The organism is Streptomyces drozdowiczii, assembly GCF_026167665.1.
GTDB lineage: Bacteria > Actinomycetota > Actinomycetes > Streptomycetales > Streptomycetaceae > Streptomyces > Streptomyces drozdowiczii_A.
The window spans coordinates 57,672-115,342 of sequence record NZ_CP098740.1 but is presented as its reverse complement, the minus strand read 5'-3'; the positions used below and the strand labels follow the sequence as shown (position 1 = coordinate 115,342).

General features: G+C 68.9%; 44 protein-coding genes and 10 pseudogenes (1 of these 54 only partly in view). 26 read left to right on the top strand and 28 right to left on the bottom strand.

What is annotated here, in order from left to right:
* Positions 1-111: 111 nt before the first annotated feature.
* Positions 112-929: pseudogene (locus NEH16_RS00530) on the top strand (IS5 family transposase); the annotation flags it as partial.
* Positions 930-952: 23 nt separating this feature from the next.
* Here NEH16_RS00530 and NEH16_RS00525 read toward each other — a convergent pair.
* Complete coding sequence (locus NEH16_RS00525; RefSeq protein ID WP_265538428.1) at positions 953-1,297, bottom strand: DUF2750 domain-containing protein; 345 nt, start codon at positions 1,295-1,297, stop codon at positions 953-955.
* Between NEH16_RS00525 and NEH16_RS00520 the strand changes: the two genes are divergently transcribed.
* Complete coding sequence (locus NEH16_RS00520) at positions 1,267-1,782, top strand: IS5 family transposase (RefSeq protein WP_374215688.1); 516 nt, start codon at positions 1,267-1,269, stop codon at positions 1,780-1,782. The two genes, NEH16_RS00525 and NEH16_RS00520, sit on opposite strands and share 31 nt — an antisense overlap.
* On the opposite strand, the gene NEH16_RS00515 is transcribed toward NEH16_RS00520, so the two are convergent.
* Together NEH16_RS00515 and NEH16_RS00510 are read right to left on the bottom strand one after the other, a co-directional pair.
* A complete protein-coding gene (locus NEH16_RS00515) occupies positions 1,747-2,151 on the bottom strand; it encodes a hypothetical protein (protein WP_265538427.1) in 405 nt (134 codons plus the stop codon). The two genes, NEH16_RS00520 and NEH16_RS00515, sit on opposite strands and share 36 nt — an antisense overlap.
* Positions 2,152-2,216: 65 nt before the next feature.
* A pseudogene (locus NEH16_RS00510) lies at positions 2,217-2,620 on the bottom strand (transposase); the annotation flags it as partial.
* 82 nt (positions 2,621-2,702) lie between these two features.
* Between NEH16_RS00510 and NEH16_RS00505 the strand changes: the two are divergent.
* Entirely contained in the window at positions 2,703-2,900 is a 198-nt protein-coding gene (locus NEH16_RS00505) for a hypothetical protein (RefSeq protein WP_265538426.1), read from the top strand.
* A gap of 422 nt (positions 2,901-3,322) precedes the next feature.
* Here the strand turns inward: NEH16_RS00505 and NEH16_RS00500 are convergent, their stop codons facing one another.
* The 3 genes from NEH16_RS00500 to NEH16_RS00490 all read right to left on the bottom strand — a co-directional run bounded on the left by NEH16_RS00500 (position 3,323) and on the right by NEH16_RS00490 (position 6,590).
* Positions 3,323-3,844: a hypothetical protein gene (locus NEH16_RS00500; RefSeq protein ID WP_265538425.1), complete on the bottom strand. Its 522-nt coding sequence runs from the start codon at positions 3,842-3,844 to the stop codon at positions 3,323-3,325.
* A 502-nt stretch (positions 3,845-4,346) separates the two neighbouring features.
* Positions 4,347-4,595, bottom strand: coding sequence for a DUF6207 family protein (locus NEH16_RS00495; RefSeq protein ID WP_265538424.1), 249 nt, complete (start codon positions 4,593-4,595; stop codon positions 4,347-4,349).
* Positions 4,596-4,742: 147 nt separating this feature from the next.
* Positions 4,743-6,590 (bottom strand): HEAT repeat domain-containing protein, encoded by a 1,848-nt coding sequence (locus NEH16_RS00490; RefSeq protein WP_265538423.1) that lies wholly within the window; start codon positions 6,588-6,590, stop codon positions 4,743-4,745.
* Between the two features lie 309 nt (positions 6,591-6,899).
* On the opposite strand from NEH16_RS00490, the gene NEH16_RS33805 reads away from it, so the two are divergent.
* The 6 genes and pseudogenes from NEH16_RS33805 (at position 6,900) to NEH16_RS33800 (ending at position 20,989) form a co-directional block, all read left to right on the top strand.
* Positions 6,900-7,532 carry an AlbA family DNA-binding domain-containing protein gene (locus NEH16_RS33805; protein WP_430523740.1) on the top strand — a complete coding sequence of 211 codons (633 nt, stop codon included), beginning with the start codon at positions 6,900-6,902 and terminating at the stop codon, positions 7,530-7,532.
* On the top strand, positions 7,421-8,050 hold the full coding sequence (locus NEH16_RS00485; RefSeq protein WP_265538422.1) for a hypothetical protein: 630 nt from the start codon (positions 7,421-7,423) through the stop codon (positions 8,048-8,050). The genes NEH16_RS33805 and NEH16_RS00485 overlap by 112 nt, the downstream gene beginning before the upstream one ends.
* A gap of 814 nt (positions 8,051-8,864) precedes the next feature.
* Positions 8,865-13,117 (top strand): annotated as a pseudogene (locus NEH16_RS00480) (LamG-like jellyroll fold domain-containing protein).
* 141 nt (positions 13,118-13,258) lie between these two features.
* Positions 13,259-20,104: an RHS repeat-associated core domain-containing protein gene (locus NEH16_RS00475; protein WP_265538421.1), complete on the top strand. Its 6,846-nt coding sequence runs from the start codon at positions 13,259-13,261 to the stop codon at positions 20,102-20,104.
* Positions 20,101-20,334 (top strand): hypothetical protein, encoded by a 234-nt coding sequence (locus NEH16_RS00470; RefSeq protein ID WP_265538420.1) that lies wholly within the window; start codon positions 20,101-20,103, stop codon positions 20,332-20,334. The genes NEH16_RS00475 and NEH16_RS00470 overlap by 4 nt, the downstream gene beginning before the upstream one ends.
* A gap of 289 nt (positions 20,335-20,623) precedes the next feature.
* A complete protein-coding gene (locus NEH16_RS33800; RefSeq protein WP_430523739.1) occupies positions 20,624-20,989 on the top strand; it encodes a hypothetical protein in 366 nt (121 codons plus the stop codon).
* Positions 20,990-21,004: 15 nt separating this feature from the next.
* Here NEH16_RS33800 and NEH16_RS00460 read toward each other — a convergent pair.
* The 9 genes from NEH16_RS00460 to NEH16_RS00420 all read right to left on the bottom strand — a co-directional run bounded on the left by NEH16_RS00460 (position 21,005) and on the right by NEH16_RS00420 (position 32,476).
* Positions 21,005-21,795, bottom strand: a protein-coding gene (locus tag NEH16_RS00460; RefSeq protein ID WP_374215714.1) for an IS5 family transposase whose coding sequence is annotated in 2 segments (ribosomal slippage) — positions 21,005-21,480 and positions 21,480-21,795 — 792 coding nt in all. Because the reading frame shifts where the segments join, the coding sequence is not laid out codon by codon here.
* A gap of 746 nt (positions 21,796-22,541) precedes the next feature.
* The gene (locus tag NEH16_RS00455; protein ID WP_265538418.1) at positions 22,542-23,651 is read right to left on the bottom strand and encodes an NlpC/P60 family protein; all 1,110 of its coding nucleotides are present in this window, start codon (positions 23,649-23,651) and stop codon (positions 22,542-22,544) included.
* Positions 23,648-26,530 (bottom strand): hypothetical protein, encoded by a 2,883-nt coding sequence (locus tag NEH16_RS00450; protein ID WP_265538417.1) that lies wholly within the window; start codon positions 26,528-26,530, stop codon positions 23,648-23,650. The genes NEH16_RS00455 and NEH16_RS00450 overlap by 4 nt, the downstream gene beginning before the upstream one ends.
* A complete protein-coding gene (locus tag NEH16_RS00445; RefSeq protein ID WP_265538416.1) occupies positions 26,527-29,145 on the bottom strand; it encodes an ATP-binding protein in 2,619 nt (872 codons plus the stop codon). The genes NEH16_RS00450 and NEH16_RS00445 overlap by 4 nt, the downstream gene beginning before the upstream one ends.
* Before the next feature lie 12 nt (positions 29,146-29,157).
* Complete coding sequence (locus NEH16_RS00440; protein WP_265538415.1) at positions 29,158-29,913, bottom strand: hypothetical protein; 756 nt, start codon at positions 29,911-29,913, stop codon at positions 29,158-29,160.
* Positions 29,910-30,251, bottom strand: coding sequence for a hypothetical protein (locus NEH16_RS00435; protein ID WP_265538414.1), 342 nt, complete (start codon positions 30,249-30,251; stop codon positions 29,910-29,912). The genes NEH16_RS00440 and NEH16_RS00435 overlap by 4 nt, the downstream gene beginning before the upstream one ends.
* Entirely contained in the window at positions 30,251-31,270 is a 1,020-nt protein-coding gene (locus NEH16_RS00430) for a conjugal transfer protein (RefSeq protein WP_265538413.1), read from the bottom strand. Before NEH16_RS00430 ends, NEH16_RS00435 begins: the two co-directional genes overlap by 1 nt.
* Positions 31,267-31,530 carry a hypothetical protein gene (locus tag NEH16_RS00425; RefSeq protein ID WP_265538412.1) on the bottom strand — a complete coding sequence of 88 codons (264 nt, stop codon included), beginning with the start codon at positions 31,528-31,530 and terminating at the stop codon, positions 31,267-31,269. The genes NEH16_RS00430 and NEH16_RS00425 overlap by 4 nt, the downstream gene beginning before the upstream one ends.
* Positions 31,531-31,645: 115 nt before the next feature.
* Positions 31,646-32,476: a hypothetical protein gene (locus tag NEH16_RS00420; protein WP_265538411.1), complete on the bottom strand. Its 831-nt coding sequence runs from the start codon at positions 32,474-32,476 to the stop codon at positions 31,646-31,648.
* A gap of 331 nt (positions 32,477-32,807) precedes the next feature.
* On the opposite strand from NEH16_RS00420, the gene NEH16_RS00415 reads away from it, so the two are divergent.
* Both NEH16_RS00415 and NEH16_RS00410 read left to right on the top strand, forming a co-directional pair.
* Positions 32,808-34,133 carry a hypothetical protein gene (locus tag NEH16_RS00415; protein ID WP_265538410.1) on the top strand — a complete coding sequence of 442 codons (1,326 nt, stop codon included), beginning with the start codon at positions 32,808-32,810 and terminating at the stop codon, positions 34,131-34,133.
* Positions 34,134-34,197: 64 nt separating this feature from the next.
* Positions 34,198-34,401, top strand: a pseudogene (locus tag NEH16_RS00410) (transposase); the annotation flags it as partial.
* A gap of 15 nt (positions 34,402-34,416) precedes the next feature.
* Here the strand turns inward: NEH16_RS00410 and NEH16_RS00405 are convergent.
* From NEH16_RS00405 to NEH16_RS00390, 4 genes are all read right to left on the bottom strand, one after another.
* Positions 34,417-35,793 carry a hypothetical protein gene (locus NEH16_RS00405; RefSeq protein ID WP_265538409.1) on the bottom strand — a complete coding sequence of 459 codons (1,377 nt, stop codon included), beginning with the start codon at positions 35,791-35,793 and terminating at the stop codon, positions 34,417-34,419.
* 240 nt (positions 35,794-36,033) lie between these two features.
* A complete protein-coding gene (locus NEH16_RS00400; RefSeq protein ID WP_265538408.1) occupies positions 36,034-36,450 on the bottom strand; it encodes a hypothetical protein in 417 nt (138 codons plus the stop codon).
* Between the two features lie 585 nt (positions 36,451-37,035).
* Positions 37,036-37,446 carry a hypothetical protein gene (locus NEH16_RS00395; protein ID WP_265538407.1) on the bottom strand — a complete coding sequence of 137 codons (411 nt, stop codon included), beginning with the start codon at positions 37,444-37,446 and terminating at the stop codon, positions 37,036-37,038.
* Positions 37,446-37,877: a hypothetical protein gene (locus NEH16_RS00390; protein ID WP_265538406.1), complete on the bottom strand. Its 432-nt coding sequence runs from the start codon at positions 37,875-37,877 to the stop codon at positions 37,446-37,448. The genes NEH16_RS00395 and NEH16_RS00390 overlap by 1 nt, the downstream gene beginning before the upstream one ends.
* Before the next feature lie 1,338 nt (positions 37,878-39,215).
* Here NEH16_RS00390 and NEH16_RS00385 point away from each other — a divergent pair.
* The 4 genes and pseudogenes from NEH16_RS00385 (at position 39,216) to NEH16_RS00370 (ending at position 42,903) form a co-directional block, all read left to right on the top strand.
* Positions 39,216-40,456: pseudogene (locus tag NEH16_RS00385) on the top strand (IS110 family transposase).
* 52 nt (positions 40,457-40,508) lie between these two features.
* The gene (locus NEH16_RS00380) at positions 40,509-40,853 is read left to right on the top strand and encodes a hypothetical protein (protein WP_265538405.1); all 345 of its coding nucleotides are present in this window, start codon (positions 40,509-40,511) and stop codon (positions 40,851-40,853) included.
* Between the two features lie 548 nt (positions 40,854-41,401).
* Positions 41,402-42,331 carry a hypothetical protein gene (locus NEH16_RS00375; protein WP_265538404.1) on the top strand — a complete coding sequence of 310 codons (930 nt, stop codon included), beginning with the start codon at positions 41,402-41,404 and terminating at the stop codon, positions 42,329-42,331.
* 236 nt (positions 42,332-42,567) lie between these two features.
* Positions 42,568-42,903 carry a lysine transporter LysE gene (locus NEH16_RS00370; RefSeq protein ID WP_265538402.1) on the top strand — a complete coding sequence of 112 codons (336 nt, stop codon included), beginning with the start codon at positions 42,568-42,570 and terminating at the stop codon, positions 42,901-42,903.
* Between the two features lie 35 nt (positions 42,904-42,938).
* Here NEH16_RS00370 and NEH16_RS00365 read toward each other — a convergent pair.
* Positions 42,939-43,693: pseudogene (locus tag NEH16_RS00365) on the bottom strand (transposase); the annotation flags it as partial.
* On the opposite strand from NEH16_RS00365, the gene NEH16_RS00360 reads away from it, so the two are divergent.
* On the top strand, positions 43,686-43,835 hold the full coding sequence (locus NEH16_RS00360) for a hypothetical protein (protein WP_265538401.1): 150 nt from the start codon (positions 43,686-43,688) through the stop codon (positions 43,833-43,835). The pseudogene NEH16_RS00365 and the gene NEH16_RS00360 overlap by 8 nt on opposite strands.
* A 22-nt stretch (positions 43,836-43,857) precedes the next feature.
* Positions 43,858-44,121, top strand: a complete 264-nt coding sequence (locus NEH16_RS00355) for a hypothetical protein (RefSeq protein ID WP_265538400.1) — start codon at positions 43,858-43,860, stop codon at positions 44,119-44,121.
* A 283-nt stretch (positions 44,122-44,404) separates the two neighbouring features.
* Here NEH16_RS00355 and NEH16_RS00350 read toward each other — a convergent pair whose 3' ends face one another.
* Complete coding sequence (locus tag NEH16_RS00350) at positions 44,405-44,842, bottom strand: DUF4259 domain-containing protein (RefSeq protein WP_265538399.1); 438 nt, start codon at positions 44,840-44,842, stop codon at positions 44,405-44,407.
* Positions 44,843-44,898: 56 nt separating this feature from the next.
* Positions 44,899-45,183, bottom strand: a pseudogene (locus NEH16_RS00345) (transposase); the annotation flags it as partial.
* Here NEH16_RS00345 and NEH16_RS00340 point away from each other — a divergent pair.
* Complete coding sequence (locus tag NEH16_RS00340) at positions 45,149-45,499, top strand: hypothetical protein (protein WP_265547495.1); 351 nt, start codon at positions 45,149-45,151, stop codon at positions 45,497-45,499. The pseudogene NEH16_RS00345 and the gene NEH16_RS00340 sit on opposite strands and share 35 nt — an antisense overlap.
* Here the strand turns inward: NEH16_RS00340 and NEH16_RS00335 are convergent.
* Positions 45,462-46,070 carry a hypothetical protein gene (locus NEH16_RS00335; RefSeq protein WP_265538398.1) on the bottom strand — a complete coding sequence of 203 codons (609 nt, stop codon included), beginning with the start codon at positions 46,068-46,070 and terminating at the stop codon, positions 45,462-45,464. The genes NEH16_RS00340 and NEH16_RS00335 overlap by 38 nt on opposite strands.
* Before the next feature lie 415 nt (positions 46,071-46,485).
* On the opposite strand from NEH16_RS00335, the pseudogene NEH16_RS00330 reads away from it, so the two are divergent.
* Positions 46,486-47,571: pseudogene (locus NEH16_RS00330) on the top strand (integrase core domain-containing protein).
* A gap of 257 nt (positions 47,572-47,828) precedes the next feature.
* Here the strand turns inward: NEH16_RS00330 and NEH16_RS00325 are convergent.
* From NEH16_RS00325 to NEH16_RS00315, 3 genes and pseudogenes are all read right to left on the bottom strand, one after another.
* Positions 47,829-49,556, bottom strand: a complete 1,728-nt coding sequence (locus tag NEH16_RS00325) for a protein kinase domain-containing protein (protein ID WP_265538397.1) — start codon at positions 49,554-49,556, stop codon at positions 47,829-47,831.
* A 107-nt stretch (positions 49,557-49,663) separates the two neighbouring features.
* Positions 49,664-49,975: pseudogene (locus NEH16_RS00320) on the bottom strand (FtsX-like permease family protein); the annotation flags it as partial.
* A 145-nt stretch (positions 49,976-50,120) separates the two neighbouring features.
* A complete protein-coding gene (locus NEH16_RS00315; protein WP_265538396.1) occupies positions 50,121-50,360 on the bottom strand; it encodes a hypothetical protein in 240 nt (79 codons plus the stop codon).
* 205 nt (positions 50,361-50,565) lie between these two features.
* Here NEH16_RS00315 and NEH16_RS00310 point away from each other — a divergent pair, with 205 nt between their 5' ends.
* The 5 genes and pseudogenes from NEH16_RS00310 to NEH16_RS00295 all read left to right on the top strand — a co-directional run bounded on the left by NEH16_RS00310 (position 50,566) and on the right by NEH16_RS00295 (position 54,685).
* Positions 50,566-51,339: an XRE family transcriptional regulator gene (locus tag NEH16_RS00310; RefSeq protein ID WP_265538395.1), complete on the top strand. Its 774-nt coding sequence runs from the start codon at positions 50,566-50,568 to the stop codon at positions 51,337-51,339.
* Positions 51,260-51,943, top strand: a pseudogene (locus NEH16_RS33595) (M20/M25/M40 family metallo-hydrolase); the annotation flags it as partial. The gene NEH16_RS00310 and the pseudogene NEH16_RS33595, both read left to right, overlap by 80 nt.
* Positions 51,928-52,545 carry a peptidase dimerization domain-containing protein gene (locus NEH16_RS00305; protein WP_265538394.1) on the top strand — a complete coding sequence of 206 codons (618 nt, stop codon included), beginning with the start codon at positions 51,928-51,930 and terminating at the stop codon, positions 52,543-52,545. The pseudogene NEH16_RS33595 and the gene NEH16_RS00305, both read left to right, overlap by 16 nt.
* Positions 52,546-52,683: 138 nt before the next feature.
* Positions 52,684-52,854, top strand: coding sequence for a hypothetical protein (locus NEH16_RS00300; RefSeq protein WP_265538393.1), 171 nt, complete (start codon positions 52,684-52,686; stop codon positions 52,852-52,854).
* Positions 52,855-52,936: 82 nt separating this feature from the next.
* Positions 52,937-54,685, top strand: a complete 1,749-nt coding sequence (locus NEH16_RS00295; protein ID WP_265538392.1) for an asparagine synthase-related protein — start codon at positions 52,937-52,939, stop codon at positions 54,683-54,685.
* Between the two features lie 19 nt (positions 54,686-54,704).
* Here NEH16_RS00295 and NEH16_RS00290 read toward each other — a convergent pair whose 3' ends face one another.
* Positions 54,705-54,896, bottom strand: a complete 192-nt coding sequence (locus tag NEH16_RS00290) for a hypothetical protein (RefSeq protein WP_265538391.1) — start codon at positions 54,894-54,896, stop codon at positions 54,705-54,707.
* Positions 54,897-54,976: 80 nt separating this feature from the next.
* Here NEH16_RS00290 and NEH16_RS00285 point away from each other — a divergent pair, with 80 nt between their 5' ends.
* Positions 54,977-55,384 carry a lasso peptide biosynthesis B2 protein gene (locus NEH16_RS00285; protein WP_265547016.1) on the top strand — a complete coding sequence of 136 codons (408 nt, stop codon included), beginning with the start codon at positions 54,977-54,979 and terminating at the stop codon, positions 55,382-55,384.
* Positions 55,385-55,567: 183 nt separating this feature from the next.
* Positions 55,568-57,454 (top strand): ABC transporter ATP-binding protein, encoded by a 1,887-nt coding sequence (locus tag NEH16_RS00280; protein WP_265538390.1) that lies wholly within the window; start codon positions 55,568-55,570, stop codon positions 57,452-57,454.
* A 162-nt stretch (positions 57,455-57,616) separates the two neighbouring features.
* On the opposite strand, the gene NEH16_RS00275 is transcribed toward NEH16_RS00280, so the two are convergent.
* Positions 57,617-57,671: the end of a serine/threonine-protein kinase gene (locus NEH16_RS00275; RefSeq protein WP_265538389.1), read on the bottom strand. Its footprint extends 1,568 nt past the window's final position; the window shows 55 of its 1,623 coding nt (coding positions 1,569-1,623); its start codon lies beyond the right edge, outside the window; it ends in the stop codon at positions 57,617-57,619.

Below are 57,671 nucleotides of genomic sequence, written 5' to 3'. Positions count from 1 at the left end.
CGCAGGCGCAGCGGTAGGCGCTGCGCGAGGATATCCAGGTGGCCGCATCCTGGTCGCCCTTAGCACTCCTAACAAAATGATCTTCTTGGTGGTTGGATCGCTCCGGAACCAATGATCCGGGGGTGTGAGGTGGCGCGTCCGAAGCCATGCGAAGTCGAGGACGAGCTGTGGGCGGTTTCGAGCCGCTGCTGCCCAGGGTCGAGCGAAGGACCCATCATCCGGGACGGAAGCGGCATCCGGACCGGCTGGTGTTCCAGGGCATCCTGTTCGTCCTGCACACCGGGATCACCTGGGAGCACTTGCCGCAGGAACTCGGGTCCGGATCCGGCATGACGTGCTGGCGCCGCCTGGCTGAGTGGACCGAGGCCGGCGTGTGGCCCCGGCTGCACGAGGTCCTCCTCGCCAAGCTCCGCAGCGCGAATGCCCTGGACTTCTCCCGGGCGGCGGTGGACGGCTCCCACACCCGGGCGTTAAAGGGGCTCCAAAACCGGACCAAGCCCTGTCGACAGAGGCAGAACCGGCAGCAAACATCATCTGATCACCGACGCAACCGGCATATCGCTCGCTGCCACCTTGACCGGCGGCAACCGCAACGACATCACTCAGCTCATCCCGCTCCTACAAGCCGTGCCGCCGGTGCGGGGCAAGCGCGGCCGGCCCAGGCGCCGCCCCAACGTGGTGCTCGGCGACTGCGGCTACGACCACGACAAGTACCGTCCCTGGTGTGGGATCTTGGTGTGAAACCGCTGATCGCCCGCCGCGGGACCGAGCACCGATCCGGCCTTGGCACCCAACGCTGGGTCGTCGAGCGAGCCTTCGCCCACCTGCACTGGTTTCGTCGCCTGCGGATCCGCTGGGAGATTCGCGACGACATCCACGAAGCCTTCCTCACCCTCGGATGCGCTCTCATCTGCTGGCGGCGGTTGCGCGCTCTGCCAAGCGATGCCGTGAGTCAGCCAGCCGCCGCCAGTCGGTTGTCAATCTCCATGGCGGTGAAACTCCAACCGACCAGGCGCGGCCCGCTCCAGTTAATGCCGATCACGAGTCCGTCCCGTGCGGCGTCGGGCAGAACGTGCTCACACCAGGCGTCCAACGGCATGGATTCAACCCGTAGCCCGTTTCCCCAGATCCGCGCTGCGCGTTGAGCGCGGGCCGCAGTCGACCAGAACGGAAGACTTCGCGTGCCGTCCGCGGAGAGGTGGGTCGGGCTTCCGTCGTCATTCTGGACAAGCCAGACCACTCGGCTCTGGCGGACATCTCGGAAGAATGCTGCCGCTTGCGAACCGCTCTGACTCATGGGCACCGAGCCTACCGGCCCTCACCACTCATTTCGTTAGGAGTTCTAAGCACCACCTGATCACGGACGCCACCGGCATCCCGCTCGCGGTCACCCTGACTGGTGGCAACCGCAACGACGTCACCCAGCTCATCCCGCTGCTCCAGGCAGTGCCGCCCGTGCGGGGCAGGCGCGGCCGACCCCGGCGCCGCCCGGACGTCGTGCTCGGTGACCGCGGCTACGACCACGACAAGTACCGCCGCCTCGTCCGCGCGCTCGGCGTGAAGCCACTGATCGCGCGACGCGGAACCGAACACGGCTCCGGACTCGGCAATCAACGCTCGGTTCTCGAGCGCGCCTCCGCCCACCTGCACTGGTTCCGTCGCCTGCGGATCCGCTGGGAGATCCGCGACGACATCCACGAAGCCTTCCTCACCCTGGGATGCGCACTCATCTGCTGGCGACGCCTGTCACAGCCGCCCCGATCCCTCGCCCTCTCGCAATAGCCATTCCCGGACCGAGGGAGCCTGGTTAAGGAGCTGTCTGACCTGCATTCCCTCTTCGCGTGAAGTCACCTTCGGCAGCGGGACGAAGTCGTCGGAGACCACGTCCAACCAGCTCACCACGCAGTCTCCCGTACACAGAGCCATCAGCAATTCCCACCGCACGTGATCGGGAACGTCAGAGCGGTGGGACAGGGTGTGCCACAAGGCCGGCCACAGGCAGTGGGTGCCGCCGGGCGCCACATTCGCCCGCGCCCACGTTGGATCCAACCGCTGGCTCAGGCCGAGGCCTTCCGCCCGCTCCTCCAGCCGGAACAACGAGGCCGAATCGATGACCTTCACCTCGCGCGGCAGCGGCCGCTCAACGTCCATCGCCCCATGCTCCCTGACAGCAACTTGCGTTGGGCAACCGACTCCAAAGAGTCATTCCGTTAGGAGTTCTTACTGCCCGTCCTGCCCCGGTCAACGGGGCTTCGTCCCGTCTTGGTGCCCCTTTTAGCGCCCGGATGTGGGAGCCGTCGACCGCCGCCCGGGAGAGGTCCAGGGCGTCCGCGCTGCGGAGCTTGGCCAAGAGCGCTTCGTGGAGCCGGGGCCACACGCCGGCTTCGGTCCACTCGGCCAAGCGTCGCCAGCACGTCATGCCCGAACCGAAGCCGAGTTCCTGCGGCAGGTGTTCCCAGGCGATCCCGGTATGCAGCACGAACAGGATGCCCTGAAACACCAGCCGGTCCGGATGACGTTTCCGCCCGGGATGACGAGTGCGACGTTCGATCTTCGGCAGCAGCGGCTCGATCACCGCCCACAGCTCGTCATCGACGTCCCACGGCTTCCGCCGAGCCACCCCACACCCCCAGATCGACCGCCCCGAAGTGATCCAACCACCTCAAAGATCATTCCGTTAGGAGTTCTTAGACGAGACGGCCGTGAGGATCCTGGAGAACTGGCTGGACGACCAGGAGGACCGGCAGCTCACCGACAAGGACGGCAACCCGCGGTACGCCGTCGTGATCTGGGAGAGGCGGGGGACCGAGCGCAGCAGCGAGCCGATCGCCTGGCCACCAGCGCCGAGGGCGAGATCTACGCGCCCGGGTACGCGCCCTGCGGAGTATCCGGCCGGCTGAGCGACGCCGACACCATCAAGCTTCAGAACCTGCCGTTCACCGACGGGATCTTCAGCTGGGACACCAGGATCTGATCTGAGGTGCCAACTGCCCGCCGGCCACGATGCACGGCCCGGCAACCAGCACCACGTCCAGCGCCTGACGGTCCAGGAATTCCGCCGTGGGACAAAGAGATCCTGTGGTGGGCGTTCTGGCTGGACCTGGACGTCTGCCGGGACGAGGCCGCCCTGTTCACCGCTCCCATGTGCGACAAGGAGGAGAGAGCCCCAAGGGCGGGGAGTGGAGCTGCATGCTGATCGCAGGCCACGACAGCTACGGCGATGACCGGCACGACTTGATGTAGCGCCAGGAGGAGCACGGGCCAGGCCGTCCGGCCAGGCCCTTTCCCGACCGTGGCGCACGCCCCGGCGTAATGCCCCCAGTCACAGCCCCTCCGCCAGCCGTTGGATCGTCCTCCAGCGCGGGGCGTCGTCATCCGGGTCGTCCGGAGACGCGAAGTGGAAAGGCACGCGAAGGTGGCCGGCCAGCGCCCGGCCGGCCTCGGCCGCGGCAACACCAGGAGGAGGGCCGTCAGATCGGTGGTAGACGGTCGCCAAGTGGCCTTCCCCAACGGGGGCGTCCAGGACCGCGACCAGGAGCACGAACCAGTCGTGCACCGTATCGCCGTCCCAGAGCGCCTCCACTGCCGCCACGCGGCCTGGGAGAGCCGCGGCGCGGGCTGCGAGCGAGGGGAGGTCCAGCGGATCGGGCGGGGTGGGTTGTACGCGGTCGCCCAGAGCCTCGTATCGCGCGTGGACCACCCGCTCGGCTTCGTGCAGGCCCACCCCCAACGGACGCAGCGCCTCCCAGACGGACCTGACCGCCGACAGTCGGCGGTCGCGCAGCACATCAGCATCGACCTCTCGGCAGGTCCGTTCCTCCAAGTAGGCCCACCAGCCGCTCACTGGGCCACCAGTCGGGATCTTCTCAAAGTGCGCGTCATGGGCTCGAACGTACGTCAGGGCTCGGTGCCCGCCCCGGGCACCTCCTTGGGGGTGCTGTCGAGTCTCGGGCTCTGGCACAACTTCCGTGGTGACGAGTAGAGGCTCGATGTCCGAGGCCGAAGCGTCCCGGGAACCGGCAGGTCAGGGGCTTGCCAAGAGGTAGACGGAGACCCGCTGGGCGTAGCTCCACAGAAGGGAAAGCGAGCCAGAACCGGTTCTCGCGAACAAAGCCAGGGCCGGCGTCCCAGGTGCCCATGTTTTTCCTCGCGCGATCGTCCGGGGATCGTGGCACTGGTCACTGACAGTGCGCTCAGGAGGCAAGCAGGACCCGCTTGCGCAGGAGGTTGAAGCCAGCGCGTTCGTGCATCTGCCGCGGGCAGACGTGATCGACCGCAACCGCACCGGCCCCGCCGCAAGGAAGCCCTCGCCGATCTGACAACCACGCGCAACGCGTGGCAGGACCTCACAGGGCGCCGCCCGCCGAAGTAACCCGACGCCCCTCACCCCCGGCCCCGGAGCGGCGGATGTCCGCGTACACCCGGCCCGTCACACCGGCCCGGCCCGGCACCCGCCGCACCGGGGCCGGGCCCGAGGTCGCCCAGCGCTCCTCCAACCGGGCCACCACCAGACGGAGCGTGTCCTTCTCGGCCGCGGTGATGTCCAGCACCACCAGGCCGGGCTCGCTGAGGTGCTGCTCGCTGATCTCTTTCATGCCGTCCCTGACGCCCAGCCGATGAGCACGATTCGTGCCCGTCTGATCCTTCGCCCATCCGGCGGACCGGGTGCGCGGCTCGGCTGCCGGGGCAATGGGCCCGTCCGCAGGCGGAGGCACTTCCGACACTTCCCGCAGGGGGTCTGCTCAGATGCGGGCCGTGACGGAGCGGCAGGCAGTCAGCAGGTCCTCGTCGTGGGGGATGCTGCGGAAGCGGCCGCTGCGGCGCAGGAGCGTGAGCTCTTTCCGGACCCGGGGGAGGGCCGGCCGGGCGGCCGGCCCCATGCGGTTCAGGCAGGCCAGGACGTGGTTGGACGTCGAGTCGTTCTCCGCCCACGCTGTCAGGAGCGTCTCCACGACGACGGACGCCTCGGCGGCGCCGGCGATATCCCAGAGAGCGGCCGCGGCGTAGACCCGGGTCCACTCGTAGCCCGCAGTCAGCATCTTCCGTAGACGCGGCAGAGCCGGTGCGGCAGCCGGCCCGATCCGCCCCAGGACGGCGGCTGCCTCGTCGGCCGCGTGGGTGTCAAGAAGCTCAACCAGCCTCGGCACGACGCCGGCCGCGTCGCCCTCAAGTTCCCACAGTGCCGCAGTCGCGGCCGCCCGGACGGTGACGTCCTGCGCGTCGGCCAGCGGGCGGACCACATCCAGGGCGAAGGCGGCCTCAGGGCCGAAGGAGGCGAGGGCCTTGAGGGCCGAGGCGGCCGTATGCCACTGCTCCTCACGCACGGCCACGGTCACGGAGCTGGCCAGTGCCGCTGCAGCCGCGGGGTCACCCAGCTCTCTCAGGGCGGACACCAGAGCATTGGCACTCATCGACTGCGACGCATCCGAGAAGTCCACCTCCGCCAGGAGTTTCGACAGCCTCGGCGTGAGATCACCGGCAGTCTCACCCAGGTGACCGGCCACCTGCACGGCACGCCAGGCGTCGGTGCCCCCGTCCAGCGCCTCCAGCACACAGTCCAGCGCCCGCAGATCCCCCAGAGACGCCAGCGCCCTGACGGCTTCCTGGTGAGCGCGGCGAATCAGCCGCTCCCGAGCCGCCCACACGCCCGGCCCGTGTTTCGCACGGGCCGCCTCGACATAAGCGGCGAGGGCCTCCCGGGCCAGCTCGCTCACCGGCACGAGCACTCCGAGTACCTCTGCCGCAGCAGCCGAGGTATACGGGTCCTCGGGCAGGAGACACCCCGCGATCAGCACCACCAGGCCGGTGTAATCCCCACGCCACTGGCCGATCAGCTTCCTCGCCATGCTGATCGCGTCGTAACGCACCCCAGGGTCCGCGCTGCACAACTGCTCGGTGAGCAACGCGGTGCGCTCCAGCACACGATTGTCCAACACCGTGTGAAACGACTCCAGCAGGGAACTCGTCGGCGCGTGCACCCGGCCGTAGCACTCCAGATCCTCGAACGCCGCAGCGACCTGCGGCGGCACCCCCGATGAAAGCGCCGTGCCCGCGGCAACATCGGGCTCCGTCTCGGCCCGACAGGGCGCATCGTCTTCCCCGCCGGTCTCCTTCGGCGCGATCTCCCGGATCAGCCCGACCGCCGCCGGCACAACAGCGTCACCGAGCTCCCCCGGAGTGCACCGGACCCGGTGCACGAGAGCAGCGAGCCGCACCTCGGGCACTTGTGCCGTGTCACCGGCCAGATCCTCCGGCCAGTCGGCGGCCGCACTGTGCACGGCCGCATCCCGCAGCGCCACCGTAGCCACCGCCCTCACGACGAGCAACCGCTGCACCATGCCGTTCCCGGGAAGCAGACTGCGCAGGACCTCCAAGGCGCGTGCACCGTCGGTGAGGAAAAGGCCCAGGCCCTCGATCGCGGGCCGCCGCACCTCCTCATCGGGGTGCATCACCCAGCGGACGAAGACCTCGTCGCGCTCACCTATCACCGCCAACGCCTCCATATGGGCTCTGGACTCGGTACCGTCCGGCATGAAGTACACCGCTTCGGGATCCCTATCCAGGCACTCTTGGCCGATGCTGAGCAGCAACTCGATGACCGAGCCCCGGTCAGGGGTCGCGGGGCGTCGGCCATCTCGAACAGGAACGGCAGGCTGGCCGCCGTGCACGGATAGACATCCCCCTGATGGTGCGCCGCACTGTAGAAGTCGCTGAAGGCCTCGTCCCGCACACCGGATTCCGGCGAGACCATCCCTCTCAGCCAGCCCGGAACATCGCTTGCCGGACCGTAAGCGTGGCTCATCGATGCCCAGTTCACGCCGTCGATTTCGGTGATCGTCATGCGGGACACTATGCCGAAGGGCACTGACACCACCTGAAGTCGCGCCTGGGCGCAACACATGGAAGAGGGAATCCCCTCGCTGGCCAGCGTCCTACCGGCGGTGACACACCTTTCCGGCGGGGAAGCAGGGGAAGCAGGGCCGGGGCCCGGCGCTGTCGGTGGCGGCCTCTACGCTGCCGGTTATGGCCCGCTCCTGGACACGGCTGCACGAGCATCTCGGTGCCGCCTTCGGCCCGCTGGACTCGACATGGTCCAGCGGGCCGCCGCCGACACCCTGGAGGAATCGGACGACCTCGACTGGAAGGAACAGCTGCCGCAACCGCCGCGGGACGGCCGCTGGAACGAACTGACCAAGGACATCGCCGCTATGGCCAATACCTGTGGCGGGCTGCTCATCTTCGGGGTGCAGGACAAGACCTGCCACCTCACCGGAATCGACCCCGGCCAGGTCAGCCCCCAGCAGTACCACCAGTGGATCCGCAACCGCGTCCAGCCCTACCTGCCCGACGCCACTTTCACCACCTTGACCTCTCCTGACGGCACAAAGAGCGTCCTGGTCTGTGAGTCCCCGCCAGCCCGATGGCCCCGCACTACGTCTACGGCACCGCGGACAAGGACAAGGACCAGCAAGCAGCCGTCGTCCCCTACCGGGACAAGGACCAGACCGGTTGGATGGCCGAACATCAGATAGAACGCGCCTACCGCGACCGCTTCACCCGCACCGAACGCGCCGATGAAGAAGCAGAACGCCTCCTCGGCCAGACCTGCGAGACCGTCTTCACTCAGCAGGCACAACCCGCAGCATGGTTCCTGGCCATCGCCCGCCCAGAGCGCCCCCTGCCCCGCACCGCACCCCGCCTCACCCGCGACGACACCCGCACCATCCTGCACACCGCTCGAAGCCGCTCCCAGCCCTCGCACCGCCCGCCCGGCCCCCTGGCAGACCTGCAGATCGTCTTCAACAACCCGCGCACCGGGCTGCGCCGCTGGGTGGTGCAGACACTGGGCCGACACCTGGGACGCGACATCCACGCCGAACTGCACCACGACGGCACCACCGTCCTCCTCGCCCGCGAACACCTCGTCGCCCCCGCCACACGGCTCCTTCTCGAAGCCGATGCTCACCTGGTCGTCCCCTCGTCGGTGTCCTGCCGGGGGAGCGGGGGCACACCCTCGAACTGGATACGGGGCACGTCGTGGCGCGCATAGGGGTCGACGACGTCGACGTCCGCGAACCTCTGGAGCTGAAGCAGCGCCGCCGCCTGCGCCGGGCCCTCCAGCCGGTAGGAGAGCTGGCTGTCCGTACTCGACAACCGAACGCGTACGCCCAGCGCCCGCTGCGGCCATCACCACCGCACCGCTCGCCACACGCACCCGGCACCCAAGAATCCGGCCAGCACCCACCACCAGCTGCTCCACACCATCCCCGCCCGCCCGCCAGCCAGCCAGTCCGGCCCGGCGGCGAAATCAGGCACCCCAGGCACAAGGACGCCGCCGGATGGAAACGTGACAGTGGATCCGAAGGAATTTGTCTACGGGTGGCATCCAGGACGAACTCGGCCTCCGTGGACCGAAGCCTTAGTAGGGGAACGGGAGTGCCGAACGCGCTTCCAGCGCTGGCGCGCCTGCTTCGGCTCGCGTCCTGGGGGCCAAGGCGCGGGACCGCGCCCACGCTCGTGTGGCCGTCAACGATGTCCAGGCCGACGGTCCCGCCCGCGACGAAAACGTCAACCCGTGTCAGCCGCAACGAGGGCGCGGGGCTGGGGCGGTCCGACGTTCTTTGCGTATGCGTGGCATCCATGCGCACTTCTTGCTGCGCTGACCGCACGGTTGTTTGTGACCGAGAACACGCGTGTTGATTACAACCTTTTCATTATGCAATGAAGATCACAGATGAACCTTCCCGGCGAATAGGCATATGGGGAGATTTTTCCCCGCCAGTGACAGTTGGTCAGTTCACTTAAGAACGACTTAAGTTCACGCTGCAAACAAAGGCACACGTTGTGAGCGGGGCGGGTAGAACATGCAAAGAAGGCGTCACAGACGGCAGCGCTGGTTGGGGGCGGCGCTCGTAGCCGTGCTCGGGGCTGGGGTGCTGCCGGGCCTGTCGATGGCGGTGGCCGTTCCGGCGGTGGCCGCGTCCGACGGGGCGTCCGCCGACGGCGGCGGTGCGTCGGCCGGAGCTGCTTCGGAGTCCGAGGCCTTGGCAGAGGCGAAGAAGTCGGGCAAGCCCGTCGAGGTGCTCGCCCAGCGCGGTGAGGCACGGGAGGTCTTCGCGACGGCGGACGGGAATCTGGAGGCGCGCGAGTACCTGCGTCCGGTCTGGACCCGGTCGGGCAAGAGCTGGAAGCACATCGACACCACCCTGGCGCGACAGGATGACGGTACGGTCGCCCCGGCCGCGACCACGGTGAATCTGGCGTTCTCCGGCGGCGGTGCCAAGACACCTCTGGTGCGCATGGAGCGAGCCGGCCGTGCGGCGAGCCTGACGTGGCCGGCGTCGCTGCCGGCTCCGGTATTGGACGGCGCGGTGGCGACCTATCCGTCGGTGCTGCCGGGCGTGGATCTGCGGATGACGGCGCAGGAGGACGGCTTCTCGCAGCTTCTGGTGGTCAAGACGGCCGAGGCAGCGCAGAGCGAGGAGCTGGCTGAGCTGCGGCTGAAGCTCGGTACCGAGGGCCTGGATGTCAAGGAGACCGACCAGGGCGGCCTGCAGGCGGTCGACCACGGCGCGGGCGGCACGGTTTTCGAGGCGCCGCAGCCGTTGATGTGGGACTCCAGCAAGGGCGATGCACCGGCCGCGAAGTCGCTGAGCGCCACGGTAGGCGACGCGAGTGAGGGGGAGCCGGCAGCGGCCGAGTCGGGGCAGCTGGCACCCGTTGGTGTGGAGGTCACCTCCGACGACGAGCTGGTGCTGACTCCGGACACCGGGGTACTCAAGGGGGCGGACACCACCTACCCCGTGTTCATCGACCCGCAGTGGTCCTCGCCGCGTGCGTCGGCGTGGACGATGGCGTCGAAGTACTGGGCGTCGTCGCCGCAGTGGAAGTTCAACGGCGACTCGGACTCCGGCATGGGCTACTGCAACTGGTCGTACTGCCAGCCCAATGACACCAAGCGCCTCTTCTACCGCATCCCGGTGTCCACGTTCGCGGGCAAGTCGATCCTGTCGGCCGAGTTCGTCGTGCACAACACCTGGTCCGCGTCCTGCTCGGCGCGTTCGGTGGAGCTGTGGGAGACGAAGGACATTTCCACGTCGACGACGTGGAACTCGCAGAACGCGTCGGGGTTCTGGGTCAAGCAGCTGGCCTCGGACTCATTCGCGTACGGCTACAGCGGCTGCTCGGCCAAGGACGCCGAGTTCAGTGTGAAGTCGGCCGTCCAGTCGGCGGCGAACGCACACGACTCCACGATGACGTTCGGTCTGCGGGCGGGCAGCGAGAGTGACGGCTATGGGTGGAAGCGGTTCTCTGACAAGGCCTTTCTGCGGGTGAAGTACAACCGTCCGCCCTCCCAGCTGAAGTCCTCTCAGCTGACGATGGAGTACGGCGGCACCTGCCAGCCCGCCTCGAAGCCCGCGCGGGTGCGAACCCTCGGCAGACTCACCGCGAACAACGTGACGGACCCAGACGGCGACAGCGTCTCGGTGCAGTTCCAGGCGCACTGGGATGGGGGCACGTGGAGCCCGGCCAGGACCAGTGCCAAGAAGTCAGGTTCCGACTTCACGATCAGCCTGCCTTCGTCGATTCCGACCAAGTCGGTCAACTGGTACGCCCGCGTCTATGACGGCGGGCAGTATTCACCGTGGTCGTACGCCGGTGATGCGGAGGCCTGCTACTTCGTATATGACACGTCGGTGCCCAAGGCTCCGGCCGTGTCATCGGGCCAGTACCCGCAGTCCGATCCGAAGGACCCGGACGACCCCTGGTATGACGGCGTGGGGCAATACGGGTCATTCACGATCGACTCTGCCAGTACGGACGTGACGTCGTACTGGTACGGCATCAACACCAACCCGTCCTCGAAGAACAAGATCACGACCTCGGGCGGGGCCGCCGAGATCGCGAAGGTGCTCCCCTCCAAGCCGGGCGTCAACTTCGTGACCGCGCAGGCCTTCGACTCTGCCGGCAACGGCAGCGAGATCCGGACCTACCAGTTCCGGGTGAAGGCGGGCCAGCCGGCCCGGGCCACCTGGCAGCTGGACGAGGCGGCGGGAGCGAGCGAGGCCAAGGGTTCCACCCCGGAGCGCGCGCTTGCCCTGCACGGCGGCGCGATCCCGGGCGTGACCGGGGCCGATGGCACGGCGGTGAAGTTCAACGGCACTGACGCCTACGCCTCCACCGATCTCTCGCCCGTCGACACGAGCAGGGGATTCGCGGTCTCGGCGTGGGTGAAGCTCGACAAGATCCCGACCGCGACCGCAGATGTCGCCCTCATCCCGGGCAACAATGCTCCCGGCATGGAGCTGTACTACTCCACCACATACGGCTGGTCGTTCAACCAGTACAAGTCCGACGACGCCTCCGCTGGTCTGGCGCGCGCCGATCAGGGTGACACCAGCAAGGTGAAGGCCGGGACTTGGACGCATCTGGTCGGCTCCTACTCCAATTCAGCGTCCACCCACGAGTTGCAGCTGTTCGTGGACGGTGTGCTGGCCGAGACGGTGCCCTACGACACGCCGTGGATCGCGCGGCGCGGCCTGCTGGTGGGTGGTAAGAACTTCACCGGCACGCCGAGCGCTCTCTTCCCGGGCACCATCGACGATCTGCAGATCTTCGACAAGCCGCTCGCTCAGGACGAGGTCGACAAGCTCAAGGCCAAGCAGAGCGTGGGCGACCCCGGCCGCCCCGCCATCGCCGTCTTCGACATGGACGACGCGGCCGATGCCACCGAGCTGAGCGGACACGGCGGCGTCCTGCCCGCCAAGTACAACGGCACGGTCACCACCGGCGTGGAGGGCATCGCGGGCAAGGCTGCCAAGTTCAACGGCACCAACGGCTACGCGAAGATCGGCCAGACCAGCGGCCCGCACGTCAACACCGAGCGCAGCTTCACGGTCTCGGCCTGGGCCAAGCTCGACAAGAAGCCGACCGGCGCCGCGGTGATCACCGCGCAGGCCGGCCAGGTGGCTCCTGGATTCGAGCTGTACTACTCGGCCGGATATGACCGGTGGGTGTTCAACCAGTACTCGTCCGACAGCGTCGACGCCAAGCCCATCCGCGCGATGCAGCCCGACGGCACCACCGCCCGGGTGGGGGAGTGGGTGCACCTGGTCGGCGTGCACGACGTCGTCGCCAACACCCTCACTCTGTACGTGAACGGGGCCAAGGTCGGCGCCACGACGTTGGAGGGGGCGTTCTACGCGAACCAGTCGATGTACATCGGGGCGTCGAACTACAGCGGAGCCATGGGCTCCTACTTCCCCGGCACCATCGACGACGTCCGAGTGATGGATAGGCCCGTCTCCGCCGAGGAGGTCGGGCAGATGTTCCGGCAGCGCCCGCTGGTCAAGGCCCGCTGGAACTTCGAGACCGTGTCCACTGGAAGCCCGGCCACCACCCCGGACTCCTCCGACAACGCCAACACGATGACCCTGGGGGGCAGGCCCAGCAGGGCATGGGCTGGATCGACTTCAACGGCCTGCAGCTGGACGGCGTGGACGACTACGCCACCGCGAACAGCCAGCCGCTGGACACGTCCTCCAGCTTCACCGTCACCGCATGGGCGCAGGCCGCGGCACTGCCCACCCAGAACGCGAGCGTGGTCTCCGCCGCAGGCACCTACACCAGCTCCTTCGACCTGCACTTCACCCCGGATGCCGCGAACGCGGACGGGATGGGCAGCTACAGCGCGGACATCCGCACCGAGGACACCGCCAAAGCCGACACCGACAGCGTCTCGAACACCGAGTTCTACGACGCACGAGACTGGAACCACCTGGCCCTGGTCTACGACGGCTTCGCCAAGGAGGCCCGCCTGTACGTCAACGGCGTGCTGCAGGAGACCGCCTGCACCGACGCCGACGGCAACGGTGACGCGGATGACACCTCCTGCCAGGACCTGATCGCCTGGGCCGACAACGTCCTGACGTTCAAGGCGGGCGGCACCCTGCAGGTCGGCCGCGCCAAGACGGCGGGCGCCTTCGGGCAGTACTTCCCCGGCGTCATCGACGACGTCTGGGCCTTCCAGGGGGCGCTGGACGACAGCCAGGTCCAGCAGCTGGCCGGAATGTACTTCGACATCCCCACCGACGTTCCTAGCGGTAACCAAGGCTGATCCACCAGCGTCGGGTGGGCGGACCTGTCAGTGGTCCGCCCACCCGACATGCGCAGACACCTCTGCGCGATATCGACCCAAGTTTTCCGCGCCTGGCCCATCTGAGTGGTCGGGCGCCCGACAGTGATGGACACGTCACATATGAAAGCCAGCCCCGGAGCAAGATTGCTCCGCAGAACCTCACTCGTCCTGTCCACGGTTCTCATAGGTAGTCTCCTGCAGGGCGTCGCAACCCCCGTCGCTGCTGCGGCGTCGAGCCTGCCCGGTCTGCCTGCGTCGGAGAAGCCTGTTGCGGGCACCAAGGACACGAAGGTGAAACCGCGGGCGCAGCACAAGGGATCGCGCGTTCCGACAGCCACCCCGCACAGCACGCTGCCGAAGGCGACCGAGGTCACCTCGTCACTTCCGGCCCCGGGCGCCAAGGGCGCGAGCCGGTTCGCCTCGCCGAAGGGGCAGCCCATCGGGATCGCGCGTGCCACGAGCAGTGCGACCGGCAAGAGCAGGGCGAAGAGCAGCATGGCGAGCGACGCTCTTGCGCTGAACGGCGTCACCTCACGCGTATTCGATTCCCAGCACGCCAAGCGTGTGGGAGTGAAGGGCCTGCTGTTCACCCTCGCTCCGAAGGCCGCGGATTCCTCCGCCGAGGGCAAGGCTCCGCTTGACGTCTCCGTCGACTACTCCTCCTTCGCCCAGTCCTTCGGCGGCTCCTACGCGTCCCGCATGCAGTTGGTGAAACTGCCGTCCTGTGCGTTGACGACGCCCGAGCAGGACAAGTGCCGCAAGTCGCAGCCGGTCGCGGCAGTCAACAACACGGACCAGCAGACGCTGACCGCCAGCGCCATGTCACTGCAGGCCGGAGCGCCGACGGTTCTCGCGGCCACGGCGGCGGAGGAGGGGGACAAGGGCGACTACAAGGCCACCTCTCTCTCGCCTTCCTCCACCTGGGCCACCAGCCTCAACACCGGCGACTTCACCTGGTCCTACGACTTCCAGACCCCTGAGGTACCGGGCGGGCTGAAGCCGAGCGTCGGTCTCTCCTACTCGTCGGGTGCCATCGACGGGCGTACCGGGGGAACGAACAACCAGGGCTCCTGGGTCGGCGATGGCTTCGACCTGTGGCCCGGTTCCATTGAGCGCCGCTACAAGCCGTGCGCCGACGACGGCGTGAAGAACGCCGACGGCGGTAAGCCCGGTGACCTGTGCTGGGCGTACGACAACGCCTACATCTCGTTCAACGGCGCGAGCGGCGAACTCGTCCAGACCGGCACCAACACCTTCAAGCTCAAGAACGACGACGGCACGAAGATCGCCCGCAGCTACAACACCGCCCTCGAAAACGGTGACAACGATGGCGAGTACTGGCGTGTGACCACCCCGGACGGTACGAAGTACTACTTCGGCCTCAACCGGCCCAGCGACTGGAAGGAAGGCGACGAGGACACGAACTCGACCTGGACGGTTCCGGTCTACGGGAACGACACCGGCGAGAAGTGCCACGGCGCCACGTTCGCGGAATCCTGGTGCCAACAGGGCTGGCGATGGAACCTCGACACCGTTGTCGACACCCACGGCAACGCCATCACCTATCACTACGGCAAGGAGACCAACTCCTACGGCCGCAACCTCAAGGCCGAAGACGACACGTCGTACGTCCGCGGCGGGTACCTCGACAAGATCAACTACGGCCTGCGACAGGGCGCCTACTACGCCCCGCCACTGGCCCAGGTCGTCTTCGACAACAAGGAACGCTGCCTGCCCCAGACAGGTGTGACCTGCGCGTCCGACACGATCGACTCCAAGTCGGCCTACTGGTACGACACCCCCTGGGACCTCAACTGCAAGGCCGGCACCAGCTGCGACAACGGCCGGCTCTCCCCGTCCTTCTGGACCCGCAAGCGGCTCACCGGCATCACGACCCAGGTGCGCAACACCGCAGGCACCTACGACAAGGTCGACTCCTGGAAGTTCGACCACCACTGGGGCACCGCGGACGTCGACTACCAGCTCCTGCTGGACAGCATCCAGCACACCGGCGAATCGGCGACCCCGGCCATCACGCTCCCCAAGACCACCTTCGACTACACCCAGCTGGAGAACCGGCTCGACAAGACCGGCGACGGCTACGCCCCGTTCGTCAAGGACCGGCTCTCGAGCGTTGCCGACGAGTCGGGTGGGCAGATCGATGCGAACTTCTCCGCCCCTGCATGTAACTGGAGCGAGCTGCCGACTCCGGCGACGAACACCACGAGGTGCTTCCCGCAGTACATCGGCGGGGACAGCACCGACGACGCGGACCTGCAGTGGTTCAACAAGTACGTCACCGACTCCGTGACCAAGACGGACCGAACCGGCGGGTCGCCGGACCAGGTCACCATGTACGACTACCTCGGTGATGCCGCTTGGCACTACGACGATGACGACGGCCTGACCAAGGAGAAGGAGAAGACCTGGTCCCAGTGGCGTGGCTACCAGCACGTCAGGGTCAGGACCGGAGGCCAGGGTGGCGCCACTGAGATGAAGACGCAGCAGGATAGCTACTTCCTGCGCGGCATGAACGGCGACCGCAAGGATGCCTCCGGAGGTACCAAGTCCGTCTCCGCCACGTTGGACGAGGGCGAGGGCGACCCCATCACCGACCACGAAGCCGTCCCCGGCTTCGGCTACAAGACGGTGACCTTCGACAAGCCCGGCGGCAAGATTCTCGGCAAGACTGTCAGCCGTCCCTGGTACCACGAGACCGGGAAGAAGGTCCGGGACTGGGGCACCGTCACCTCCAACTTCACCGGAACCGCCAGCAGCAAGACCTGGACGTCACTGGACGCGGGCGCAGGCAACAAGTGGCGCACCACCGCAACGGCGACCAAGCACGACACCATCGCCGGTCGAATCATCGAAGCTGACGACTACGGCGACGACACCACTTCCGCGGACAACACATGCACGCGTACCACCTACGCGGGGGATGCGAGCAGCGCAATTCTCAGCATGCCGGTCCGCACAGAGACGGTCGCCAAGGCATGTGACGCGCCGGTCGACCGAACGAAGGATGTGCTGAGCGACGTCCGCTCGGCCTACGACAACGGCGCCTACGGAGCCGCCCCCACGAAGGGGAACGTGACCGCGGTCGCATCCCTGAAGAGCCACGATGGCACGAAGGCCACGTACATCGAAGCCGGAGCCAAGTTCGACATCTACGGCAGGCCGCTGAGTACCACCGACCTGACCGCCGATGTGACGGTCACGGACGACGGCACCCCTGTCCGCACCGCCCGCACGGACGGCCGCACCACCACAAACACCTACACGCCCACGACCGGCTTCGCCACCCAAGCGAAGGTGACCACGCCACCGGCCAAGGCATCCGACGCAACGACGGCCCAGGTCTCCACCACGGACTTTGACACGGTGCGAGGGCTGGTCGCCAAGAAGACCGACACGAACAACAACGTCGCCGAGTATGCCTACGACGCGCTCGGCCGGACGACCAAGGTCTGGGCCGCCGACCGCCGCAACACGCAAACGCCCACCAAGGAGTTCGTCTACACGGTCGACGAGGACAAGCCGGTCGCGGTCGCGACCAAGTCGCTGAACAACACCGGCGGACAGATCACGTCCTACGAACTGTTCGACGGATTCCTGCGAAGCCGCCAGACCCAGGACCCCGGGCCCGATGGCGGCGGCGTCCTCGCGGACACCTTCTACGACGAACGCGGCCTCGTCACCAAGACCTTCGAGCCCTATTACGTCACGGACGCGCCCAGCACCGAGCTCTTCAAGCCGGACGACGCACTGTCGGTCGAGACCCAGACCCGTACTGCGTACGACGGACTGAACCGCGCCGTTCAGATGCAGCAGATGGCCGGCAACGGTGACGGCGGCCAGATCCTCAACACCACCAAGACCATCTACGGTGGCGACCGCACCACGACCATCCCCCCGGTTGGCGGCACAGCCACCACGGTGTTGAGCGACGCCCGCGGCAACACCGTAGAGCTGCGGCAGCTGCACAGCCGTTCCGCTGACGCCGCCTACGACAGCACTACGTACCACTACACACCGCGCAACGAACTGGACAAGGTCACCGACCCCGCCGGAAACCACTGGACGTACACGTACGACCAGCTCGGCCGGAAGATCTCCACAACCGACCCTGACCAGGGCACGGCAACCACCACCTACGACGACCGCGGCCAGGTGACCTTCACCAAGGGCTCGCGCACCGACGTCCCCGGACTGGCGTACCTCTACGACGACCTCGGCCGCCAGACCGAGGTACGCGAGAAGTCCGCCACCGGAACCCTGCGGACCAAGCAGGTCTACGACACGGTCTCAGGCGCCAAGGGGCAGCTCGCCGAATCCACCCGGTACGTGAACGGCCAGGCATACACCTCCAAGGTCACCGCCTACGACAAGCTCTACCGTCCCATCCGGACCGCAGTCGTCATCCCCGCCGCTGAGGGCGCCCTCCAGGGCACCTACCAGACCGGCACCACCTTCCTGCCCTCCGGCCTCACCGCAGGCGTGAGCTACTCCGCCGCCGGCTCCCTGCCGGGCGGATCCACGAACTACACCTACGACAACGCAACGCTCCGCCCTGCCACGGTCTACGGCGAGGGCATGACATCCAGCGTCAGCTACAGCCTCACCGGCAAGCCGCTCCAGTACCAGATGAGCCTGACCAACAGCGGCAAGATCACGCAGGTCACCAACACCTACGAGTGGGGCACCCAGCGCCTCGCCACCTCCCGCGTCGACCGCCAGGACCAGCCCGGCGTCGACCGCTACGCCACCTACCACTACGACGAGGTCGGCAACGTCCGCGCAATCTCGGACACGTCCCGCACCGGCACGGACAACCAGTGCTCCACCTACGACTACCTCGGCCGCCTCACTGAAGCCTGGGTCCAGCCCACAACAACCTGCGCAACCGCACCCGCGGCGTCACAGGTCGGAGGCCCAGCCCCGTACTGGCAGACCTTCACCTACGACAAGTCCGGCAACCGTGCCACCCAGACCCGGCACGACGTAACGGGTGACACCGCCAAGGACCTCAAGGACACCTACACCTACCCCAAGCCCGGCACGGCCCAGGCCCACAGCCTAAGCTCCCGGACGACCACCAGCCGGGCAGGATCCACCACCGACGTCTACACCTACGACGCCTCCGGGAACACGATCACCCGGCCGGGCCAGTCGCTGACCTGGGACGTCGAGGACCACTTGGCGAGCGTCACCAAGAGCGGCAAGACCACCAGCTACCTCTACGACGCCTCCGGCAACCGGCTCATAGGCCGGACCCCGACCGAGACCACCCTGTACCTGGGGAACACCGAAGTCGCCCTCCCGGCAGGCGCTACCAAGGCAAAGGCCACCCGGTACTTCGACCTCGGCGGTGGCCAGATGGCCATCCGCAGTGACGACGGCACCTTCGCCTTCACCGTCGCCGACCAGCACGGCACCGGCGAACTGTCCATCCAGGCATCCAGCCTCGCCATCACCCAGCGCCGCACCCTCCCCTTCGGCGGAGAACGCGGCACGACACCCACAACCTGGCCCGGCACCAAGGGATTCGTCGGCGGCACCGACGACACCAAAACCACCGGCCTCACCCACCTCGGCGCCCGCGAGTACGACGCCGACCTCGGCCGTTTCATCTCAGTCGACCCGGTCCTCGACCTCACCGACCCCCAGCAGATGAACGGCTACACCTACAGCAACAACAACCCCGCCACATACTCAGATCCCACCGGCCTCTGGCTCGACGACGGCACTGGCCACAACGAGCCACGCCCTGGCCAGCACCGCGAGGATGCCGGCAAGGCACCCGGAGGCACCGGAGAGAACGGCTGCTACTACACCTGCGGTCAGCCCAGTACCAAGGGCACTGGCAGTGATAGCGGTGACAGCGACACTGGCGGCAACGACAGCGGAGGCAACGGCCCCTGCGGCAACAACTGGTTCTCGGGGGTCTGCCACGGCTTCGGAGAACTGGTTTACGGTGTCGTCGGAAACGTTCCGCGCACGGCAGAGCTGGCCGGATGGCTCGTAGACGGTGACTGTTGGCATGGTGGCGCAGGTGCGCCAGGGTGCGATTACGGAAATACGTACGACGAGTGGGTAGCCGGCCAGGGGTTTGACACGTCGAGCGACATGTACCTAGTGCCCAGCTTCCTCATCGCCATGCTCACTTCGCGTGAGCCGGAGGAAGGCGGTGCGGTCGCAGGTCCTAAGCCTAAGCCTAAGGCGAAAGCTAAGCCGAAGCTTGGTGAGTGTCACAGTTTCGCGCCCGGCACGGGAGTGCTGCTCGCCGACGGAACGCAGAAGGCCATCGAAGACGTAGAAGTCGGGGACGTCGTCCGAACCACGGATGTGGGCACCGGGGTAAGCGTCGACAGAAAGGTGATCGACACGATCACCACTGATGACGACAAATACTTCACGGACGTCACCATCGCCGATGGTGGGAAGTTGTCGAGCGTCATCGCAACCGACACGCATCCGTTCTGGGTGCCAAATGCTGATGAGTGGGTCGAGGCGGGCGATCTGGTTGTCGGTCAGTGGCTGAAGACGAGCCAAGGGGACCGTGTTCGAATAGTTGCTCTCCGTCACTATGTCGAGCGTCAGAGAACCCACGATCTCACCATTCAGGACATCCATGCGTACTATGTGCTGGCGGGGAGCACGCCGGTACTCGTACACAACAGCAACGGATCGTGTGGCGTATGGCAGTCCGAGTTCGACAACCTGCCGAAGGGGAGGCAGGGGCACGTGCGGGAGATGCCTGATGAGCAGACGATGCGTGACGCCTTCGAGCGCTGGACTGCTGGCGCTGAACAACTCCCAGCGCGAGGCCCCAAAATCCCGGACGTGTATCGACTCGAAGATGGCACCGTGATCCAGTGGAGAACGGCGTCTGCTTCTGGTGGAGCGACAGTAGATATCCAGCCAGGTAGTGGTGGAAAGCCAATGAAGGTTCACTTGCCATGATCGACAGAAATGTTTTCGCTGACGTGCTGATGGAAGGGATGGACGATTGGGTCCCAATCGATCAGCTCATCTGGGCAGCAAGGGAAGAGGCGAAGGGCCGCTCATGGAAGGAGTTCTTCGCCGAGCTGCTGCACTTCCTGCTCGAAGATGATCTGATCCAGATTGGCGAACTTGCCGCAGAGGGGTTTTCGCCGTGGAGGGGGAGGTGCGCGAAGTTGTCCAGTTGGTAATCAATGACCTTGAGCGTCTTTCCTGGGAGCCTAAGCTGGGCAGTCGTGCCTGGATCGCCAATACGGAAGCAGGCAATCAAGTCGCACGATCCTTGATCGACTGCTAGCGCCAGCCTCTCGGGCTGAGGGCGTGTTCCCCGCGCACCTGCGCTGAGCCCGAAGTCTGCGACGATCACAGGGGTCGTTGCAGACGGTTTGCAATTTCAAATCTGAAGCTCCACCGGTTGCGACTGGTGGGGCTTCAGTCGTGTCTGACGGCAGCAATTGACGGGCAGCGGCGGACCTGGTGGTGTCCGTCGCCGTTGTCGTCGGTGTGTCAGGAACGGTCGAGGGTCGCACTGAGGGTGTCGAGGGCTTGGCGTTGGAGGCCGAGCCGGACATGGGCGTAGATGGTGGCCGTGACGCCGATGTGGGCGTGTCCGAGGAGTTCTTTGATGACGACGAGTTCGACGCCTTCCTCCAGGAGGAGGGTGGCTGTGGTGTGGCGGAGGTCGTGGAAGCGGATCGTGCGGAGCTCGGCGTGGGGAGGAGAGCATGGAAGGTGCGGATGAGGTTGGTCTGTTCGATCGGGCGGCCAATGGTCGTGGTGAAGACATATCCGGTCTCGGTCCACTGGTCAGCGGCGGACTGCTTCTCCTGCTGCTGCCGTCCCTGAGAGCTCGTAACACGATCATGAGTTGGCCCTCTTGAGGCGTCTCCAGCAGATGAGGCTGCAGGCGAGGGAGACGAAGGCGTCGTGGAGTTCGGTGCGGCGCTCCCAGCGAACGGCGAGGCGCTTGAACTGGTGGAGCAGGGCGAAGGTCTGCTCGACGACGTAGCGGAGCTTGCCCAGCCCTTTGATGTTCGGTGAGCCCTTGCGGGAGATGACCGGCAGGATCCGGCGCTTGCGCAGTTCGCGGCGGTTGGGGTTGGAGTCGTAGCCCTTGTCTCCGAGGAGGGCCTCAGGGCGCCGGCGGGGCCGCCCTCGGCGGCCGGCGACGGGCGGGACGCCGTCGACCAGGGCGAGGGTCTGGGGGACGTCGTTGACGTTGGCCGCGATGGTGATGACCCTGAGCGGGGTGCCGCGTCCGTCGCAGATCAGGTGATGCTTGCTGCCCGGCTTCCGCCGGTCGACCGGCGACGGACCGGTGTCGGCTCCCCCTTTTTCGCGCGGACGTGGGAACCGTCCACGCATGCTCTGGACCAGTCCAGCTCGCCGGCCGCATGCAGTCTGGAGAGCAGGATCCGGTGCAGCCGGTCGAAGACCCCGGCCTGCTGCCACCGCTCAAGGCGCCGCCAGCAGGTCTGACCCGAGCCGAACCCCAGCTCCAGGGGCAGCAGTTGCGAGGCGATGTCGTTGTGCAGCACGTAGAGGATGCCCTGCAGGCACTGCCGGTCCGGCACCGGCCGTGGACCGGGAGCCTTCTCGGGCCAGGGCGGCAGGAGCGGCTCGATCAGCGCCCACAGGTCATCGTCCACGATCCACGGCCGGGTAGTCACACCATCTCGAACGGCCGAATCGTCACACTGGTCACGGCCAACCAGGGCAGTTCAACAAGATCGTGTTACGAGCTCGTAGTATGTGCTGGCGGGTAACACCCCGGTCCTGGTGCATAACAGCAGCTGTACGAAGCTGCAGGCCAGGTTGGCTGCCGAAGAGCTTGCGGGCGCAGATGGACACGCATTTCGCAAGCACGTGGTGGAGCAGGGGGAGTTCCCGGGGATTCGTACGCGCAAGGAATTTTCCCGGATGATCGAGGACGTTATCCTCAACGGTGAGCGCCGTGTCGGTGGCGGTGGAAGGACCGCGTACTGGCGAAATGGGGTTATCGTAATTCGTAATCCTAAATCCCGAGACGGGGGAACCGTATTCGCGCCAAAGGACGGGTACGAATACTTTACGCGGAACTTTAGGCAAGGATGAGAGGGGTGGTCCCTTTGTATGTGGATGACCAGGGGGAGCGAATCGTCGTGACGATGCCCAGGGAGGAGTTTTTCCTTGTTCAGTCGTTGATGAGCGAAGCCCTCGAAACGGGGGATCCACGTGATTTCGATTCGCGTGTGGGAGCGACGATGGATGAGGTGAGGGAGCTTCTCCGGAGTCTGCCGGACCTTCCCTTCGGCTATGTGTGAGTCATAGACTCGGACGCTGAAGCAAATTTGGCCCCGCCAGGCACTGTCTGGCGGGGCCAAATGCCGCCGTATCACTACGACCAGATCTCAACCCGTCACAGCACCCGCCGTACGTCCCAGTCGTACTTTTCCCAGTACCCGGCCAGGGATGTGGTTTTGACGGTTTTGCCGGGGCGGGGTGCGTGGATCATGGTGTTGTTGCCGGTGTAGAGGCCGACGTGTCCCCAGTTTCCGTCGTTGTTGATCACGATGAGGTCGCCGGGCTGGATATCGGCACGGTCGACGCGGGTTCCGAAGTGCCGCATCTGCTGGGAGGTACGGGGCAGGGTGATACCGGCGCCCGTGTGGAAGGCGTAGAGCATGAGGCCGGAGCAGTCGTAGCCGCCCTTCGTCGGGCCCGAAGTGCTGCCTCCGCCCCACACGTACGGGGTCCCGAGCTCGGAGCTCGCAGCCCTGATTACCGCTCCGGCCCGCCCCTTCGCCGCCGCCGGGGCACCGGCCCCGGTGGGGAGAGCGTCGTACTCGGCGACGTAGCCGGTGACGTCGTTCACGTAGGTGGCGGAGTGGTTGTAGCGGCAGATCGCCTTGCGGAGCTGGTCGGCCTGCTTCAGGTCGGTGGTGCCGGTGCCGCAGAGGTATGCGGCGGTGCCGAGCGCGGCGTCGAAAGCGTTGTGCGGGTCTTTGAGGCCGTCGTTGTTGCCGTCCTGTCCGGTCGGCCCGTTCCAGGTGGAGGGCAGGAACTGCATCGGGCCGACCGCCCGGTCGTAGGCGGTGTCGCCGTCGAGCCGGCCGCGGTCGGTGTCCGTGAACGAGGTGCGGTTGCCGCCGACGCCGGAGCCGTTGAGCCGGACCCCGAGGATGTGCGGGGTGATGTTCCCGTTGGCGGCGACGGTGCGCCCGGCGGCGTGGTTGGACTCGACCTTCCCGATCCCCGCGATCACGGACCACCGCATCCCCTTGCACTTCGGCCGCAGCACAGCGATCTGGGTGGCGGCGCGGGTGTAGGCGGACAGCATGACAGGGTCGATCCCCGCGACTTTCCCGGGCGCCCCGCCCGACGCGGCGACGGGGGCGGCTTCGTCTTCTTCGTGGCCGGCCGCCCCGTTGGCGACGGCCGCGACGAACAGCACCACCAGCCCCAGGACCAGGACGACCGGCGCCAGGAGCGCCGACCCTGCCAGGAGCACCTTCCCCTTCCCCGTCACGACGATGTCCCCGGACCGGTCCGGCGGCGCCCGGTACGCGGTGGCCCCGGTGCGCGCGGCGAAGGCGCCGGTGCCGGGTCGGTGGCGCGGTTGTGCCGTACGCGGTGGAGTTGTTGGTGGAGGCGGGCGTGCGCCGCGCTGGCGGGCGGCTGGAGACCGCGCCGGGGAGCCGGCCGTCGGCGCACACCTCCCGGCCGCAGCGCCCGGTCCGGTGCGGACCCCGGTTCGGCGGCCCCGGGTTCGGCGGTCTGCGGGGTGGTGGGTGCGGGGAGGCGGCGGGTCGCGGGCACCGTCGGCGGAGTCTGCTGCGGGGCCGGTTGCGGGGCGGGCGGTGTGGCGGGGTGGTAGGCGCCGAGGCCGGGGCGGCCGCGGACGATGCGGCCGAGGGAGCGCACGTTGTGCCGGGCTTCCCGGCCGAGTTCGAGGGCCGGCTGGACCCGGGTGCTCATCTCCTGCCTCCGGTCGTGCAGTTGCTGGGCCGTGGTGGTGGCCCGCGCCGCTGCCCGCCCTGGCAGGGCGGAGACGGCGGGGCCGACCCTGCGGGCGACGCGCGGTCCGTAGACGGGCAGGCCGACGGTGGCCTGGAGCCCCACCTTCCCGGCCCGTACGGCGGTGCGTGCTCCTGCCCGTACGGTGCGTTCGGCGGCGGTGGCCAGGCCGGTTGCGGCGCGGCCGCCGCTGCGGGCCAGGCGCGAGGTGATCCCGGCGGCTGCCCGCCGGCCGCCGATGCGGGCTGCTGTGCCGAGCGCGGTGCTGGTGCCGCCGGTGGCCACTGCGGCGCCGAGCGCGAGCCCGCCGAGCACCAGCCGCTTCCCGACCCTGCCCCGCTCCCGCCCCGGGGGCGCGGGGGCGGCCCCGCCCAGGGGGCTGTTCCCGAGCCGCTGCCTCACCCGGGTGACCATGCCCTTGGTGGTGCGGGCGAGTTTGCGGCGGTAGAGGAACGCAGCGACGCAGATGCCATCCAGCACGATGAACCGCACGGTCAGCCCGCCCGGCAGATCACGTTCGGGGGTGTTGAGGACGGTGTTGACGACGACCACGAACACCGCCAGGCAGGTGACGCAGGCCAGCATCAGGGCGAGACTGCGGGCGATGGCCGCGGCCCGTTCCCACAGCCAGGCCCGCCCGGGGCCGGGCAGGATCCCGACGGCCAGAGCCACTTTCGCGATCATCGCCTCGATGGCGATGTTGACCTGCGCGAAGAGGAACCCGCTCCCCAGGACGGTGATGAACGCGCAGGTGAGGAACGCGGCCAGGAGCATGAACGCGGCGCCGCCGACCTTGTCCATCGACGCCTTCTTCACCGCCCCGGCGTCCTTGACGCAGTCCTTCTCGAAGCTGGCGACCGGCCCCGAGCCGTGGATCATGTTCATCACTTCGTCGGTGGTCACGTCCACGGCGGTGCCCACGATCCAGTCCTTCACCGTGTCGGGCAGCGCGACCCCGATGCCGGGGATGTGCTTGAGGAAGGACTTGCCCTTCTCCTTGCGCTGGTCGACCTCGCGGTCGTAGACGGCCTGCTCGATCCGGGAGTCACGGAACTCCTTCCCGCACTTCCCGTCGAACGTCTGCCCGTACGAGAGGAGCATCGCGGGCCGGGCCACGAACGCGTCCACGAGGGCGTCGGTGATGGGCCGTGCCAGCGCGCTGGGTGCGGAGCGCACCTGCTCACCGACACTGCTTCCGGATGGCTTCTGCTCCCAGCCGGCTTCGGTGGTGGGCCGGGTGCTGTCGATGGGTTCCTTGTCCAGGACCAGGGCGGCCGTCTCCACGGCCAGGTTCCGCACGCTCGCCACGGCCCCGGTGTCCTTGCTGAGCAGGAGCTGCGGGGGCGAGGCGAGCGCCCCGATGGCGAGCGCGGAGATGACCAGCGCGGCCGCCATCTCGCCCCAGCCCCTGACCCGGTTCCCGAACAGCAGATGGAAGGACGCCACGACCAGGGTGACTGTCAGGAACAGCAGCGGGAGCCCGAGCTGGGTGACGACGCTGCCGTACAGCGACGTCGACACCTGGAGGGCCGGCTTCAGCAGGAGCCCAGCCAGGAAGAACGACAGGCTCCAGGAGATGAGGAAGCACGCGAAGCTCACCGCCCACTTGATGCCCAGGAACAGCATGTCGACGAGGAACCCCTCAATCGACAGGTCCCAGTCCTTCCAACTGCCGGTGTCGGCGTAGATGCGGTACGAGCTGACCGGATTCCCGTCCCGGTCGGTCACATCGAACGCGGACAGCACCCCGCCCTGGGCCGCCCGGTCCTTCTTGTACGCGTCGACCTTCTTCTCGAACTCCTCCTGCGCCTTCTTCTCCTTGCGCCGCTCCTCCTCGGCGGCCTCCCTCTTCTCGCGCTCCTCCTTCGCACGCGCATCGTCGAGGAGGTCGGAGAGGCCGTTGTCCGTGGCCGACGGGCTGGGCACCAGAGGGCTCGGCTTGAGCGGGTTCGGCGGCCCGGGCAGCATCGGGGGAGAGGACGTGGACCCGGACGTACCCGGAACGGGCCCCTGAGGCCCGGGTACGAACGGGTTGTCGAGCAACCCGCGACTGGCCGACGGGGACGGCGTCGGGCTGGGCGCCGCGTGGGCGGCCACACCGGCGAGTACGACGGACATCAGGCACGAGAGCGCGAGGAGGACGAGCCCGGCCGCCATGCTCCTCCCCGGCCGCAACCACCGCCGCACACCGCGCAGTACACGCAGCACGCGTACGGGAACGCGCCCGCCCCGCAGCCACGGCCGCCCGCCCAGCGCCCGGGCCGCGCCCAGAACGGGAACACGTCCGTACCGGCCCCGGTTCAAGCCGCTGCGGCCGCGTTCGGCGGCTGCGTCCCGGGCCCGGGGCTGGTCCTTGATCTGTGCCGGTGCGCCGGCCTGCCGCAGGGTCATGCCGTGGTGCTCTGTAGGGGCTGGGAGTGGATGTGGGCGACGGCTTGCTCGTCGGCGGGCAGGGTGATCTGCATGGCGCCGATCCGGCCGGTGAGGTCTCGGTGCAGGCACTCGCCGGCCCGGGCGGCACGCTCGTCATCGCTCAGCTCGGGGCTGGTGGGCGACAGCTCGGTGGTGACGAGCGCGAGGAGGTCCTGGTCGTTGGGGTCGCAGCCCAGGAACGTCAGGGCGCGGCGGGCGAGGGTGACGTCGGTGTGCCGGAAGACGAACTTGCGGGGGATGAGGCCGCGCAGGATCTGTCCGTCCTCCAAGTCGCCGGAGCCGATGTCTTCGTCGTCGTGCCCGCCGAACAGGGCGCCGGCGCCGTGTTTGCGGCCGTCGCGTACGAGCTCCAGGGCCAGGGCGAGACCTTCGGGGCTGGAGGTCAGCCACCAGCACTCGTCCCACACCACGAGCGCGAACTCGTCCAGGTCCGCGTAGACGATCTTCCGGCACAGGGCGGCGATCAGGTACATCACGGCCCGGCCGAAGACCTTCTCGAACTCCATCTTCTCCAGCCGCCCCTCGCGCAGCTCGCTCTTCGTCGGCAGCGCGAGCGAGGCCACGGAGAAGACGAGGGTGTCGGCCGACGATCCGCGGACCACGGGCAGCGTCTCGTCGAACACCGCCCGGGCGAGGTCCTTGCGGCACACGGCGGCCAGCCGCCGCGCCGCCATCGCCGAGCACGTGTCCCCCGACGCGCCCCGGTTGGTGAGCTCCTCGACCAGCACCGTCATGGAGGGGTGCGGCTGGGCGAGTACGGCCTCGATCGCCTCGGACAGGGCGATGCCCTCGTCGCTCATCGGCGCGAGCCCCAGCAACAGGGTCAGAAAGCTCTCGGTGAAGCGTTGGGCTTCGCGGCCGGTGAAGATGCGCAGCGGGTCGAGGGAGATGCGGGCGTGGTCGTCGATGGTGATGCACTCGGTCTGGCCCGGGCACGCCTGGGCGTAGCGGAGCCATTCCTGACGCGGCGTCCGGTCCACGATCACGACCCGGCCTCGCCGGTAGCTGCCCCGGGTGCGGTGCCCGGCGGCGAGCACCGAGTACACCGCAGCCTTCATCGCGGTCGACTTGCCCGCGCCGAGCTCCCCGACGAACGCCGCCGTCGCGGAGGTGTTCTCCCGCGGGCCGCGTGTCCAGTCGGTGAGGACGGGGCGCACGCCGCCGCCGGCGAGCTGGAGCCCGAACAAGGGCCCGGTGCTGTCGCCGAGCCCGCCGCCGTTGAACGGGGCAGCCATCGCGAAGTCCCGGGCCAGCAGGTACTGCGCGTACTGGGCCATGACCTGCGGGGTGCGGGTCCCGGGCAGCATCCCGTACCAGAGGTTCTCCTGCTCCCCGCGCGGCCGGGCGAAGGTGTACTCGTTGCCGGCGAAGTGCCCGGCCAGCTCCCCGGCCCGCCGCTCGGCTTCTTCGGGGGTGCCGCCCCAGACGCACAACGCCGCCATCGCCCGCACCTCCACCTCGGTACTCGACGCGGTCAGCCGCTCCCTGTACTCGTCGAGCCCGCCGACGGCCTTGTCGACGCTGGCCGGAACACCGGCACTCTCGCCCTCGTACTCGGCGTACTGATTGGCGAGCTCGCGCGCCTGGCGCCGGGTCTTCGCCTCCGCCTCGGCCCCGGACGAGACATGGAGGCGCACCACCCAGTCGACCGGGAACGAGAACATGTCCAGGGAGGCGAGGTACTCCGAGCCGGGGAAGACGAACGCCTCCGGCATCTCGGAAAGGGCGAGCATCACCTGATACGACGGCCCGTACTCGGTCGTGACCTCCAGCCACCGCCGCGCGAGCGGACCCACCGCCCCCGCCCGGCGTCGGCGCCCACGCACCCCGGCCCGTCCACCAGCCGCGCCGCGGCCCGTACCGCGGCTGCCCCAGCCCACGTCCCGGGCATCGCCGGCCAGGTCCTCCAGGAGATTCCCGCCCTCGGCGAGCACAACCTGCCCGAGCGACGCCGCGCCCCGGCCCCGCCCGCGCATCCGCGCCGGCTCACCCTCGGGCAGCACGGGTTCGAGGAGACCGCGCCGGGTGCTGTGCCCGTAGATCCACAGGATCTCGGCCGTCGTCGCGGGCCGCAGCGTGATCCCCGACGGCCACACCGACGCCATCCGCTCGGCCTGGGCCAGGCGCTCACCCTCCTCACGGGCGGACACCGGACGGGGCAGCAACCCCAGCTGCAGGGCGACGTCGGCGCGGGCGGCGGCGACCACCTCGCGCACCGACTCCCCACGGCTCAACGGCAAAGGGACGGCGAGCCAGTCGGTGCGACCGGTCAGCTCCAGCTGCTCCAACTGCCCGCGCAGCAGCTCGGTGGACTCCCGGTAGCGGGCAGAGACCGAAAGGTCGATGCCCGTCGTCATCTTCGCCAGGACGCTCTCCGGGTCGACGGCCGGGCACAGGCTCAGCAGCATCGACTCACCCGGGAGCGACTTGACCAGCGCCTCCAGCTGCCCCAGCCGCCGGTTCTTCGAACGCCGGGACGTATCACCGCCGCCGGACCCCGCCACCCGGTACACCGCCCAGACCTGCCCGTGCACCGTCCACATCACGTTCCCGGCCACATGCCGGATCGGCATCCGCACCCCGGATCACACCCCTCGCCGCGCCGTACGCGGATCGCTCACGTCATCTCGGACCCCGCGCCGGCGGGCCGCCAGCAACGCCGCGGCGACCGGCACCGGCCGCCGCTCCACCACGACCTCGCTCTTGCCGGTCCTGCCTGCACCCGCCCCGGCCGCGCCCCGCCCCGCCGCCCGAGCGCCGCCCGTGGACGGGTCGAGGACGACGTCCTGGTCGAGGGCTGCAGAACGACGAGATGCCAGGAGGCCCGGGGGTACGACGCTCGCCGATCGGACGGTCGCCCCGGCCCGGTGTGCGCGGAGCATCGGCGCGCCACCCGCCCCACCGTGTACCGGTCGTTCCGGGGCCCAGGTGATGCTGCACACCCCGATCAGCGGCCGCCGACCGCGCAGGTCCTTGAGCGGGCGCCCGCCGAGCCGGCCGCCGGACGGCCGGGTCAGCAACCCGAGCGAACTCCCAGCCACCGCCAACGGACTACGGCCGTCGACCTGCACATGCCGCACCAGCAGCGAAAGCCCGTACGGCATGCCGAGCGCGAGCACGTAGTTCAGGAGCCCGAAGTGCGCCCACACCGCCCGGGTCAGCAGCAGCAGGGTCAGCGACCCGGCCAGCACAACCATCTGCGGCACCGTGTACGGGCCACCCCAGATCCGACCGCGCCCACCGGGCCACCGGCCGATCATCAGCGGATGCCGCCGCGCCCGGGTGTAACACCGCCCGACCAGCACCTCCGGCCCCGAACCGGCCACCACCGCGCTGCTCACCGCTGCTCACCCCGGCCAGGCAACGGGCCATAGGTCTCGAGGACCGCGTATCCGGCGCCCGCGCCGTGGACCGCGCTACTGCTACTGCTGCTGGGGGTGAGGTCGTCGCCGATGCTGTCGCGGAACGTCGGCGCGTTCAGCACCACGAACCACAAGGCCGCGCCGCCGAGCGCCGCGACGAACGCCGCCACCACCGACTTCGACTTCGCCCATGTGACCACCACGGCGGCCACCACCATCAGCAGCATCACCGAACCGCTCAGCAGACTCGTCACCTTCTGGGCCAGCCGGTCGACGTCATCGACCGCCCCCGCCAGCACCAGCACATCTGCATGCATCACTGCGCCTCCTCCTCATCGGCCCGCGCCGAGCCCTTGCTCAGCACGGGAGCTCCCTCCACGGATCCGATCTCCCACCGGCCATCCCGCGCGGTGATCACGACGGCGTACGCCAGCGGCCGCTCCTGCCCGGCCGTATCCGTCGCGGCGACCTGGACCAACAGCTCCCGCCGCGCACCGTCGCCCGGCGCGTCCTGCTGGGCGCCGGGGTCGTTGGTGCCGGTCTCGGCGACCTGCGCGACCTCGACCCGCGCGTACGGCGCGGGCGAGACGGCGGACAGCTCGGTCCCGGGGGAGAGGTAGCGGTCCAGCTGCCCACTGCCGGCCAGATACGCGGCGAAAAACCCGGCCAGCGTCTGCCCGGCCGGATCCGCGGCCGGTACGGGCACGGACTGCCCGTACGCCAGCGACGGAGCCTCACCCGAAACCGGCGCTGCGACCTCCGCGGGAAGCGCGGCCGCCGACAGCACCCCACCCGCACCGGACCGCACCGGAACCTGGAAGTACCGCAGCACCGAGCCCGGCTCCGACTCCGACCCGCCCTCCGGCTCGGCCTTGGCGCCCGCCGCCCCGGTGGGGACGACGCGGGCGGCCACGGTCACCGACCAGTACCCGCCCGACACCTCCCGCACCTTCACCGCCGCGAGCTCCTGCGCCCGCTGCGCCCCCGGAGCGGCCCTCAGCGTCACGTCCCGGGCGGTCGGCAGGAACGAGGCCAGCAAGTCCTCGGTGCCCTCACCGGCCGCCAGGTACGCGCTGACGAACAGCTCCGCGAACCCGCCCGGCCCCACCGACTGCCCCACCGCGGGCTGCTCCTGGCGGACCGGAGCCACCGGCGCCACCGGAGCGGGCCGCGAGACCATCGACAACACGCCCAGCACCGGCCCGGCCACAATCAGCGCCCACGTTGTACGACGCAGCACCGTCACCGCGTTGGCGGCGGCGCCGAGGGAACCCAGCGCCCACCCGCCCGCCTCACCCGGCAGCACGTCCTCCACACCCTCGGTGCGCCGCCTCACGACCGCCCCCGCAGCGCCTGGTCGTCCTGACCGGTGCGGCTCTGCTCCGGCAGCCGGAGCCAGCGGGCGAAAGCAGAACTTGCCCGCGTGGCTTCCTCATCGAGGTAGGAGCGCATCGACGCCGCCGTCGCATCGGCGAACGGCGCCGTCTCCAGCTGCACCACCAGCGCGCGCAGCCGCCCGCGTGCCCGCACCAGCACGGCGAGATCCGACTCACCGCCGGCGTCGCTGTCCGTGCTCGTGAGCCCGGGGTCCGTCATGATCCGCCACCCCTTCCCAACCCGCACCCGGCAGTACCTCCGCCGCCACCCACCCCAAGGAGCCGCCAGCGCCCAAACGTGACCGCGAATCCCGAGAAATCTGAAAACGAGGCCGTCATGCCGCCTGCACCCACCGCTCCGCGACGACCCGCATCTGCCGCACCGTCCGGCTCCGCCGCTTCCGCCACGCCACCGCGGACACCCCCGCCCCGGCCTGCGCGCCGACCCGGGTCTCGTCCGCGATCACCCGCGCCCGGTCGGCGTCCATCTGGCCCGCGCCCACGGCCCACACCAGCAGCTCGACCAGCTCCCCCCGGGCTCCGTCGACGCCTTCGCCATCCCGCAGCAACCCCGCCCTCGCGGCCCGCCGCTCCAGGACGCCCGCCCACGCGGACTGGGCCGGGTCGTCGTCCGCCGGCTCCCCGGACAGCACCGCGTCGAGGTACGGGTACTGCACGACGCCGCCCTCAGCGCTCTCGGCCTTCAGCTCGCGACTGGCCAGGTGCAGCGTCTCCAACAGCAAGTTCGCCGCGGCCCCGCTCGTACGCCCGAGCGGAAAGCGGCGCACGACCTGGAACAGGCACGCGACGACCACCCGCCCGGTCTCGTCGTAGTCCCGGCCGGCCTGAAGACGACGCGTCAGCCGCATAGCCCCCGGCACCATGGCCTGCACAATCACCCGCGCCGCCAGCAGCGCCCCGGCGCCCTCGCCGACCGCCCGCTCCAGCAGCACCCGAAGCCACCGGTCGCTGTGCCCGCGGTCTTGCGTCCGGTCCCGGCGACCGAGCTCGGCCAGGACCTCCGACAGGCCGCCCTCGACCTCCCTGTCCCCGAAGTGCACGCCGCCTTCGCGCAGCCATCCGAGCACCATCTCGGTGTGGCCCGGCTCGGCGCACACGACCGCCCACTCGGCATTCAGCGACTCAAAAACACGGGTTCCGTTCACGGCAGCTCTCCTTCAGGCGATGCCGTGAATGCTTCTCAGGCCCTCCGACCCAATCGCTGACCCAAATCCCCGAACGCGCAGGTCAGGAGGTTGCCCAAATGCTGACCCAGGCCGTGCGGAGGGACTGGGTCAGCGAGTCAGCGGCCCGGAGAAATCCCCCGATGCGCCCTCGCTTCTTCCTCCAGGCAATCCCAGGTAGTGGCGCGGCAGCGGATACGAACGATGCGACCCGGGCTGCCTTCGCGACCTCGTCGCCTGAGTTGAACCCTTCGCTCGGATGGCCAAGGCAGTACGAAGGGGGTGTGTCAGTGGGTGGTTCTACGCTCGGCCCATGAACATTGATGATCTTGAGTGGCAGTCGCGTGAGCTGGGCGGGTACCCGCCCGTATTGGTGGACCTGCTGGTGGAGCGCGGGCATGTGGAGCAGCTGGTACGGGCGGCTTCCCGCGGAGCGTGGTCCTGCGCGAGGGCGGCAGCGCGTGAACTGTGCGGGGCGGGGGAGCTTGAACGAGCCTTGGGCGTACTGGAGGCGTACGTCGAGGTCGGTTGGGAGCCGGCACGCTGGGCAGTTGCCGACGCTCTGCTCCGAGCGGGACGGGGAGAGCAGGCAGTGGAATGGGCCCGCCCGGATGAGGCGGGACTCGCGTCCGAGCGCACCTGTCGCAACTTTGCCGAGCTCCTGGTGAATGTTGGACGGGTGGATGAGGCGATACGGGTCCTGACGCCGCACTTGGACCGGGGCTGGATGCTGGCCGCGCTCGTCGAACTCACTGATGGCCAAGGCCGGGACGAGCAGGTCCTGGAACTGCTCGCACCCAGGGCGGAGCGCGCCCGCAGCGCCCGCGGTGAGGAGCGCTGGAACCTCGATGCCAGCAACGCGCAGGAGCTTCAGGCCCGGGTCTTGGAGCGCGCCGGCCGCATCAATGAGGCGGTCCGGGTGCTTGGCGGGGACATTGCCGCCGGCCGCTACCTTGTCCAGAACACGCTTGAGGCATATGCCGCGCTGCTCCGACGCAACGACCGGATGCAGGAGCTGTGCGACCTGGGCACTGGAGAGCACGCCCACATGGCTCTGCCGTACTACGTCAAGTCCCTCGAGGACCACGGCCGGGCCGACGAGGCCGAATCCATCCTGCGTCGCTTCATAGCAGCTGACGAGTGGGACCGTTTCCGCTGGCCGCTGATTGACCTTTTGGGGCGCCTGGGCAGGTTCGAGGACGCCGTCGAGGTAGGTCGACCCACGTTCGACTATCACGACGCGTGCCTCCTCGAAAGCGTCGTCCACCTTCTCGTCGAGGCCGGGCGTTACGACGACGCCCTGGCCATCCTCGACGAGCGCGATGCAGAGTACGTCGAAGAGCACTCCTCCTGGTTCCACAGCAATCGGATATGGCTGCTGGGCGAGGCGGGCCGGTACGAGGAGGCCCTCGTATACGCCAAGACTCTCCCGACGGGCTTTTACGGACTTGCGTCCAGCACTGCGTGGATCCTTGAGGAGCTGGGACGTGTCGAGGACGCGTTGGACCTGCTCCGCACAGATCCGGAGGTGGACGCCTGGGAGGCAGCAGCGCTCCTTGTCCGGCATGGGCGCGCAGACGAGGCGATGGAGGGCATGCCCTCCATCGCTGATCTTCGAGCGGCCAGCCGCTGGGGTTAGTCGGCACTGCTTGCCTCACCTTGCAGGTGGGCCCGCACAGTCTCTGAGACCGTGCGGGCCCACCGACCAGGACCGAAACCGCTACCGACGGGGCAGGCGGCGAGGCCGCCCGCCCGCTTTCGACAAGCAGGTCTACACGCGATGCAACGTTGTGGAACGGTGCTTCAATCGCCTGAAGCAGTGGCGCGGGATCGCCACCCGATACGACAAGACCGCCCAGTCCTACGAAGCAGCGATCACCCTCGCCTCGCTCCTTATGCGGGCGTGAGGCGAGGGGCAATCTCTAAAAGGGTGGCTCCAGGGAATACCCGTTCTCGCCGACGAGCACGGGGTCGGGCTTGGGTTCGGCAGCACGCTGTTCCGCCACTGTGGGGTGAACGGCGATCGCCTCCTCCGCACGCCCTTGCAGGACCAGGACCTCGCACAGTTCCTCGCGTGCCTTGACCGTGCCCAAAGTTCGCAGTTCATCGGCGGCGTCCTCAAGACGGCCAGCTTGCCTGAGGAGGTTGGCCTTGAAGATGCGAGGGTCGGTCCAGGGGCGGTCAAGACGGGCCACGGTGATGGCCTCGTCGGCGCGGCCGAGCCCGGCGAGCGCCCAGGCCCGCCACCAGTGCTGGAACTCCTCGTGACCGTGGTGGGGTACAACCCTTGGGTGCTCGACCAGATAGAGCAGTTCTTCGGGGCGGTCGAGAAGTGGGCGGACGAGTGGTGCCAGGAGGTTGGAGCAGTCGTACCAGCCGAAGCCGGGCTCCGCGACGACGATCGCGTCGTCCAGTCGGCCTTCCTCCAGCAACATCGAGGAAAGCCAGGCACGGTACCCGCCCCAGTCGTCGGCGGCGATGGCATCTCTCATCACGCCTTCGGCCTCCTCGACCCGGCCATGACGGCGCAGAGCACCCGCGTAGATGTCCAAGACGGTGTGTGCATCGTGGCTGCCAACCAGTTCGCGCAACTCTTCGAACCGCCCGTGGCGCGCGAGCAGTTCGGCGTATGCGATGAGGGTGTTATGAGCGAGGAACCGGCGCCCGGCGATGTCCTGGCCGAGGAGCTGGATTGCCTCATCAGCACGATCCGCCCGCTCCAGCACACGGGCCTGCATCTCCTGAGCTTCGGAGAAGGCGTAGTCCCGGTGTTCTTCGCCGCGGGCCTGACGTGCATGGTCTGCGAGCGGGGCAATCAGCTCCAGCACCCACTTGTCACGGCCTTGCCCATCGGTGAGATCCACCAGAACGGACAGAAGCCACGGCTTGTCGAGGTGCGGGACGAGTAGTTCGATTGCCTCGTCGATGCGCCCCGCCTTGCCGAGCACCTCAGCGAGAGCACGAATATCGGTCCCGGAGGCCCGGCCAGGGGCGCCCGTACGGACCAGGTCCAAAGCCTCCTCCGTTCCGCGGCCCGCTCGGAGCAGGATCTCGGCCTTCGCATACAAGGCGGGCCGCCATCCCGCCACGGCGAACGGCTCCATCACAGATAGCGCGCGCCCGAAGTCCCCCGCCTGGCACAGGCCCTCCACCGCCCCCTCAGCACAGAACCACTCACCACGATCCACTGCCACCTGGGCCACCAGATTCAGGTGGCCGTGCTCCAACAGGAGACGCACCCTTCTTGGGGGTATTCCGCGATAGTTGCTCGCCTGCCAGACAAGATCGTCCATATCCATGCCGGAAGCGTAGAAGCACCCACCGACATGTCACCGAGGCACCGGCCGATCGGTCATCTTCGCCCCATCACGACGTGGGCTTGGCCTTTGACGACAACTCCTAGCGGCGTCGTCCACTCGGCCTCGCTAACCGTCGAGTGATCGCCCGCCTCTCCCTGAAGACTGGGACCCGGTGGAACTGCGGGCGGTGCCAGGGCTGGGAAGGTGGTGGGTGGCTCGCGGCCGACGGCCGCTCTCGGGTCACTTCGCGAAGGGGTCCAGCCCGCGTACGTCCTCGGCCTTGACCACGTCGGAGGCGTCCGGCTTCTGTGGTTCGACCGGCACGTCGGCGTCGTAGACGTCGACCACTACGGGGGTGTCCGCGATCTCGAACTCGATGCCGCGGGGTGTCGGCTTGCCCGTTTTCGGTACGTGGACGACCACCTCGCCGTCCTTGACCGCGTGCGTGAGCGTGACGCGCTGCTCCCCGTCCACTGCGCGGGGGTTGCTGTGCTTGGCGGTGGTCACCGAGGCGGGCACTCCTGCGTAGGCTCTGTCCATCCGGCACAGCGAAACGGCGGTCTGAGCGGTCAGCTCGGCGGCCGATGACTCCACGTACTTACCCCGCGACTTCGCGATGGCGTCCTTGGCCGCGGCCACCGCCTCGGGTCCAACCATCTGTGCCACCACGATGGAGTCGTTCAGCGTCGCGTCGTCGTATGCCGACCAGGCGCGGTCGCCGATGATGACGAAGCGGGTTACCGCGTGGGCGCGGGTGTAGGTGCCGGTGCAGTGGCCCTCACGGTCGACGTGCAGATCGATCGAAGTGCCGCCCTCGTCCCTGACCTCCCCTTCAAGCCGAACGAGCGGTAAGCCTTGAACGTCTCCAGCGCCTCGGTCATGCGTTGCGCGTCGCTCACGGACGGCGCGGGAGACGCCTTGGCTTCGGCTGCCTCTTCGTCGGTCCCGCCGCAACCCGCCAGGCCACTCACCGCGACAACGGCGCACAGTACCGCCGCCAGCTTTCTCCAGCTCGCCATGTTCGGCGCCCTCCTAGAATCCGCCCGCCAGAGCGCGGCGGGCGGGCCCAGTCTCCCATGCGGCACGGGCAGCTGATCAGCGCCTACCCCGGGTCACCGCAGGTCAGATCCGACTCACCCCCTTCCCAACCCGCACCCGGCAGTACCTCCGCCGTCACCCACCCCAAGAAGCCGCCGACGCCCAGACGTGACCCACGGACCCGAGGAATCTGAAACGAGGCCGTCATGCCGCCTGCACCCACCGCTCAGCGACCACCCGCATCGGCCACACGGTCCGGCTCCGCCGCTTCCGCCACGCCACCGCCGACACCCCCACCCGCTCCGCAGCGGCATGCGCCCCGGCCCGGGTCTCATCCGCGATCACCCGCGCCCGGTCGGCGTTCATTTGGCCCGTGTCCACAGCCCAGACCAGGAGCTCCACCAGCTCACCTCGGGCACCCTCGACGCCTTCGCCGTCCCGCAGCAGTCCCGCCCTCGCGGCCTGCCGTTCCAGGACGTTCGGCCACGCCACGGCAGCCGGGTCGTCGTCCGCCGGCGCACCGTCCAGCACCTCGTCGAGGAAGGGAACCAGCACGGCGCCGGACTCGGCGCCATCGGCCTTCAGCTTACGACTGGCCAGGTGCAGCGTCTCCATCAACAGGTTCGACGCGGCCCCGCTCTCGCGCCCGAGCGGAAAGCGGCGCACGACCTGAAGAGGCTCGCGAGGACCACCTGCCCGGTCTCGTCGTAGTCCCGCCCCGCGATCAGACGACGCGTCAACCGCATCGCCGCGGGCAGCAGCATCGCCTGCACCACCACCCGCGCCGCGAGCAACGCCCCCGCCCCCTCGCCGGCCGCCCGCTCCAGCAGCACCCGAAGCCACCGGTCGCTGTGCACGCGCCCCCGCGCCCAGTCCCGGTGGCTGAGCTCGGCAAGGACCTCCGCCAAGCCGCCCACCACCGCGGAGTCCTCAGGGTGGACTCCGCTCTCACGCAGCCACCCGAGCACCGCCGCCGTGTTACCCGGCTCGGCACACACGACCGCCCACTCGGCGTTCAGCGACTCAAAAACCCGCGTTCCGTTCATGCCGAGAATGCTTCTCGGGACCCCCGACCCAATCGCTGACCCGAACCGTCGAATGCGCAGGTCAGAAGGTTGCCCAAATGCTGACCCCGGTCAGACACGGTGACGGGGTCAGCGGGTCAGCGGCCCGGAGGTGTCCCCGAACGGCGCCGAACGAGGGCGTGCGGAGCAGGCTGACCGGAGATGCCTTCCGCCTGTCCTGCAACGTCCAGGCAGAACTCCACGACGAATTACGTGCCGACGACGCCGGTGAAGCACCAGGCACACGGGTAGGCGGCCCTCCATCGAACCGAGATGCGAGGGGGCGGGGCATGGGGCTGGCGGCGAGGCACTGGCCAGATGGAGCGGTAGGGAAGATCACCGCCGTTGTACTGCTGGTGTTCCTGATCGGGATGTTCGCGTGGGGGGTCTGGCGCACGCGGCGGTCCCGCCGGTAGACGAGCGGGCCGAGGAGCCGGTCTCGCGCGGCAGCCCACGAGGCCGCTCGTTCGTTGACCTGCCCGGGGTCGGCACGTCGGCATCGTCCCGTCGTCTGTGTCGCCCTCCAGCGGGTCGGCGTACGCGGCGACCGCCCGCTCAAGGCGCTTCCGCTCGCTGCGGGCCTCGCTCAGCCGTAGCCGGGTTTCCTTGCTCTCTCTATGACGTCGGCGGGCAGTTGCAGGCGGTTGGCGATCGGGGCGTGGGAGATCACCGGGTACAGGTCGTTCGCGGGCTGAGACCTGCCCGCTCCGAGCCGTCGAAGCGTTCGTGCGGACCGCTCGCGCGCCGGCATCGTTGGCCGGCTGTTGGTTGCTCAAACGGTTGCCCGAAGGGTGGACTTGCAGGGCGTCAAACTCATGTTGCGATTGGGGTTGCTCAACAGGTTGCATGTGGAAAATCCAGGAGGGTCCTCCACTGCAGATCAGGGGTCTTGGGTCAGCCTTTCCTTCGGGCGACACCTCTAATTCGTAAGCAATTAGAGGTTCTCGATCTCTAGCTCTCCTGGCGGGCTGTGCTCTGCCGGGGCAGGACGTGTGTGGTCCGGTCGGTGCTGTGGTGACCCCTACGACACCTCCGACCGGTTAGGTCTGTGAAAAGACCGGTGGCACTGTGGTGCCGGCCGGTCCTCGCACGTTCTGCCTCCAAGGAGGCGTCGGGTTCGAGATCCTCGCTGGATGAGCTGCCGCACGGTAACGCGTTTTTCCTCACGAGCCTTGAGCGCTGGACACGGCGTGCGCCCGTGCGGTCCGGCGGTGCCGCGCACGGCTGATGAGGTGGCGGGCCTTGGAGCCCTGGAATTAGTGCGCCGTGCGGTCCCGCGTGCTCGCGTTCGAGAACAGCACCGGCGAAGGGGCGGGACCTATGGATGTGTTTTGCGGGATCGACTGGGCGGAAGGGCACCACGATGTCGCGATCATCGACAACACCGGCAATCTGCTGGCGAAGTGCCGCATCGACGACGACCTGGGCGGCTACCAGCTTCTGCTCGATCTGATGGCTGAGCACGGCGACAGCGCCGAGACGCCGATCCCTGTTGCGATCGAGACCAGCCGCGGCCTGCTGGTTGCCACCTTGCGAACCGGTGACCGGCAGATCTTTGCGATCAACCCGATGGCGGCCTCCCGCTACCGCGACCGGCACGGCGTGAGTAGCCGCAAGAAGCCCGACCCGGGAGATGCCTTGGTCCTGGCGAACATCATTCGCACGGACATGCCGATGCACAGGCCGCTGCCCGATGACAGCGACCTGGCCCAGGCCGTCGCCGTTCTCGCCCGCGCTCACCAGGACGCGGTCTGGAATCGGCAGCAGGTCGCCAATCAGCTCCGCTCGCTGCTGCGCGAGTACCTCCCGGCTGCCCTGGACGCATGGCGGCACAAGGCGGGCGGACTGGCGCGGGCCGATGCGCGGAAGATCCTCGCTGCGGCGCCGACCCCGACCGCGGCCGCCGAGCTGCCGCTGTGGAAGATCAAGGTGATGATGCACAGCGCCGGCCGAAAGCGCGGCATCGACGAGGACGAGCGGATCCAGAGTCTGTTCCGGCAGTCGGCCGCCCGGCAGTCGCCGGCGGTGGAGGAAGCCACGGGTATCCAGGTCAAGGCGCTGTTGGTCCAGCTGAACGCGGTCTGCAAGGCCGTCGACGAGCTCGCGAAGGCGGCCGAGCGGACCTTCCGGAGCCACTCCGACGCACCAGTGATGCTGAGTTTCCCGGCATCGGCCCCGGAGTCGGCGCACGCCTCCTGGCCGAGATTGGCGACGACCGCAAACGCTTCGCTACCGCCGGTGGACTCAAGGCATACGCGGGAGCATCGCCGATCACCCGAGCCTCCGGCAAGCGCAAGTACGTCGGACGGCGCTTCGTGAAGAACAACCGGCTCAACCACGCCGGCTACCTGTGGGCCTTCGCCACCCTCACCCACCCCAAGGGGGCCAACGCCCACTACCGGCGACGACGTGAGACGGGGGACTGGCATGCCCAGGCCCTGCGGCACCTGTTCAACCGGATGCTCGGCCAGCTTCACCACTGCCTCCTGGCACATGTCCCATTCGACGAAGCTATCGCCTCCCCCTCAGAGCCCCAGACAGCAGTGACAGCTACTGCGTGATCACGAGTGCCCCGTCTCTCCGCTCCCGTTCGACGGGCGGCAGGATGTGCGGATGGCGAAGAGCGAGAAAGAACTGCTGGTTCTGCTGCGCGAGCTCGACGACCCGCAGCGGCTGGAACGGCCGCTCCGTTACGACCGCAGGTCGGTCGGCCTCAAGTTCGGCAGGCTGGTGCGTCGGCTTGAAGCAGATTTTGGGACCTCGCGTGAGTCCGAGCGGGATACCCAGGACTCCAGCGAGTACGGTCGCGTCCGCGTGCCTGCGGAGGCAACAGCCGAGGGGATGCGGATCGTGGTCTGCGTGAGCAAGTTCGGCTCTCTCGCAGAGGTCTGCGCAGACAATCCTGGGGCCTTCCTCGGCACGGCTGGCCCACGAGGAGGGGGCGCTGGACCTCGGTGACCTCGCCACCGTGGAGCGGGCGCTCGCCGATCTTGGCTACGTGAGTGTCCCCGAGGAACTGCTGGAGAGCGACTACGAGGGCCCCAGCGCGCTGGAGCACTTTGCTGCACGGCCCACCTGGTGGACACGGTTCTTCGGCCTCTGGTGACGCACCCGCCCGGCCTCCCTCACCAGCTTGTGAGCGCCCTCTGCGGCCGAGGACGGCCCCTCGGCCGGGGAGTGAGAGGGGCCCAACAGCGTGCGTCTTGACGGCTTAACCGCATGAGGTGTCTTCCCGGAAGGGGAAGAGACTTCTTTCTTTTCCTCCTCCCGCGTCGGCTGAGGGATCGAGGGCTGACGATGTGACTGCGGACAACGCTTCAAGGCGTTGTCCGTGAGGGAGGGGGCGACTGCTATGTCAGCCGGTACCGAAACGTGTTCGATAACCGAAGCCTCAACTAGGGGGTTACGGGCGGCGCTTCCTCTCCGCCGGCGCGAGCCGGACACCGGACCAGAAGAGCCCCCCGCCACTGAACCCTCCCACCTGGGAGGCCGAGTGCAGGAGCAGCATGCCGAAGACCGCATACATCTACGTCCCCGCGCCCTCGAGGAAGAATCTCGAGATCGGCCTTGACCGCGGCCTGTGGGGATGGAAGAGCGCCACTCTCGACCGGGCAACTGGCCGCCCCGACGTTCAAAGCCTCGAAGCAGGCGACTACCTCGTCCTCGCCCACATCGGCCCTCAGGCCCGTGTTCCCGTCGGCGGCTGGGCCAACGCCACGCTCAAGCGTGTCATTGTCACCCAGGTCACCCAGCCCTACTTCCAGGACACCACGCAGGTCTGGCCGGACGACACCTACCCCGAGCGCATCGGGATCGACCTCCTCGCCGACGAAGCCAACGTCACCGGGCAGACCCTGGGTGACCAGGCCGCCGAAGCGCTCCGGCTGTCGGCCAACAAGCAGGGCGCGGCGCTCGTCTACCCCGGCACCGCCGCCCTCGCCCAGTTCAGCACCGAGCTTCCGACCACCGACCACGGCGAAGAGAAGCAGCAGCCGCAGCTTTCCAACGAACCCGAGACCGTGTCTCACAACGGCGCCGACAGTGCACTGGTTGAGGTCCTGGTCCGCCGTGAACAGAGCAAGCTCCGCAAGAAGATGCTCAACGGTGCAGACACCTTCACCTGCGCGCTGTGCGGACGCCACCTCCCGGCCCGATTCATCCGGGCCGCTCACATCAAGCGCCGCAGCCAAGCCAGTCGCGAAGAAAGACTCCAGCTGTCGAACATCATGCCCGCCTGCCTCCTGGGCTGCGGCGAACTCTTCGAGCACGGGTACATCCACGTCACCGAAACCGGTCACGTAGCGGTCAGCGACAAGGCCGGCGAGCACCCCGCGCTCAAGGAAGCCGCCGACCCTCTCGCGGGCAACCCGGTCGGCGGGTACAGCGAACACCGGGCTCCGTACTTCGCCTGGCATCGCACCCACATCGTCCAGTAGAGCGTCCTGCCCGCGAGGTTCCCTGCCGGTACCGCGCCAGATCACTCGGCCCAGAGGCCCTACGCTCTCAGCGCCGCGGCGCCTCCCGCTGCCCGCGGGGGCCTCTATATCCTTCGTCAAGGTGTAACCGTGTGCCGCGGTCGGCGACTCTTGAGTACCCCGGCAACCATTCCGGCTCGGCGGGGGTCCTCCATACCAGGCCCCGCTCGGGCCATCGACGCAGAGGGAGGAGCGTCATGAAGGTCCGCAGGGCAGCGAAAGGCGTCGGCGACTTCCTGGTCGAGACGCTGGGAGAAACCGTCGCCGAGGTGATCCTCAGCCTGCTCGCCTGTGCCCTGCTCGGATGCCTGGCTCTGATCGCCTACCTGAGCTGGTCCCTCAGCCCGCGCTTCACCATCGCGGGGGCTGGGCTGCTCAGCCTCCTCCTCGCCCACGGCGCCTGGCAGACCTTCCGCACTCCCGCGAAGCGGCGCCGTCGGGGCCTCGCCGCCCTGACCGCTGCCGGTTTCACCGTGACCGCCATGACGGTCCTCTTCCTGCTGCTCTACTCCACAGGGTGCGACTGCCTGTGAGGCCGTTTGGTTCAGCTACGCAAGTCCGAGGCCGGTCATGCGGTAGTTGTTTCGGGGACGCGTGACTCGTAGAAGGTGCCGTCGCGGAGCATGGCGAACAGGACGCTGATGCGTTGGCGGGCGAGGCGGAGGAGGGCCTGGGTGTGGGTCTTGCCGCGGACCCGTTGCTTGTCGTAGTAGGTGCGGGAGGCGGGGTCGGCGTTCATGCAGGCGAAGGCGGAGGGGAACATGGCGCGTTTGAGCTGCCGGTTTCCGCCTCGGGGTGCGTGTTCGCCATGGATCGAGATCCCGGACTGCCTGGCGGCGGGGGCGAGTCCGGCGTAGGAGGCGAGGTGGGCGGCGGTGGGGGAGCTGGCCCCGTCGCCGACGGTGACCAGCAGGACGGCGGCGCTCCTGACGCCGACGCCGGGCATCGACGTCAGGACCTTCGTAAGAGGGTGGGCCTCCAGCGGGCTGTTGATCTGGGCTTCCATCGCCCGGCGCTGGGTGTGGACGGCGGCGAGCTGGCCGGCTAGGGAAGGAATCACGATGTCCAGAGTGCCGGTCCCGGGCACCACCGCGGTCTGCTCGTCCAGAGCGTCGAAGACCTCGTCGATCAGTCGCGTGGCCAGCGCGGGGCCTTGGGGCGGACCAGCTCGAGGAGTCTGCGACGTCCGGCTTTGCGAAGCGCGGCCGGGGATCCGTAGCGCTCCAGCAGCCAGGTCGCGGCCTGGTGGTCCAGGCGCGGTCCGAGGACGCGTTCGAGGCTGGGGTGGAACTGGGTGAGCAGGCCGCGTATCCGGTTGGAACTCGCCACCGAGCTGCCCGCCGCGGCCCTCGCCCGCACCCTCGGCATCGACATCACCGTCGCCGTCAAATTGCAGCGAGCCGCCGCCGGAGACTGGGCCGCCTACGCAGCCGAAGTCAGCCGCCGAACAACCACCAAGAAGTAATTGATCATGCCGTTTCCGCACTATGACGCTGTACTGCGACATCGACGGGGTCATCCGGCACTGGCCCGCTGCAGATCCGCTCGAACAAGCGCATGGCCTGCCGCTCGGCGCGCTTGCAGCCACGGCCTTCGCACCAGCACGTCTCCAGCCCGCCATCACCGGCAAGGTCACCGACGAGGAATGGCGGTCCGCAGTCGCCGCCGACCTCACCGACACCTACGGATCCCGCGAGCGCACACTCGCCGCGGTCACGGCCTGGTCAGATCTCCTCCCCGCCGCAAGGTGAAGGACACCGAGGGCAAGGCGCAGCCGATCTGGCGCACACGCTGGAACACCCCCCCGGCACGGGGCTTGAGAACCCGTACCCGTCGGTGCTGTTCGTGTTCAACCAGCTCGGTGCCCGCAACCCCGAGCGCACCGTTGCGCGCCTGGCTGCTCTCACCCGGCACCTGTGGGTCGGAACCAAGGACTACGACGAGGACTTCCACCACTACGACAAGAAGATCTGGCTTTGTCCACGAGTATGGGTTCTGGCTCAACTCCTGTGGTCCGTGACTGTCGGTCACCGATCAGACCTCGAAAAGGGCTTCCCGTTGTGGCGGGATCGGAGGGTCAAGGACATTGCGGAGGCGGGTGATGTCCTGGCGCCACTTCGACCAGTTCGCGGCTTCGGCCCACAGCTCGGCGAGTTCAGACCGGTTGGAGACCACTTGGTCCAGGGCGTCGACGGCGAGCATCCGAAGGTCTGCAGGCAACTCCGGTAGCGGCTCTGATGGGCCATAGTTCGAACACGCCGGATCGCCGTCAGGATGCTGGGCGACGACCAGGGCCGCCGCGCCCACGGCTCGCTCGCCGTCGTAGATTCCCAGGAAGTCCGCCGGCCCGGCGGCGCGCTTGAGCACGTCGCGGATCATGGCTTCGCGTTCTTTCAGTGCTGCCTCGTCCAGGTCACCGGCGAAGTCGGCGGCGGTGTCGTTGTCGAAGGGGCCGATGTCCCAGGTGCCCATGTCTCTCCTCGTGCGGTCGCGTCTGAGGATCGTCGCACTGGTCACTGACAGTGCGCTCAGGAGGCAAGCAGTACCCGCGTGCGCAGGAGGTTGAAGCCAGCGCGTCCGTACACCTGCCGCTTGATCATTTTGATGCGGTTGACATGGCCTTCGACTGCGCCCGAGCTCCAGGGCAGGGTGAGACCGGCGATGCCGGCATCGCGGTCGCGGTCGATGCCGGCGGCAAGGGTATGGAGACTGGGCAGATCGTCCTGCCGGACGGCGGCGCGCCAGTCCGGGAGACGCTCGCCCTGGCGCTCGGTCAGCATGACCGCGAAGGCGCAGACGTGTCGGGATCGAGCTGTTGGAAAACATCCGTCGAAACGTCCGTCTCGATCCGTCGATCTCGCAACGGGCGTTGGCGGCAAGATACGGCGTTCACCGCCAAAACCGTCGAAGCACACCGTCGAGCGGATCCAGAAGCGTCTGGCCGAGGAGCATGACTTCGACCTGGCGTCGTATTCCACTCTGCGCAACTACGTCCGCAAATGGCCGCCGGAAATCGTGGCAGAGGACCGTGAGGGCCGCCAGCATCTGGAGGAACTGATGCCCCAAGCACACCTCGCTGATCTTGAACCTTTTACTCGACAGGGAGCCGTCGCCGGCCCTCCGGGGTGAAGGTGAAGGTCTGGCGGAAGGGCCCCGGTCCGAAGCGCACTGCAAGCAGAAGGGGTTCTTCGTACGGAGGTGGCCATGATTGCTCGGCGTCCGAAGCACTGCCGTTCCAGAGATGGAAGGACACCATCGGTTCCTCCGGGTTCTCAGTCAGGTAGCCGAGGGTCTTGCCGTAGAAGGGGTTGTTACTGCCGAACAACATGGACGGGGTACCGAACTCGTCGACGACGTCCGACCACACGCGGTCCTCGCCCGCCCACTGGCGGACCGCACCTTGCAGGACTGCGTGTTCGCCCCGGTCGAGTACGCGGTCGGGCTTGAGCCAGCCGCGGCGGTGCGCGAACTCGGCATACACCGAGGCGATGCCGTATTCGTAATAGCGCTCCGGGATCAGATTGCGGAACACGCCCGCGACGCCGGTGCTGGACCAGGCGCCGCGCTCTTCCCAGACCCGCTGCTGCTCGGCCAATGCCGCGGGCTGGCACTCCACGAACAGCAAGTGATCCATCAGCATGCGCAAGGCCAGCTCCGACTCCCTCCCGAACATTCCGGGACGGCGCAGGGCGAGATTCAACTGATCGACGAGGTACGCGCGTATGTCGTCGGAGGCTGCAAGCGATCTGGAAGTAGGCACCCCACAGTCTCGCGCAAATGCCGCCGGGTCGCGTCACGTAGGTGCCGCTGAGGCCCTCTCCGCTGTGATCGGCCGCCGCCAGCCGGGCCTCGCCCAGGGACAGGCCGTTCATCTCCCGCAGCGCACGCAGAACTGGTACAAGAATGCCGCCCGTGCCGGCCAGATGCAGCCGAACCGCCCCGTGCTCAGCCAGCAGTGCCTGTCTGACTTCCCGGGGCGCCGGCCCTGTACATGTCTCGCACCACCCCTCGGGGCACTCCTGCCACCGTCCCTCGATGCTGTGGGGCTCGTAAAGTCATCGCTGCAGGTGGGGCCCGCGGGAGAGGCGTTCGCTGGCGGCTGGGATGCTACGCGGGTGATCATCTCGACGGTGTATCGGATCACCCGTGCGTTGCTATCCGTGCCGGGCGTCCTGCTGCGCCGGCACACGGCCAAGGACGCCGAACTGCTGGTGCTGCGGCATGAGAACGCGGTGCTGCGACGGCAACTCGCTGGTCCGGTCCGTTACGAGCCCGCGGACCGGTTCTGGCTGGCCGCGCTGTCGTCGCTGATACCGCGGTGCGACTGGGGGCGGGTGTTCCCGGTCACCCCGGGGACGCTGTTGGCCTGGCACCGCAGGCTGATCGCGAAACGGTGGGACTACTCCGACCGACGTCGGCGCACCGGCCGCCCACCGACGGCCGTCGCGCTCAAGAAACTGGTGCTGCGTCTGGCGCAGGAGAACCCGCGGTGGGGTCACCGGCGGATCCAGGGTGAACTGGCCAGGTTGGGGCATTCGATCGCGCCGTCCACGGTCTGGCAGATCCTGCACGCGGCTGGCGTCGACCCGGCCCCGCGTCGCACCGGCCCGAGCTGGCGGGAATTCCTGACCGTCCAGGCCGAGGGGATCGTCGCGGCGGACTTCTTCCACATCGACACGATCACCGGCAAGCGGCTGTATGCGCTGGCGTTCCTGGAACACGGCACGCGCAAACTGCACATCACCGGCGTGACCGCGCACCCGACCGCCAAGTGGGCGGTCCAGCAGGCCCGCAACCTCACCGCCGACCTCGGCACCCGCGTCGGGTCGGTCCGATTCGTGCTGCGCGATCACGACAGCAAGTACACCGAGCCCTTCGACGCCGTCTTTCGAGGCCGAAGGCATCGACGTGCTGCTCAGCGCACCCCGAGCGCCGCGGATGAACGCCCACTGCGAGCGCGTCATTGGCACGATCCGCCGAGAGGTGCTCGACCACGTCCTGGTCATGAACGAGGCCACTTCCGACGCGTACTTGCCGAGTACCAGCACCACTACAACGCCCACCGACCGCACCGATCACGAGACCAACGGCCACCCGAAGCCGCGCACCAGCAGCCGGACCGGTCCGTGGGTACGCCGGGCAAGCTCCTACGGACGCGCATCCTCGGCGGAGTCATCAACCAGTACCAGTACGTGGCTTGAGCTGCAGCGATTACTTTTCGAGCCCCACAGCCGCCGGCTCCGTCACCCACGGGGGTCTCCACCCTGGTTCATGAATCCGTCGATCACGCCGTACAAGACGGTGCCGTCGTAGAGGGAAATTCCACTTCGAGTCGCTGTGCGCGGAGTTCGCGGGTCCGGGCGGTGCCCTGCTCTTGCCGCACGCCGCGCTGATGGCGCGTGGCCGGGCCTGACGATGCCGGCCCGCGTGCACGGGCCGCGCCCATGGGCCCGACCGGTCAGGCGGCACTGCCTCCGCTCTTCGGACCCTTCAGCCGGACCGTGCCGGCCAACGACGCCAGGCAGCCCAGGACGTAGAACCACTGGCCTGATTCGAGGAAGGACAGGTTCGCCTCCGCATGGAGGCCCAGATAGATGTAGAGGGCGAGGAGTCCTCCGGCGAGGCTGGTCGCCAGGTAGTGCAGGCGCCGGGCAGGGCGAGGAACCGGGCCCGTCGGGAAGCGGCGCAGCTGTACCAGCACGGCGACGCAACTGGTGAGGGCGAGCCCGATGACGACCACGAACGGCCAGGTGCCGCCGAACGGCCAGTCGGACGTCCACCACGGCCACCAGTCGGAGATCAGATACCCGAATACGGTTGCGTTGTAGCCGAAGGGAAGGCACAGGGCCAGCACGAAGGCGATGCAGGCGACCGAAAGGAAGAGGACGCGACGCACGGTCCAGAGGTGCGGCAACGCGGCCGGCGCGACTGGCGTGGCTGCGGCCGCTGCCTCGCTCGCGAGCGCGGGACGGGGGCTGGGCGCTTTGGTCGCCTTCCGCGGCGGGGTCGGCGACGCACCGGCTTGTGTCGCTTTCCGCGGCCCGGCCGGCTTGGCACCCTCCGCCACCGTCTTCCGCGGCCCGGCCGGCGATGCACCTGGCGCGGCACGCCGCTGCGGCTCGGCGTAGACCGTGGAGGGTTCGGGGACCGGAGCGGCAGCCGTCGGCTTCGGACGGGCGGGCTTGCGAGGGGACGCGGGTGCCTTCCTGGGCCCGCGCGTCGCGCCGGCAGCCGGAACGGCCGGAGCCGGAGCGGCCGGTGAGGGAACCATCGGCGTGGGAAGCGCCGCTGACGTGACGGTGGCCAATACGGCCGCCGCGACCTGGTCGGGCAGCCACGCGGCGGTGTCGGTGACGATCTGCGTGGGGGTGTAGATTGCGTCGCCCGTCATGTCGGCGAGTTCCCTGATCAGGGTGTTCACGCCCGGGCGCTGCGCCGGTTCCTTGGCCAGACAGCGGGCGACGATCTCCAGGCCTTGGCCCGGCAGCCCCTCCAGGCGCGGTTCCTCGTACGCGATGCGGAAATTGAGCGACTGCGCGGAGCCGGTTCCGAACGGGCCGGTGCCGGTGGCCGCGTAGGTCAGCACCGCGCCGAGCGCGAACACGTCGGTGGCGGCCGTCACGGCGTCGCCGGTGAGTTGTTCGGGGGACATGAATCCGGGCGTTCCCACCGCGGTCCCCGCGTGCGTGAGGACGGTGGCCTCGGCCGCCACGGAGATGCCGAAGTCGACGACACGGGGTCCGTCGGGGGCGATGAGCACGTTCGACGGCTTGAGATCGCGGTGGATCAGACCGGCCTCGTGGATCGCTTCGAGTGCTTCGGCCAGTCCCGCTCCGAGCGCACGCACCGAGGCCACCGGCCAGGGACCGTGCGCGGCGACCGCCTGGTCCAGCGCCATGCCGGGCACGTAGGCGGTGGCCAGCCAGGGCGGTGACCCATTGGGATCGGCGTCCACCAGCGCGGCCGTGAAGAATCCCGTGACCTTCCGGGCAGCGGCCACCTCCCGGGCGAACCTGCGCCGGAACCCGGGATCATCGGCCAGTTCCGGCCGCACCACCTTGACTGCGACCAGCCGTCCGCTGGGCGAACGGCCCATGTACACGCGGCCCATCCCGCCGGCCCCCAGCAGGCCCGCGATGCGGTACCGGCCCACCTGCTGCGGATCGGTCGGCTTCAGCGCCTCCACCAGGCTCCCCCTGACTCCCCCGGATCACCGTGCAGGCGCCATTAGACACCAAGCGATCACCGGCGCCCCACGTCACCGACGAGGAGGTCCCCGCTGTATAGCCGGTGTCAGGACTGGCGCTCACGCAACACGGCGCGAGCGGGGAGGCTGACGGCGAGCAGGCCGAGGCTCACAGCGGTCGCGGTGATGGCGGTGCCCAAGACCACGCCCGCCACGCCCACCAGCAGTCCCTCCCAGCGGAGCATCCGCATGACCTGGAGTCGGGTGGCGCCGACGAGGCGGAGCATGCCCAGTTCGCGGCGTCGGGCGAGGACGGTCATCACCAGGGTGTTGGCGGCGGCGGCCGCGAAGCCACCGGGGGCACCGGCCATCGTGTAGTTGGCCCAGGCGTTGAGCTCGCGCTCGGTGTCCTGCCCGACGCAAACGGGCAACCGCTTCCACGCAGCTGGCCAGGGAGGGTGACATGGCCGCCATTCTCGCCCCAGTGAGGCCGAGGAGTCCTGTTGGCGGGCAGGGATGTCACGAGGCGCTGTGGACAGGGGCGGTGCCGTGCACGTGCCAGTCCTACAGGTCCCGGGCGCTGTTCAGGCTGGGGCACCAGGTGACCTTGCGGCCGTCGCGGCAGATCTCGCTGGCACCCGGCGCACAGGTGCACACCAGGCGGAACTGCGTTGCACGCGAGGGCACGACCGCCTGCACGATCCGGCCCCGGTGCGCGCCGTGGGTGACATCCAGCCGGTCGACCGCGTCCATCGTGCGCCAGACCCGGCCGTCGGGCAGCGTGTACGACTTCTGCTCCGCCACCTTGAATATTCGAGGCAGACGGACCACTCGGCGTGACGGCACCACAGAACTTGAGCCAGAACCCTTGAAGTGAACGAAGCCAGAGACTGCCGAACGGGACGGCACTGAAGGCTCCGAGCGCCCAGGATCTGCGGACCGCGCTGAACCGTCTGCGGGCGGGGAAGACTGGCGGGTACTGCCGGTGGATGGGGAGGGGGCGGTCGTTGTGGCCGCAGCCAGTAGCACGGACTCGGCGCTCAAGCGGGCCCGGCTCGCGTTGAACATGACGCTGGAGGAGGCCGCCGACGTCTTGAACGCGATCACGGGCGGGGCGACGGACGCGAGCCTGATGAGCGCGTGGGAGTCGGGTCGGCGTCGTACGGGCAAACGGAACCGGTCCGGTCTGTGCCGGGTGTACCGCGAGCGCCCGGAGGTGCTGTTCGCCCACCAGGACGGCGCGGCCACCAGCTTGCTGGAGACCTCCGGCACCACCGTGGTGGTCAAGGTCCTGACCCGCTGGACCGACCTGGTCGAGGCGATGGTCGACGTCGTCGCCGGGGCGCGCGAGCAGCTGGTCGTCACCGGCTCCCGCAGCAGGGAGAAGGCGTATCTGGCGGCGATCGAGACGGCCGTGGCCCAGCAGCCGGATCTGGTCCACTACCGCGTGCTGTACGGACCGCCCCGTCATCGGGCGCTCGCCGATCACCTGCTGCGGCTGCTGGAGCTGCGCGATCCGTCCGCGCGACGCAACGGCATCAAGACGCTCCACATCGGGATGGTGGAGCCCACGGAGGCGCTGGAACGCTTCTTCGTCGCCTCCGAGACGGCGGCGGTGGTGCCGCTGCCCTCGTTCCACGGGGCAGAGGGCTTCGACTGCGGTGTCTTACTCGGTCGGGAGGCTGCGGTGGGTCTGGTCCACCATGGGCGGGAGGCGTGCGCCTCGGCGCGGCCGGTGGAGACGATCGAAGCCGTCCGCACGCTGCCGGTACGGCATAACTAGGGGGCGAGGGAGAAGCGTGATCGAGGATCTTCAGCAGGCGGCCCAGGTTCGAACGGCGTCCGTGGTCGAGCTGGCGAGCGAACTGATCCGCCGTCCGAGCCGGGCGGGGATCGACGACTACGGGCCCGTCCTGACGGTGCTGGAGGACTGGCTCGCCGCCCGCGCGCTGCCGCACCGGCGCCTTCACGAAGCGGCAGGCGCCCTGGTGGGGCTTTTGGTGGAGGTTCCCGGCAGCCGTCCGGGGCCGTGGTGGACGCTGGACGCGTGCGTGGACACCGCCCCGTACGGCGACGAGTCCGCCTGGTCGTTCCCGCCGGCCTGCGGCGACGTCGTGGACGGCTGGCTGCGCGGCCGGGGCGCAGCGGACTCCAAGCTCGCCGCCGCGATGTTCTGCCACATCGCCGCCGACCTCGCCCCCCGCGCCGCCGAGCTGGCCGGCGGGCTCGCGGTGCTCCTGGACGTGGATGAGCACACCGGCGGCTTCGGCGGCGCCCGCGCCTACCTCACCGACCCCGCTGCGGCCCGCCCTGCCGGGGTGATGATCGGCTACCCCGGCATGGACGAGGTCGTGGTTGGTGGCCGCGGCCTGTGGCGGGCAACGATCACCGTGCACGCCCCTCCGGGCACTCCGGCTCCAGCAAGACCGTCATCGGCGCGATCACCCGCGGCGCCCACCTCGTACGGCTCCTGGACACCGCCGAACTGCCCGGCGTGGACGACGGATCGGGGTTTCCGCTGGCGCCGAAGCTGTCGGTCACCGCCTTCCACGGCGGCCAGGGCTTCTCCGTCACCCCCGACCGGGTCGATATCAACGTGGACGTCCGCACCACCCCCGGCTTCGACGCACACGACGCCGAGACACTCGTGCGCAAGGCCGTCGCCGAACTCGACGCGGAGCTGCCCGCACCGGCACCCACCGAGGTCACCCCGGTCGCTGCCTGGCCGCCGTTCCGTCTCACCGAGGACGAACAGCCCGCCGCCGCCCTCCTCGACGCCGCCACGGCGGCCGGGCTGATGGTGCGGGCGAAGACGGCGGGCCCGTCGAACATCGGCAACCTGCTCGCCGGGGAGGGCATCGCGGCCACCGCCGGTTTCGGGGTGCCGTACGAGGGCCTGCACGGCATCGACGAACGCGCTCACCTCGCCGAACTCCCCACGGCGTACGCCGTCTACCACAGGGCTGTCCTCGACCTTCTCGGAGGCTGACGTCCCAAGCGCGTCCCATCTTCCTCCCAGATCCGCTCCCAGTAAGTCCCCATCTCCGTCTCTGGGAACACCTCTTCTATCGCGGTGACATAGAGGCAGCACCACCGAAGCATCCACCGCGACACAGGAGGCCGCGTCATGACCGAGCAGACCATCCACGCCACGAACCCCGCAATCGAGGACGCCCCCGCCGCAGCGCCGCGCACCGGCAGCTTCGCGCCACAGCTCAGCGCCCACCCGGTGGCGATCCTCACCCTGGGCCGCCAGGTGTTCAACGACTCGGACAAGTCCAACTACTTCGAGGGCTGACCAGCCCGGACACCACCGAGCACTCCGGGGGCCGGCCGTACGACGGCCGGCCCCTGGGCGCGTCTGAAGGGGAGGCGAACAGATGGAACGGGAGTGGATGGCCGGCGGTACTGCCGCCGGAGGCGGGATCGAGATCGTAGGGCTCGGGGGTGTGCGCCGGGCTCCGGCCGCGCGAGTACGTGCGGCCTGCGAGGGGCTGGTGGCGCTCGCGGTCGTGGGCGACAGCCCGGTCACCGAGCAGGATCTGCGTGGCCTGCTTCCGGCTGTGCGGGCGGGCCGGTGGGCGGAGCTGACCCGCTGGCCGGGCTCGTACTGGGTGGTCGCGAGCGACGGGCGGCAGCACTTCGTGTCCGGAGACCTTGCCGGGATCCGAGCCGTCTACTACACGCCGCATCAGGAGGGGACGGCGTGGGCCAGCGAACCGGGTCTGCTGGGGCGCCCGCTCGTGCCGGACCTGCCGTTGCTGGCGGCCCGGCTCGCGGCGGGGGAACACCACTGGCCGCACCACAGCACGTACGAGCAGATCCCGCAGGTGCCCGGCGGGTCCGGGCTGCTGCTCGCACCCGGGGCGCCGCCGCAGCTCGTCGACATCGCGGGTGTTGAACCCGCCTACGAGCTGCGCGAGGGCGCCGAGCGGTTCGGCCGAGCGTTCACCGACGCCGTCCAGCACCGCGTCCGCGCCGCCGGCGCGGTGGTGGGCGCGGACCTGTCCGGCGGGCTTGACTCTTCGGCGGCCGTCGTCCTCGCCGCCGGTGTCGGGACCGTGCACGCGGTGACGTACACCGACGGCTACACCAGCGGCGAGGACATGGCGTTCGCCGCCCGCGTCGCCGAACACACCGCCGCCCGGCATACGCTCGCCACCGGCAGCGCCGAGCAGCTGCCCTTCGGCTTCCCGCCCGGGCAGCCGACCGGGGCGGAGCCGGTGCTGGAGGCCGCGATGTACGCCATGGACACCGCCTACCTGCACCCCGTACGAGGGCTGCCGCTGCACCTGACCGGGCACGGCGGGGACATCGTGCTCGACGCCTCCAGCTCCTGCTGGGTCCGCCTCCTCCAAGACGGCCGGCGCCGCGAAGCCCACCGGCAGGTCGTCGCGTTCGCCCGGCTGCGCAATACCGCCCCTGGCCCGTACTGGAAGGCCCTAAAAAATGCGGCTGCCCTGGGCCACAGCGGTTCCCTGGTACGCGCGGCCGAGGCCCTGGAGCGCGGGCCCGTCACCACGCAGGCCACGGTGGCGGGCTGGTCGTGGTGCCGTCTCGGGGCCGGGGCATCGTGGCTCACGGCGGCCGGGCGTCACCAGGTCGCCGTGCTGCTGCGGCAGGCCGCCCGGCACCGGCGGCAGCCGGAATTGGCGGACGAGTTCGACCAGTGGGCCGCCCTGCGATCGAGCGGCGCCTCCGCCCGCGGCTGGACCCCGTACGCCGAGAAGCTTGTTGTGAGGCCGGTGTACCCGTACCTGGACAACGAGGTCGTCCGGGCCGCGTTCGCTGTGCCGGCGCTTGCCCGGCGCGGGCTGGTCTCCTACAAGCCCCTGCTGCAGGCCGCGCTACCACAGCTCCCAGACTGGCTGACCTCGCGCCGCTCGAAAGGATCGTTCACAGCCCAGCGCATCGCCGGACTCGCCCGGCACCAGGGCCTGCTCGACAAACTGATCATGTCGAGCCCGCTCGCGGCCGGAGGGCTCATCGACCACGCCGCGGTACGCGTGGCGCTCGCGCAGGCGGCCCGAGGACAGAGCGCCACAGTGATCGCCGACCTGCACCAGCTGATCGTGACCTGCTGGTGGCTCACCAGCCAGACGGCCGCCAAGGAGGTGACAGCGTGCTGACCTGCGCCCCTCAAGTCCATCACGCCACAGGCCCGTACGGCACGGCGGTGCTCGACATCAAGCGCGGGAGTTGGCTCATGCTCGATCCGGACGCCGCGAAGATCTGGCACGCCATCACCGTCCGCGGCGGCACCGCCGGGCTCGCCGACGAGATCGCCGTCCCCACCGGCCAGAACCCGACAGTGGTCGGCGAGCGGATCGCCGCTTTCATCAACGAGCTCCTGGTTACCGGCGTGCTCGTCGACACCGCCCGCCCGGCCCGGCGAAAGAGGGGTGGTGGCGGTGACAGTCATGGTCCCCACCGCCCGGCCCACCGCGCCGAGGCTCGACCGCCTCGTCGCGGCCGTAGCGCTCGCCCTGTCCCTGGCGATGAGCCGGTGGCCGCTGCGCTGGCAGATCGCCGCCGTACGGCTCCTGCGCGGCCTGCCGTACGCGCGCCACGCCCGGATCGAAGCCCTCTACACGGCGGTGCTTGCGGTGATCCCCTCCTGGTGGCCGGGCCGCATCGCCTGCATGGAGATCAGCCTCGCCACCGTCCTGGCGACCGCGCTGACCGGCCGCCGGGCCCGCTGGGTGCTCGGCGCGCGGTTCCTCCCTGACGCAGCGCACGCCTGGGCCGAGGTCCCAGGCGGCGCGGTCGGCCGGGACATAGGCGACGCCATCGACCGGCCGTGGATGCCGGTCCTCGCCGTGCCGTAGACGGCCGCCAGAGCTGCCTGGTCCGGGGCTGGCCCATGCCTCCCCGCCCCGGACCACGGCATCACTCGAACGAGCGAATGTCGAGCAGTGAAGCTGACGGCAGGTCGGGGCGACCAGGGCCGATGGGCAGCGTGCGGAACAATCCCGTTGCCCGCCCTCCCGGTCCGGTTCCCTCATGGGGGCGTGAGTTCTTCTGTATCTTCGCCGTCCGTATCCGGCGCGGGCCAGCCGCCCATGATGCGCCTGGCCTCCGACCGGCACTTCGAAGCGAGCGCCAACCTGTCCACATGGGCGATAGCGCGCCGGCTGCCCCGCACCCTCGCCGAGGCGGCCCGGCTCGGCTGGCACACCGACCACCGCGCCGTCCTGGCCCTGCTCGCCTGCCAGATCGGCTCCGCCGCGCTCACCGCGACCGCGCTCGCAGCCACCACCCGCGTGCTGGCCGCCGTGTTCACCGGCGGCGACATCCTCTCCTCTCTGCGCGACAACCTGACCGCCGTGGTGGTCATCGCCGTCGCCACCTCCGGGCGCTACCTGCTCGACGCTGTCGCCCGCGCGGCCGCGGCCCGGCTCGCGCCCAAAGCCGTACGCGAAGCCGACCTCCAGGTCATCACCGCCGCCACCGCCGCCGAACTCGTCGCGTACGAGGACCCGGACTTCGAGGACGCCCACGCCGCCGGCTCCGACGGCGCGGAGAAGACCGGCGACCTCATCCTCGACGCCCAACTGCTGACCTCCGCCGCAGCCCAGATGGCCGCCGCGGCGACCGTCGTCACCGTGCTGCACCCGGTGATGCTGCCTCTGCTGGTCCTCTCCGTCGTGCCGTGTGCGTGGGGCGCCGTGCGCGGGGCGCGGATCGAGCACGCCGCCCACCACCGCAACCTCGCCGACTGCCGGCTGCGCAACGTGTTCCGCTCCTACACCACCGAGCGGAACACGGCCGACGAGGTCCGGGCGGGCACCATGGCCGGGTTCCTGATCCGGCAGTACCGGATCGTCTCTGGCCGCCTGGAGGCCGAACAGCTCAAGGCGACCCGGCAGGCCCTGGTGGTCCAAGGCGTCGGTGACGCGCTCACCGCGGTGGGCACCGTCGTCACGTGGGCCGTGCTCGTGCTCCTGGTGGCGAGTGGCCGCATGGAGCTCGCGGTCGCGGGGACCGCCGCTTTGGCGGTGCGGACCTCGGGAGCGGCGCTCGCCACGACGGTGCGGGCGGGGGCTCGGCTGTTCCGTACCTCGCTGTCCCTGGACGACTGGGCCCGTTTCCTGGCCGTGGCCAAGCCGTGGACGACCCGGCGCGGCACCGCGACCGTCGCCGAGGACGGGCCGCAGGTCATCACCGCCGAGGGCGTCTCCTTCACGTATCCCGGTGCCAACGCGCCCGCGCTCGACGGCATCGATCTGGACCTCAAGCGCGGCGAGGTCATCGCCCTCGTGGGCGAGAACGGCGCCGGCAAGAGCACTCTCGCTCGCCTCCTGACCGGCCTGTTCCTCCCAACCAGCGGGTCTGTGCGGTGGGACGGTGTGGACCTGGCGGACGCCGACCCGGCCAAAGTGCTTGCCCAGGTCGCGCTCGTCCCGCAGGACTACACCCGCTGGCCGCTGGCCGCCCGCGAGAACATCACCCTCGGCCAGCGCCGCCCTGAAGGCGACACCGCCGTACACGCCGCCGCCGAGGCAGCCGGCGCCGACAGCGTCATCGCCGCCCTCCCACACGGGCTGGACACGTCGCTGGCTCGCTCCTGGTGGGGCGGACACGACCTGTCAGGCGGGCAGTGGCAACGCGTCGCGGTCGCCCGAGCCTTCCACCGCGACGCCCCCGTCCTCGTGATGGACGAGCCGACCGCCGCACTCGACGCCCGCGCCGAACACCGGATCTACACCCGGCTCAAGGCCCTCGCCGCGGGCCGGGCCACGGTGTTCATCACGCACCGGCTGGCCAACACCCGCCTCGCCGACCGGATCATCGTCCTCGACCATGGCCGGATCTCGGAGACGGGCACGTACGACGAGCTGATCGACCAGGCCGGAGACTTCTTTGAGATGCTGAAACTGCAGGAAGACCGCTGCTGATCCGTCCCTTTGTAGAGGGCCAGGCACTCTCAGTCCGAACCAGGTTTGTTCGGTAGCTCATCCACCACAGCGTCGGTGGCCACAGTCCCAGCATTCAGTGGCTCATGTCTTCAAGCTGAGCTAGGTCTGCCCTGCACGGGAAGCTCACGGTGTCGCGTGCGGCTATACGCGGCAGCTGTCGGTGTGGGTGACCTCTCGGAAGTTGGCGATGATGGGG

What these genes read in the sequence shown, in the direction of transcription:
- NEH16_RS00395 (WP_265538407.1), bottom strand. Translation starts at nt 37,446, where the DNA reads ATGGAGACGCTGCACCTGGCCAGTCGTAAGCTGAAGGCCGATGGCGCC.
- NEH16_RS00300 (WP_265538393.1), top strand. Translation starts at nt 52,684, where the DNA reads ATGACCGAGCAGACCATCCACGCCACGAACCCCGCAATCGAGGACGCC.
- NEH16_RS00355 (WP_265538400.1), top strand. Translation starts at nt 43,858, where the DNA reads ATGACGCTGTACTGCGACATCGACGGGGTCATCCGGCACTGGCCCGCT.
- NEH16_RS00525 (WP_265538428.1), bottom strand. Translation starts at nt 1,297, where the DNA reads ATGAGTCAGAGCGGTTCGCAAGCGGCAGCATTCTTCCGAGATGTCCGC.
- NEH16_RS00515 (WP_265538427.1), bottom strand. Translation starts at nt 2,151, where the DNA reads ATGGACGTTGAGCGGCCGCTGCCGCGCGAGGTGAAGGTCATCGATTCG.
- NEH16_RS00415 (WP_265538410.1), top strand. Translation starts at nt 32,808, where the DNA reads ATGAACATTGATGATCTTGAGTGGCAGTCGCGTGAGCTGGGCGGGTAC.
- NEH16_RS00290 (WP_265538391.1), bottom strand. Translation starts at nt 54,896, where the DNA reads ATGAAAGCGGCGATCCGCTCGCCGACCACTGTCGGGTTCTGGCCGGTG.
- NEH16_RS00405 (WP_265538409.1), bottom strand. Translation starts at nt 35,793, where the DNA reads ATGGATATGGACGATCTTGTCTGGCAGGCGAGCAACTATCGCGGAATA.
- NEH16_RS00340 (WP_265547495.1), top strand. Translation starts at nt 45,149, where the DNA reads ATGACCGCGAAGGCGCAGACGTGTCGGGATCGAGCTGTTGGAAAACAT.
- NEH16_RS00285 (WP_265547016.1), top strand. Translation starts at nt 54,977, where the DNA reads ATGGTCCCCACCGCCCGGCCCACCGCGCCGAGGCTCGACCGCCTCGTC.
- NEH16_RS00495 (WP_265538424.1), bottom strand. Translation starts at nt 4,595, where the DNA reads ATGAAAGAGATCAGCGAGCAGCACCTCAGCGAGCCCGGCCTGGTGGTG.
- NEH16_RS00485 (WP_265538422.1), top strand. Translation starts at nt 7,421, where the DNA reads ATGGCCCCGCACTACGTCTACGGCACCGCGGACAAGGACAAGGACCAG.
- NEH16_RS00425 (WP_265538412.1), bottom strand. Translation starts at nt 31,530, where the DNA reads ATGACGGACCCCGGGCTCACGAGCACGGACAGCGACGCCGGCGGTGAG.
- NEH16_RS00400 (WP_265538408.1), bottom strand. Translation starts at nt 36,450, where the DNA reads ATGGTTGGACCCGAGGCGGTGGCCGCGGCCAAGGACGCCATCGCGAAG.
- NEH16_RS00435 (WP_265538414.1), bottom strand. Translation starts at nt 30,251, where the DNA reads ATGCATGCAGATGTGCTGGTGCTGGCGGGGGCGGTCGATGACGTCGAC.
- NEH16_RS00370 (WP_265538402.1), top strand. Translation starts at nt 42,568, where the DNA reads ATGAAGGTCCGCAGGGCAGCGAAAGGCGTCGGCGACTTCCTGGTCGAG.
- NEH16_RS00375 (WP_265538404.1), top strand. Translation starts at nt 41,402, where the DNA reads ATGCCGAAGACCGCATACATCTACGTCCCCGCGCCCTCGAGGAAGAAT.
- NEH16_RS00475 (WP_265538421.1), top strand. Translation starts at nt 13,259, where the DNA reads ATGAAAGCCAGCCCCGGAGCAAGATTGCTCCGCAGAACCTCACTCGTC.
- NEH16_RS00350 (WP_265538399.1), bottom strand. Translation starts at nt 44,842, where the DNA reads ATGGGCACCTGGGACATCGGCCCCTTCGACAACGACACCGCCGCCGAC.
- NEH16_RS00470 (WP_265538420.1), top strand. Translation starts at nt 20,101, where the DNA reads ATGATCGACAGAAATGTTTTCGCTGACGTGCTGATGGAAGGGATGGAC.
- NEH16_RS00445 (WP_265538416.1), bottom strand. Translation starts at nt 29,145, where the DNA reads ATGCCGATCCGGCATGTGGCCGGGAACGTGATGTGGACGGTGCACGGG.
- NEH16_RS00380 (WP_265538405.1), top strand. Translation starts at nt 40,509, where the DNA reads ATGGCGAAGAGCGAGAAAGAACTGCTGGTTCTGCTGCGCGAGCTCGAC.
- NEH16_RS00450 (WP_265538417.1), bottom strand. Translation starts at nt 26,530, where the DNA reads ATGACCCTGCGGCAGGCCGGCGCACCGGCACAGATCAAGGACCAGCCC.
- NEH16_RS33805 (WP_430523740.1), top strand. Translation starts at nt 6,900, where the DNA reads ATGGAAGAGGGAATCCCCTCGCTGGCCAGCGTCCTACCGGCGGTGACA.
- NEH16_RS00390 (WP_265538406.1), bottom strand. Translation starts at nt 37,877, where the DNA reads ATGAACGGAACGCGGGTTTTTGAGTCGCTGAACGCCGAGTGGGCGGTC.
- NEH16_RS00295 (WP_265538392.1), top strand. Translation starts at nt 52,937, where the DNA reads ATGGAACGGGAGTGGATGGCCGGCGGTACTGCCGCCGGAGGCGGGATC.
- NEH16_RS00520 (WP_374215688.1), top strand. Translation starts at nt 1,267, where the DNA reads ATGCTGCCGCTTGCGAACCGCTCTGACTCATGGGCACCGAGCCTACCG.